Below are 55123 nucleotides of genomic sequence, written 5' to 3' on the forward strand. Positions count from 1 at the left end.
GACTCTGACGACTTCGACGGCTTGCCCGACTCCGAGGACTTCGACGGCTTGCCCGACTCCGAGGACTTCGACGGCTTGCCCGACTCCGACGGCTTGGAGGGCTTACCCGACTCCGAGGACTTGCCCGACTCCGAGGACTTCGACGGCTTACCCGACTCGGACGGCTTGGAGGGCTTGGAGGGCTTACCCGACTCCGACGACTTCGACGGCTTGCCCGACTCGGAGGACTCCGACGGCTTGCTCGGTCCCTGTGAGGTGTTGCCGTTCGAGGGTGTCTGGTCCCTGCCCGGCGTGGACGGCTTCGGTGGCGGCGGGGGCGGGGGCGGTGTCGTCTTCTTGTCGTGCCGGCCGCGGTGGTCGCCCTGGTCCCGGGTGAACCATTCGCCCTTCTTGTGGCCCGCCACGACGAACTTCTCCACCGGGCGGGGCGCCGGCGCGACGACGACCACGTGCGAGGGCCGGTAGCCGGACCACGACTGGCCCACCGGCTTGGGGTCGGCAGCCTGCTGCGCGGCCGGCGGTGTCAGCGGGTTCCCGCAGGCGCAGCGCACCCGCGGTACTCCGCGGTCGTCGACCAGGACGGCGGTGCCCGCCTGCAGCACGGCCTGATAGCTGGTGGCAGAACCGTTGCGGTAGCCGTGGTTGGTGACCCGGGTGTCCGCCCGGAGCTGTACGGGGGTGAGGGTGCGCAGATAGCCGGGGACGGCGGAGGGCTGGATGCCCAGCACCGAGGCGAAGGCCGCGTTCTTCGACGGGGCCGCCTTGAGGGCGGTGATCTGCTTCTCCACATCGCAGCTGGCGACGTTGCGTGTCCCGCCGTAGAGGCCGGGGGCGTCGCCGTTCACGCTCCGTACCGCGTTGCCCGTGCCCGTGCCCGTGCCCGTGCCCGTGGCCGTGGAGGGCAGCGAGGGTGTCGCCGTCGGCGCGGTGCCCTCCTTCGCGGTCGACTCCGTGAACGGGTCCGCGCCCGTGCTCCCGGCGGACTGCAGGAAGACCTCGCCCCGCTGCTGGTTCGAGGTGTCGTCGGAGCGGGTGAACACCAGGATCAGGGCCACCGCCGCCACGATGGCGGTGGCGACCACGGCCACCCGGGGCGCGGACTTCCACCACGGGTGGTGCGGGCCCTCGTCGCCGCCCCCGCCGCCGGGTCCGCCGGGCGGCGGGGGCGGGGGCCCCGACCGTCCGCCGCCGGGGCGGGTTTCGGCGTCCGGGGGTGTGGGCCGGTCCGGCTGGGAAGGTCCCGCCAGCGGCCCCGACGGAGGACCTTTGGGACGGTCGGACGACGGTTGGGACGACGACGGTTCGATGCTCACGAGCTCCACTCCCGGCATCGGGGCCTGCGGCACACAGGCCAGCGGCACAGCCTCAGGAAACCCGCAACACAACCTCCTGCCGTCGGCCCCGCGCCCGCCGCCCGTCGGTTCCTCTTCACACCATTGTGTGCGGCCGTCCCGCACACCTCGCAAGCCGACGGCCCCGCACCCGGCAGGAGCGGACAGGGCCGGACCGGGGGCGCGGCGGCGTACGGCCGGACGGGCGTACGGCGTACCCCGACCGGGTGTACGGCGTGCGGCTATCCGGGGGTACGGCCGAAGACCGGCCGGGCCCACCCCGGCGGATCCGGCACCGGCTCCGGCACCGGATCGGGCACCGGATCGGGTGCCCGCGCGGCTTCGGCGACCGCGGGGACCACCTGGGTCGGCGCGTGCACGTCCTTGCCGACAGCGGCAGCGGCGCCCGCACCGCCCGCGGCGGCCCGCAGGGCCGCCACGAACTCCAGGCAGGAGTCGTAACGGTCCTCGGGGACCTTCGCCAGGGCCTTGGTCAGCACGCCGTCCAGCGCCGGCGGGATGCCCGGCCGTTGCTCGCTCAGGGGCGGCGGCTGGTCGTACTGGTGCGCCCACAGCAGCGCCATGTCGTCGTCCCGCTGGAAGGGCGGGGCGCCCGCGAGGGTTTCGTAGACGACGCAGGCGAAGCCGTACAGGTCGCACCGGCCGTCCACGGGGCGGCCCGAGATCTGCTCCGGGGCCACGTAGTCGAGCGTGCCGACGAACTCGCCGACGGTCGTGAACCCGGTCAGCGACAGCGACTTCTTCGTCAGCCCGAAATCCGTGAGGTACACGTACTCGGGATGATCACTGTCCGTGCCCCGGGCCACCAGGATGTTGCCGGGCTTGACGTCCCGGTGCACCAGGTCGTGTTCATGGGCCGCGTCCAGCGCCGACGCCACCTGCCCGGCGATCCGCAGCGCGGTCGTCACCGGCAGCGGGCCGTCCCGGTCGAGCAGGGCCCGCAGATCCAGCCCCGAGACGTACCGCATGGCGATGTACAGGACACCATCCGTCTCACCGGCCTCGAAGACCGGCACGATGTGCGGGTGGTCGATGGCGGCGGCCACCAGCGACTCGTGCGTGAAGCGGCGCCGGAAGGTGTCGTTGCGGGCCAGTTCCGGGGCGAGCAGTTTCAGCGCGACCGTACGGTCCAGACGCAGGTCCTTGGCGCAGTACACGACGGCCATGCCCCCACGGCCGATCTCGCGCTCCACCCGGTAGCCCGCGATCTGGGCCCCGATCAGGCCCGAGGCCCGGCCGGAGTACAGCTCCATGCCCCCCGACGCCGTACCCATCACACACCGCCGCCGGCCCACCGTGCGAGCGCCCCGGGACAGCCCCCCGCGCCGCCGGAACCGACTCCCGGAGCGGGTCCCGGCGCAGCCGTGTGGACGGGCCGCTCACCCATGCCCGAATTCTATCCAGCGCTTTCTCCGGGCGCTTGATCACGGCCGGTCCGCGGACGGGCGTCCCGGACGCGTCCTTCGGGTTCGGGGCCGGGTTCGGGGCCGGGGTCAGGGTCAGGGCGTGGGGCACAGGGTCAGGTGGCGGCGGGCGGACGGCCGGGGCCGGGGGCCCGGAGGCGGGACCGGGGCCGGGGCAGAGGCGAGGGCGGGAGTGGGGGTGGGGGTGGGGGTGCGGGTGGGGCGGGGGCGTTGCGCACCGGCGGTCTCCTCGCGGACGACTTCCCGCAGGGCGCGGCCGAAGCGGGCGATGTCCTGGGGGGTGGTGTCGGGGCCGAGGGAGGCGCGCAGGGCGGTGGTGGCGCCGGAGCGGGGCAGGTGGAGCGGGGTTTCCTGCGCGACCGTCTTCCACAGGACGACACCGCGGGCCGCCAGCCGGCGGCGGACGAGCGCGGCGGGCAGGTCGCGGTGACGGAAGGCGAGGATGGCGGACTGGACCCGGCCCGGGGCGATCAGCTCGGTGCCGGGGCACTCCTCGACGGCGGCGCGCAGGGCGGGCAGGAGCCCCTGCCCGGCCAGGCCGGCGGGCCCGTCGGTGGAAGCCGCGGCAGTGGTGGCCGTGTGGTGGGCCAGGGCGGCGTTCAGGCCCGCGACGGCCGCGTTCGGCGGCAGGGGGCGGTGGGCGGAGGCGTCCTCGAACGCGGCACGCAGCCGGGGCGCCAGGAAGGCGAACCCGACGGCGTACGGGCCGCGCAGGAACCGCCAGCCGTCCCCCGTGAGCAGCTGGCAGCCGATGCGCCCGGCATCCACGGGGAGCTGGCCGGCGGAGTAGGAGGCGTCGACGGCGTACACGCACCGGTACGGGGCGAGGATCTGCCCGATCTCCTCGACCGGGTTGACGATTCCGCAGCCGGAGGGGACGTGGACGACCGAGACGAGGGCGACGTCGTCGTCGATGTGCCGGGCCATCCACTCCAGGTCCAGGTCCCCGTCCTCACGCAGCGGGACGACCTCCACCGTGCAGCGGGTGCGGTCGCGCAGGGCGTAGAGGGCGGTCAGGCGGGCGGCGCTCTCATAAGGGGTCGTCCAGACGCGCTCGCCGCGGCCGGGGGCGAGGCGGGAGACCAGCGCGTCGAAGGCGCCGGCGGCGTCCGTGACGACGACGGTGTCGGCGGCCGGGACGCCGAGCAGAGCGCCGAGGCGCTCGTGGACCTCGGTGCGCAGGACGTCCTCGAGGTCCTCCTCGAGCTCGTGCGGGCCGTAGCGGTCCTCGCGGCTCGCGCAGTCGGCGACGAGTGCGCGGACGGCGGCGGGCATGGTGCCCCAGCCCGCCGTGTCCAGGTGGACCGTCCGGCCCTCCTGGTCGGCGGGCTCCGTGCGGTCGTCCGTGCCGTACGCGTGGTCCGTGCCGTACGTGTGGTCCCTGTGGTCCGTGGATGACGGCGTCGCGTTCATTTCCGGGGCCTCCCCCGCTGTCGCCAAATATTGCCAACTTGCTTGGCAATACATTGCCTAGCGTGAGGCCGTGATGGCAACGGGGGCTCCGGCGACGCTCTAGCGGAGGGGCCGCGAAAGTGCTGTTCAACCCCCTCGGGTTCGGCTCCGCACGGCCCCCGGAGCGGGGTGTTTGACAAACTTTGCCAGGCATCTGCGCAGGCGGTACGGCGTCTCTCGCCGGCCTCCAGCCCATCTCCAGCGAATACCGAGCAGATCCCGAGGAGGCGTTGCCAAGCTTCTTGGCAAGAAGTTACCAACGCAGATTCGCTTCATTGCCACGGAGGAGCTGTCATGAAGAACCTCGTCGCCCGCCTCGCCGTCACCGCCGTCACCGCCGCCGTCGCCTCCGCCGTACTCACCGCCGGCGGCATCAGCACCGCCGCGGACGGCATCGGCTGGCCCAAGGCGGCGAGCACCACGACCGCCTCCTCCTCCATCGGCTGGCCGAGGACGGCCGGCACCGTCTCCGCCGCCTCCGCGGAGGGCAGCATCGGCTGGCCCAAGACCACCACCGCCTCCGCCACGGACGACATCGGCTGGCCGAAGGTCACCGTCGTCTCGGCGAACGGCGACATCGGCTGGCCCAAGACCACCGCCACCACCGCCTCCGCCACCGACGACATCGGCTGGCCGAAGGTCACCGTCGTCTCGGCGAACGGCGACATCGGCTGGCCCAAGACCACCGCCACCACCGTCTCCGCCACCGACGACATCGGCTGGCCGGTCGCGGGCGGCAGCGCGGCCGTCTGAGGGTGCCGCCCGCCCTCGCGCGGCCGCCCCGTCGCGCGCCGCCCGCGGAACGCTCCCCCGCCGCTCCCCGTACGACGTCCACCGGACCACCACCCACCGGACCACCCGCCGAACCCGTGAGGCCCCCGCCGGCAGCAGCACCGTGGCGGGGGCTTCGGTCATGTCCCGGGGCGGGCCTGCGGCCTGAGCGGGCGTCCACGGCAACTCGAGCGGGACGCGGCACGGTGCTGCCCGGAGCACCGCTTCGCCTCTCCCGTGTCCCGGAAGGAAGTCGCCCAATGGCCCACGCACCGTGGAACGCGAAATTCGAGGACGTCCTGCGCCAGGGCCTGCCGGGACTCGGCAAGGACAAGGAGCCTGCCGCCGACATCCCGATGGAGGCCTACGGGCTGGACTCCATGGCGCTCATCGGCATCGTCAGCGCGCTGGAGTCCGCGTTCCGCGTCAGCCTCGCCGGCCAGATCGTCGTCCCGGTGCACGCCCTGACCGCCGGCCATCTCTGGGGCATCCTCTCCGCCGCGCTGGCCCCGGCATGGGACGAGAGCCGGCCCGCCGCGGCCGCCCGCCGCACGCGCGACCTGGGCCCCTGGGCCGTGGCCTGAGCGCCGACGGGATACCGGCCCGGTAGTTGACTAATCGCCGACGAACGTGACCGTCTCGTCGAGCGGCGCCCGGCCCGTACGGGTGTAATCCACCGTGACGTCCTCGAAGCCGATCGACATGCCGCAGAAGAGGATGAGCTCGTCCGGGGGTGACAGGACCTCCGCGACGGTCTTGCGGTACTTCGCCCACGCCATCTGCGTGCAGCTGTGCAGCCCTTCGGCGCGCAGCAGCAGCATGACGGTCTGCAGATACATGCCGACGTCGGACCACTGGGCCACGCCCAGGTCGCGGTCGATGTAGCAGAACAGAGCGGCGGGGGCGCCGAAACAGTCCCAGTTCGCGGAAGCGGCCCTCTGGCGCGCCTCCATGTCCTGGCGCGCAATGCCGAGTGCGCCGTAGCGCTGCTCGCCGAAGGCGGATCGGCGTTCGCGGTACGGGGACTTCAGTGCGGGCGGGTACTGCTCGTACTCCGGCTCGTCCCAGGGGTCGCCCGCGGCCAGGCGCTCGCCGGCGCGCTTCTTGAGTTCGGCCAGTGGTCCGCCGGTCAGCACGTAGGTGTGCCACGGCTGGAGGTTCGATCCCGACGGTGCCCAAGCGGCGCCGGACAGCACCCGCTCCAGCACCTCCCCCGGGACAGGCCGGTCGGTGAATCCGCGCACCGCCCGCCGGGTCGTGACCGCCTCGTAGACGTCCACGATCGCCCACCTCCCTCCGCTCGACGCGGCACTTTCGTTTCACTCAAGATAGTATCACCCGATATCATCTCATGTTTAACTATTTCCTCGCCCAAATCCCCCTGCCCCTGGTCCCCCTCGCCCCGGTCGGTCGCGGACGCCTTCCGCAGGGCCTGGGAGGAGCGGCACCCGCAGGGCACCGTCATCGACCGCGACCTCGCCGCCGCCCCTGTCCCGCACATCACCGCCAACGCCTGGTCCGCCGGATACGCCGCCCCGTGCGAGCAGACCCCGGAGCAGTCCGCCGCGTTCGCCGCGCGCGTGAAGCTCATCGAGGAGCCGGAGCGGGCGGACGCCGTCCTGATCGGCGCCCCCATGCCCTCAAGGCGTGACTGGACAACGTGCTCCTGCTGGGCCGCACCGCGGGCGAGACTCCCTCGGCCTGGACCTCGATTTCATCGTCCCCGAACTCACCATGGCCCCCCGCAGAGCGGCCATGTCCGAGCCGCCCCCCTCTACGAGGCCTCCCGCAAGCGCGCCTTCGAGGACGCGGCCGCCAAGGCCAGACAGCTCGCCGAGCGCCTCGCCGCGTAACCCCCGGGCCATGGACGCGACGCGGGCGTGCTTACGCCTCGCCGCCCGCGGGGTGGGCGAACCGGGTCAGCAGATCCGTCAACTGCTCGGGCTCGCCGGGTCCCAGTTCGGCAACCAGGCGCTCGGCCAGCGGCGCCGCTGCCACATGAGCCGCGTCGAAGAGCTCGACGCCCTCAGGCGTGATCTCCACCGCCCGCACCCGCCGGTCCCCCGGAACGTTCTTGCGTACGGCCAGCCCCCTGCGCTCCAGGTCGTCCACGACCCGCATGATTCCCGCCTTGTCCGACCCCGTCGCCGCCGCCAGGTCCCGCTGCACCGTGGGCCCGCGGTCGACCAGCACGATCAGCACGGCGAAATGCCGCAGCTCGATGCCGAGCGGCCGAAGCGCCTCCTCCATCACCGCGGCCGCGCGCCAGTGCGCCCGGCGCAGCAGCAGGCCGAGAGCGAAGGGCGAAGCGTCCCCGGGGCGGTCGGTCACACGTGAGGGGGTGGTCCGGTGGGGAACGTCGGCGTTCATGGGGCCACATTACCGCCGTCGGTTCGTTCGATACGGTCTCATTTGAAACTAAATGCGGCTCCGTCCGCTGCGGCCCTGCCGCCTCACGCCGGTACGGCTCTACCGGGGCCGGTATCGGTCATCGCCCTTGGGGAACACGGTCTCGTCGCGTCATCGGGGCGCCGGGGCAGGGGCTCGAGTGGTGCTCCAGTGGTTCGAGACGGCCCCTCAGGATCCCGTTGCCAGGATCTTGGCAAGGTTTTGCCAAGCCTTCCTTCTGTAGCCGCTGTCGAAGGAGCGAGCCGCGATGTCACTCTCCGGTCCGAAGCCGCCCGACCGCCTGGTCCCCTCCGCACCGACGACGCTGACGGCGCTGACGGCGCTGCCGCGGGGCGCGGGCGGCAGCGGCGAGGGCGGCGCCGAGCGCGCCGCGCCGCCCGCGTCCGGCGCCGAACCGCCCGGCACTCCCCTGCAGGAGATCGTCCGCGACCTGTTCGCCGAGGCGATCGGCGTGCCGCGGCGCACCGTCCACGCCGACTCCGACTTCTTCCGTATCGGCGGGCACCCCGCGGCCGCGGCCCGGCTGCTGGCCCGGGCCCGCCGGGTGCTGGGTGCCGGCCTGGACGACCGCGCCCTGCACGAGGCGCCCACCCCGGCCCGTTTCGCCGCGGCGGCCGGCGAGCGGCCGGCCGCCGCCACCGGGCCCGCCGGGGCACACGACGGGGCCCTCGACGGGGAGGGCAGCGCGGTCCTGCCGCTGCGGCTGCGCGGGGCACTGAACGCGGGGGCGCTGCAGGAGGCGCTGGGAGATGTGGGGGACCGTCACGGGGCGCTGCGCAACAGCCGGCTGGGCTCGGCCGGCACCCGGCTGCGCGCCCTGGCCGCCGGGGACCACCTGCTGGAGCTGACCCTCCCGGCCGACCTGGTCGACCTGTGGTCGCACACCCCGCTGGCCGCCGAACTCGCCCTGGCCTACCGGGCACGGGCCGCGGGCCGGCCGCCGCGCTGGGAGGGCCCGGTGCCCGAGGCGGCGCCCCGGGCGAGGGCCGGCGACCTGGCGCCCACCGTGCCGCCGGGCAGCCGGCCCGCCCCGGCCGACGCCCGCGTCGGCCGCCTCGCCCTCGACTGGGACGCCGGCCTGCACCAGCGGCTGGCCCGGCTGGCCGCCGCGCAGGGCGCCACCCTGTTCATGGTGGTGCACGCCGCGCTCGCGGCCCTGCTCACCCGGCTCGGCGCGGGCCCCGACATCACCGTGGCCGCGCCGGTGCCGGCCCGTGACAGCGCCGCCCTGCGCCGGGCCGTGGGCCCCTACGGGCGGGTACTGGCCCTGTCCGTGGACACCTCCGGCGACCCGGCCTTCACCGCGCTGCTGCGCCGGGTGCGCGCCGCGGACCTCGCCGCCTACCGTGCCGGCACCGCGGCGCTGGCCCGGCCCGGCGGCATCGCGCTGAGCGTCCTGGCGGACAGCGGCGAGGCGTACGAGGCGGCCGGGCTCACCGTGCGGGCGGCCCCGCCCCTGCTCCCCCTGCGGGCCGCGGCCCTCGGCCTGATCCTGACCGAACGGCACACGCCGGCCGGCGCGCCCGCGGGCATCGCCGTCACCGCCGCCTACCAGTACGACGCCGTCGGCGAGACGGCCGCCGCCCATCTGACCGGGCAGCTGGCCGCCCTGATCGAGGCCGCCCTTGACGCCCCCGCCGCCGCGCTGAGCCGGCTGGGCGGCGGGGCCAGGCCGCCGCTCGCCCCGGCCGGAACCGGGGAACACGCCGCCCTCTCCCCCGCCGCCCGCCGGCCCGCGCCCGCACCCGCGGCGATGCCGGTGCCGGTGGCCGGGTGAGCCCGGGTGGCTCTCCGGCCTGCGCTCCCGGGGCGGGCAGAGCCCGGTCCTCGGGGGGGTGGGCTCCTAGGGTGCGGTGCGGTAGAACTCGGCCGCGGTGACGGTGGCGGGGACGCCGAGTTCGGCGGCGACCGCGGTGATCGCGCCGGCGCCGACGGCGGGGTCGGCCTGGCCGCCGGTGGTGAAATACGGTGCGATGAACGTCTCGTAGTGGGCCCGGACCTCGTCCGCGGTGTGCCGGCCGAGGAACGTCTGCATGTGCCGCACCGTGGTGCCGGGTTCGCCGTGGATCACCTGCAGGGCGCGCCGGTGGGCTCGTACGACGGCCCGGACCGCGGGGTCGTCCGGGTCGGTGCAGGTGGGGTCGACGGCCACGCCGACGGTGGGGATCTGGAAGTGGCCGCCGACCCAGGCCAGTACCTGCCAGCCGTACTCGGCGGCTATCGCCTCCGGTGCCATGGTGCTGCCGACCAGAGCGGCGTCGATGCTGCCGTCGTGCAGCCGGCGCAGGTCCATGCCGTAGTCGCCGGGCGGGCGGACGACGGTGCGGATGTCGCGGTCCGGGTCGAGGCCGGCCCGGCGCAGCACGATCCGGGTGAAGCACCCGGGTGCGGTGCGGGGAGCGTGTACCGCCAGCCGCCGGCCGGCCAGGTCGGCCAGCGAGGCCAGGCCGGGGCGGGCGAGGAACCAGAACAGCGGGCGGGTGGTGTTGACCTGGAGTGCGACCCAGGGGATGCCGTCGGTCAGCCGGGACAGCAGTGCCCGGCCGAGCCCGACGGTGGCGCCGCGGCGCAGCCGCTCCTCGTCCCAGGAGCAGCCGTCGTGCAGTGCGACGTGGACGCCCTCGTCGGCGTAGTAGCCCTGCTGGTCGGCGATGTGGGCGACCAGTTCCTCGTGCAGGCCCCGCCCGACGTAGGCGAGATCGACCGTGTACATGAACGTGTCCCTTGATCGTGTCCAGGACAGCGGGGCGTCAGTACATGTCAGTACATGGACATGCCGCCGTTGACCGCGGCCGTGGTGCCGGTCATGAAGGCGTTGTCCTCGCCGGCGTAGAAGGCGACCGCCTGGGCGACGTCGTCCGGGTGTGCCAGGCGGCCCAGGGGGGTGGCGGCGACCTGCCGCTGCTTGTGCTCGTTGTCGAACACATCCGTCATGTGGGCCATGCGGGTGTCCTCCACCGGGCCGGGCGCGACGATGTTGACCGTGATGCCCTGCGGTCCCAGTTCCTGGGCGAGGTAGCGGGCGAACTGCTCCAGTGCGGCCTTGGAGGTGCCCAGCGCGATCATGTGATCCCGGGGCCGGCGGCTGAGGCCGGTGCCGATGTAGATGATGCGTCCCCAGCCCTGTTCGGTCATGGCGGGCAGGACGGCTTTGGTGACCGCGAACGCCGCGTGCATCTCGGCGTCGAGCTTGCCGCCCAGCTCTTCCCACGTCATGTCCTGGAACGACTTGACCGCATACGGGATGAGCGCGTTGTGCACGAGCACGTCGATGCCGCCCCATGCCGCCAGGACCTGCCCGACCATGTCCTCGACCGCCGCCTCCTCACGCACGTCGGCCTGTACGGCCAGGGCCCGGCCGCCCGCGGCCTCGATGCCGGCCACGATCTCCCCGGCCGCCGTGCCGCTGCGGAGGTAGTTGACCACCACGCGCATCCCCCGGGCGGCCAGGAGGCGTGCGGTGGCCGCGCCGATTCCGCTGCTGGCCCCTGTCACCAAGGCCACCCTGCCGCCTGTCCCGGTCACGGGCCCACCTCCTGCTCCTCGTCGCGGGCTCTCGGCATGACCGCGCGCAGTTGTTCATCGCCGATGCCGGAGTGTCCGGGGTGTGCGGGGTCTGCGGAGCGGATCGCCCCGTAGAGCACGGTGTCGACGCCCGCCCGCAGCAGATCGGCCGCGGTCCGGTCCAGTTCGCGCGGCAGCTGCGAGGTGAGCAGCCGCTCCAGCGCGCCGCGGGTGATCTCACTCAGCAGCTCGGGCGGCGCCGACAGCAGTCCCTGCCGGTGCCCGTCCCGGAACAGTTCGTCGAGCCGCCGGTAGACCACCGCGTCCACGCACTGCTCCACGTACTGGCGCAGCACCGCGTCGCCCCGTCCCGTCGCGAGCCGAGCCGCGCCGATCCGCCCGAGCTCGCTGCCCGCCGCGAGCAGAAACCGCTGGACCCGCGCACCGAACGGCTGCCCCTGCGTGTCCTCGGCCGCCGCCGCCAGCGTGCGCTCCACCGCCGCGAACTGCCGGTCCAGCGCCGCGGCCAGCAGGCTGCGCTTGTCCGGGAAATGGCGGTAGATCGTCTTCTTGCTCATCCCGAGCTCACGGGCGAGGTCGTCCATGCTCACCCGCACGGAACCCGGCGCGAAGAACAGCCGGCCGGCCGCCTCCGCGATCACGTCGGCACGCTGTCCGCCTCTCTCGGAAACTGGGGAAACTGATTCGGTTTCCATGGTTTCCAGGGTGACTCCCCACCTTTATGCTGTCAAAGCGCGCCTTTCGGGCATGCGGGGAGCCGGCTCGGCAGGGCGACTGTATGCGTCTCGTGCCGCCCGTCAGCGCGTCGGGAGCCGGTCGTAGGTCTTGAAGGTGTAGGTCGCGTCGTACGTCATCAGATTCCCGCCCGGCGCCGGGAGCCCGAGCCGCCGGTTGAGCGGTCCGGCCATCGGCCCGCAGTCCTCAGCGGCAGGAGCGGCGAAGGTGTCGTCGTACGCCGAGAACCTGATCAGCGGCGGGTTCGTGGAGATCCACTGCGACGGGCCCGATCGCTTCAGCTGGAAGTCGACCGGTGCACCGGCGCCGATGGTGCAGCCCTGCGGCAGCCGTGGGCTCATCAGTTTGAATCGCAGGCTGAACTGCCCGGTGTAGAAGTCGGACCGGCCGCCGTACTCCGGCTGGATCGCCAGCCTCGGCCGCCGCGCGCGCTCACCTTGCGCCGTACCGGACACCCCGCCCAAAACGGCGGTCGGCGCGCTGTGCATCGCACCCCACACCTGCCCTCTGGCGCCGTCCGGGAGCGGACCCTCGGCGTGCGTCATGGTGATCGGAGCGAGAGCCACGGTGACCTTGCCCACCGTCAACCGCGGTGCGGCGGTGTGCACTTCGCACCGCCAGCGGGCCGGGTCGACCCCGGCGGGGAGGGCCGGACAGTCACTGAAATCAGCCGCGGGCTGCGCGACGGCAGCCGTATCGGCGGGGGCAGGCGGCTCGGCGTACGCGAAGCTCGGCGTGTACGCCCCCGCAAGCCCCGTCAGGGCGACGACACCCGCGAAGGAGACCGCGGCGCGGCGGGCGAGAGGAAAGCGGGGCTGATCGGCAGTGGTGTTCGGCATGGCCATCAGCCTGCTGTCCATCCCCCGCCGACCACCATCGGTGACGCCCCTGCCCCCACCCTGAACCGACCCTGACGCCTTGTCAGGGTGCGGCCCCGGAACGGAGAGCGGCACGTTCGGTTCTCCGGCGCGTGGGCCGCGCCGCTGGGGCACCGGCTCGCAGGGGGTGTCTGTCCCGCCGGCCGCCGTACCGGTCAGGGCGTGTCCGTGACCTTCCCTCAGCACGACGGCAGGGAGGGGAGGACGGCGTTCAGGCCCCGGGCCGCCGGCGGCAGCGGGACGCCGGCCCGCCGCAGGCGCTGCGGAGGTGTGTCATACGGCCTCTTCCGGATCCTTGGGGGACGGCGGGGTGACGGGTCCGGGTGTGACCTGTGCGCTCGCCGCGCCCGCGGCGGCCAGGAAGAGTCCGGTGACCGCGGCGACGGCCGCGACCGTACGGGAGTGCCTCATAGGGGTGCCTTTCGTCTGTGTGGGCTTTGCGTGGACGAACCTCGGCGCCCCAGCCTGGCCCGGGGCGCCGCAGAGGTCCTCGAGAGCTGCTCGAGAGGGGCTCGAACGATCTCCCGAATCGGGCGAAGCGTTCGTTCCGGAGTGCTTCAATGGCCCCCGGCGGAGCCTGAATTGACCAGCACTGACCGGCAGGGAGCGAGCACGGGGATGCGGAAGTCGTACTACGCGGCACACGTCTACATGATCCTGGGAGTGATCTCCGGGCTGTATTACCGGGAGTTCACCAAAGCCAACGATTTCACCGGCGACACCCAGCTGGCGCTCATGCACACCCATCTGCTCGCGCTGGGCATGATGGGTTTCCTCATCGTCCTCGCCCTGGACAAGCAGTTCACCCTGTCCGGGACGAAACTGTTCACGTACTTCTTCTGGTTCTACAACGTGGGCATCGCGATCACCGTCGCCATGATGTTCGTCCACGGCACCGAGACCGTGCTCGGTGACCATGTCCCCGAGGCGGTGCTGCTGACCGCGGGCCTCGGGCACATCCTGCTCACGGTGGGACTCATCCTGCTGTTCGTGCTGCTCGGCAAGCGGCTGAACGAGTCCGCCGGGGCGGGCCCCGCCGAGCCGGAGCAGGAGAAGGAGACGGCCAAGAGCCCCGTCTGAGAGTCCGGGCCGGGAGTGCGGGCCGGACCGGCTGCGGCCCGGACGTATCCGGCCCGTCTTGGACCGGCCGGGCCGGGCCGCCGTCCCGGCGGACGGAGGGGCCGCAGTCCCAGTCCTGGCGGACCGGGCCGCTGTTCGGGGCCGGAGGGACCGGTCCCGCCGGGCCGGACGGGCTGGGCCCTTCGTGTCAGACGGGCTGGGCCGCCGGGCCCAGCAGCGCGTCGGTCAGGGCGGCCAGCCGCTGGCGCGCCGGATCCGGGCGCAGGCGGCCCGCCCGGGTGAGGGCGGCCAGGCCGTGCCAGGCGCTCCACAGGACCTCCGCGAGCAGCTCGCCGTCGCGGCCGGCCGCGAGGGGCTCGACGGCCTGTGCGATCTCGGCGAGGACGTCCGCGAGCGGCGCCGGCGTGCCGGCCGCCCCGGTGGTGTTCTCGCCGATGTCCTCGCCCGGGTCGAGGGTGAGCATGGCCTCGTAGAGGACCGGTCCGCGCTCGGCGAAGTCGGCGTAGGCGCGGGCGACCGCGCCCAGTGCCTCCTGCGGGTCACCGGCTTCCTCGCGGGCGGTGCGCAGCGCGGCGGCGAGTTCGGCGAAGCCTTCCAGGGCGACCGCGTGGACGATGGCGTCCTTGTTCTTGAAGTGCTGGTAGAGCACTGGCTGGCTGTATTCGATACGGTCCGCCAGGCGCCGTGTGGTGACGTAGTCCCAGCCTTCGGACTCGGCCATCTCGCGGGCTGTGGTGAGGATCAGCCGGTGGCGCTGGGCCTGCTCGCGAAGGCGTCGCTCTCGGGGCGTCATGGACCGGACTTTAGCACTTTCGGCGAAAATCCAACTGTCAGTGATAGAGTCCCTGCCTTTGAAATCGGCTGCTGCCGTACGGGAACGGCGGCTCTGTGCGGGGCGGGTTCGAGCGGTCTTCGAGGCACGGGCGCCAGCATCGGGGCACGACTGCCCACAGAGAGGGCCACCCCATGCTGACCCCGACTCCCCTGGAGGAGCTGCTCGACCTGGCCGCGGACGTCATCGGCCGCGACCGGCGCACCCTGCCGGCCGGGGCCGCGGGTTCTCCCTTCATCACGCTGGGCGGCGGCCTCGCGCAGGCCGTGCGGCTGCAGGCGCGTGCCGGCCGGCAGCTGGGCCTGGCCGTGGACCTGGCACAGCTGCTGGGTCCCGCCCCGCTGGCGGACGTCCTGGCCCGGGCCGTGCCCGTCCCGGCCACGGTGCCCGTCCCGGCCGCGGGCGCGGTGCGGGCGTTGCTGCCCGGGCAGCGGGCGGCGCTGGCCGCCGAGCGGGCGGCGGGTGCCGGTGCGGTGTGCCGGGTGCTCAGTGCCGAGCTGGCCGGGCCGCTCGACGCGGGCGCGCTGCGCCGGGTGCTCGCCGCTCTCGGTGCGCGGCACGAGGGCCTGCGGACCGTGTTCGCGGACGCGCCGCACGGCCCGGTGCGGCGGGTTCTCGCCGCCTGCGCCCCGCCGCTGGTCACTCTGGCGGGAGCGGGCGGGGGCGGGGACCCGGTGGCGGCGGTGCACGGGTATCTGGCCGCGCGGGCGCGGCAGTTGGTCGGCCGGCCGGGCCGGCCGCCGCTCGTCTTCGCCCTGAGCCGTCTGGCCGGGGGTGCGCATCTGCTGTCGTTCGTGTACCACGACGCGGTGGCCGACAGCTGGTCGGCCGCGCTGCTGTGGCAGGAACTGCTCGCCGACTACGACCGTGCCGTGCACCGGCGCCCGCTGGTGCGGGCGGTGCGTCCCGGGCCGGACACGGCGGGGCGCGCCGCGGTGGCTGCCCGGCCCGGCGGGCTGCGGGCGGCGGCCGAGCGGGCCGAGCGGCTGCGCGGTTTTCCCGCCGCCGTGGACCTGGCGGAGGGTGCGCCGCGGCCCGCCGTGTTCGATGTCCGCGGCGAGCGCCTGCAGGTCGGCCTCGACGTGCGGCTGCGGGACGCGGCCGATGCGACGGCCCGGCGGGCCGGTGTGCCGCACGGCACGGTGCTGCTGGCGGCGTGGGCGCTGGCCGTGGGCCGGCGCGCGGGCCTGGAGCGGCTGCTGGTGGGCTGCGAGGTGCCGCGCCGTGCCACGGCGGCGCTGCTGGGCACCCTCGCGCCGTGTTCGGCGACGGTGCCGGTGGGCTGTGAACTGGAGGGCGGTGTCGACTACTTCCTGCGCGGGGTCGCCTGCGCGTTCAGCGAGGCCCTCGGCTGCGCGGACCTCGACACCGCCGAGCTGGCGCGCGAGCTCGGGGTGCGCCCGGACCGCTCCCGGCCCGTCCTGACACCGGTGACGTTCGCGGCCCGCGACGAGCTGCTGCCCGCGCGCGCGTGGGCGGGCGCCTTGAGCGCGCGCTTCCACCACGGGCACGCGGGCGCCGTCACGGCGGACGCCGCGCTGACCGTGCTGCGCTGGCGCGAAGACCCGCTGCTGCGCCTGGAGTTCGCCCCCGCGGTGCTCTCCCGCACGCGGGCCGTGCGGCTGGCCCGCGAGCTGCGCGCCACGCTGGCCGCGCTGACGGCGGCGCCCCCGCACACCCCGGTCGACGACCTGCTGCCCGCCCCGGCCGGCGCGCGCGGCCTTGCCCTGCCGCTCCCCTAGGGGGTGTCCGTACGGCGGCGGGGGCGTCCGGTGCGCGCGTGCCGGGGGAATGCACGCGCGCACCGGAGCCGGTGCCCGGGCGGCCGGCGGGCCGGCGCCCGGGGGGCGGGGTGCGTATCCCTCCGGGGGTTGGGCGGGACACGCACCCGAGGCGGACTCGGCCGGGCGGACCAGGGCCCCGGGGAGGGGATGGCTCCCGGGAGCGGGAGCCATCCCCTCCCGGCGTGCGGGAGTCGGTCCTGCGGCGGAGCGGGAGTCACTCCTTCTACGGACGGGCCCCCCGGGGGTGGCAGTGAGCGCCCCGGAGGCGGGGCCAGGAGCCCCGGGCACCTTGCCCCCACCCCCGGGAGCCCGGCCCGCGGTCCCGGGCCGGGGGGGGCCGAGCCCCGCCCTGGGGACGGGAACCAGGCCCCCGCAGGCCGGGACCAGCCACACCGGACCGGGGATCCGGCACCTGGCACCCGCGGCCGGACACCCGCAGACCGGGGCCAGGCACACCGGGCCGGACATCTGGCACCCGGCACCCGCGGCCGGACACCCGCAGGCCGGGACCGGGCACTCGCGGGCCGGGGGGCAGGTGCCCGGGGGCGTGGCTGCTGTCAGGTCGTGAACTGCGGGAGGCGGGTGGCGGTTTCGGTGGGGGCGGGCATGGAGGCGATCTCGGTGGCGACCTTGCGGGCCGCGTCGCGGTAGGTCTCGTCGCCCAGGATGCGGCGGGCCTGTGCGGTGACCGCGCCGGCCGACAGGTCGGCGGCGTGGACCACCTCGCCCGCGCCCGCGTCGCGTACGGCGGCGGCGTTGGCGGGTCCGTCGGCGCCCTGCGGGAGGATCAGCTGGGGCAGTCCGGCCGCGAGCGCGGCCAGGGTGGTGCCGGCGCCGCCGTGCTGGACGACCAGTGCCGCCCGCTTCAGTGCCTCGGGCTGGGCCACCCACGCGGCCGCCACCACCCGCTCGGGCAGTTCGCCCAGGTCGGCGACGTCCACCACCGGGCCGGTGGCCACCAGGACCGGCACCTCGAGCGGCAGCAGCCCCTCGATGACCGTGCGCAGGACGTCCACCGAGCCCAGTGCGGTGCCCAGGGTCAGGTAGACGAAGGGGCCGTCCGCGCCGCGGATGGCCGCGGGCAGTTCGCCCGGCTCGCCGTAGGCGACGGGGCGCTGCTCGACGCGGGGCAGCGGGGCGGCCAGGAAGCCGCGGTCCTGCAGGGAGGGCGGGCAGATGTCGATGTAGGTGCGGGCCAGGGCCAGCAGCTGGCCGCCGGGCACGCGCACGCCCAGGTCGGCGGCGGTGGCCAGCAGTTCCTCCTGGATGCGGGCCTCCTCGGGGCCCATCGCCATCACGCCCACGCCGTGCGCGACGGCGGGCACGCCCGCCAGGTGCGCGGCGAAGGCGGCGCCGGGGTTGAGCGCCTCGTAGACGACGAGGTCGAAGCTCCCGCCGGCCAGGACGGGGGCGAGGTCGGCGGCCACCCAGCGGGGCAGCACCGAGCCGAACACCTTCACATGCAGGTCGGCCAGCACCTCGGGCGGCACGTCCTGGGCTCCCAGGTCGCCGTCGCCCTCGCCGTGTTCGAGGCAGGCACTGCCGCGTACTGCTTCCATGAACGCCTCGGGGACCGAGCGGCCCGCCGCCACCGGCTCGAGGCCGGCCGCCCGCAGGGCCGGGTGCAGCTGCTCGCCGGTGGCGAAAGCGACCTCGTGGCCCGCGGCGCGCGCGGCCTTCGCCAAGGGAAGCAGGGGATACACGTGCCCGAAGTTGCCCGCGCTGGCAAAGAGGATTCTCATACCGCACCACGGTAGGGACGCCCCCACCCTTTGTCTAGCAGTGACAGGAGAAGTAGCAGCGGCAGGTGCGGGGGTTCGAGCGGGCGTGCGGGGCGTTTCGAGGCGCTCTCCAGTCACGGCCGATCGCCCTGGCGGATCGTCGTGGCGGCGGCCTGGCCCCGGGCGCGCGGCACACGGCGAAGGAGTCACGACTGATGACCATCACCCAGGCGGTGCCCCCGGGCGCCCTCACCCGGCTGGGGCGGCGCTTCACGCTGTCGGCCCAGACCCTGGACAGCCCGGTGACGCCCAATCCGGTCTTCCGCGAATGGTTCGCCGAACAGCGCCGCACCAACCGCTACGAGGTGCGGCGCATCCCCTTCCGCGACCTGGTCGGCTGGCGCTTTGCGGACTCCACCGGCAACCTCGTGCACGACAGCGGCCGGTTCTTCTCCGTGGAGGGCCTGCAGGTGCGCGCCGAGTGGGAGGGGCACGCCGCGTCCTGGTCGCAGCCGATCATCAACCAGCCCGAGATCGGCATCCTGGGCATCGTCGTCAAGGAGTTCGACGGCGTCCTGCACTGCCTGATGCAGGCCAAGATGGAACCCGGCAACCTCGAGACCGTGCAGCTGTCCCCCACCGTGCAGGCCACCCGCAGCAACTACACCGGGGTGCACAAGGGCGCCCGGGTGAACTACATCGAGTACTTCGCCCCGCCGCGGACCGCCTCCCGGGTGCTGTTCGACTCCCTGCAGTCCGAACAGGGCTCCTGGTTCCTGCGCAAACGCAACCGGAACATGGTGGTCGAGGCCCTCGGCCCCGTCCCCGCCCACGAGGACTTCGTCTGGCTGACCCTCGGCCAGATCCACCAGCTGCTGCGCGAGTCGAACGTGGTCAACATGGACGCCCGCACCGTGCTGTCGCTGATCCCCTCGTACGCCGACGAAGGACCCCCGCTGCACAGCATGGAGCACCTCCTCAACCGGCTCACCGAGATCAAGGCCCACCGCGAGCTCGTGCAGACCAGCATGCCGCTGGCCGCCGTGCAGAACTGGCGGCGCACCGAGGACGCCATCGCCCACGACAGCGGCCACCACTTCACCGTCATCGCCGCGTCCGTGGCCGCCGCCAACCGCGAGGTCACCCGCTGGACCCAGCCCCTGCTCGCGCCGGCCGAACAGGGCCTGTCGGCGTTCCTGGTACGCCGCATCGGCGGCGTGCCGCACCTGCTCGCCCACGCCCGCTCCGAGGCCGGCGTCCTGGACGTGGCCGAACTCGGCCCCACCGTGCAGTGCCAGCCCGGCCGCGCCCTGACCCTGCCGCCGACCCGCCGGCCCCGCTACCTCGACCTCGTCCTGCGCGCCGCTCCCGGCACACTGCTGTACGACACCGTGCAGTCCGAGGAGGGCGGCCGCTTCCACCACGCCGGCAACCGCTACGTCCTGATGGAAGTGGGCGGCGAGTTCCCCGTCGACGTGCCCGGGGACTTCCTGTGGGTGACCGTCGGCCAGCTGTCCGCCCTGCTGCGGCACAGCAACTACCTCAACATCGAGGCCCGGACCCTGCTGAGCGGACTGCGCGCGGCCTGGGCCCGCGGCGGGGCGTACGCCCGGTGAACGGGCCCGTGCGCACACAACGAGCGGGCGTCCTGCGGATCGGGGTGCTGGGCTGCGCGGACATCGCCGAGCGGCGCATGCTGCCCTCGATGGCCCGCCAGCCGCTCGTCGAGGTGACCGCGATCGCCAGCCGCAGCCTCGCGAAGGCGCGGGCGTTCACCGGCCGGTTCGGCGGCACGCCGGTGGCTGGCTACGCCGGGCTGCTGGAGCGCGACGACGTGGACGCCGTCTACCTGCCGCTGCCGCCCGAACTGCACGTGGAGTGGACCCTGCGGGCCCTTGAGGCCGGCAAGCACGTGCTGTGCGAGAAGCCGTTCGCCGCCCGCCTCGCGGACGCGGACAAGGCGGTGTCCCTCGCCCGCGAGCGCGGCCTGCTGCTGATGGAGAGCTTCATGTTCCTCCACCACTCCCAGCACGCCCGCGTCCGGCAGCTGCTCGACGACGGGCTGATCGGCGAACTGCGCCTGTTCGGCTCCGAGTTCGGCATCCCGCTGCGCCGCGATGCCGCCGGCACCCTGCGGCGGGCCAGCACCCTGCCCGAGGTCGCCGCCTACCCGCTGCGCGCCGCCCAGCTCTTCCTCGGCCCGCACCTGCGGGTGGCCGGCGCACACGTGAGCCCCGCCACCGCGCACGGGCCGGCGCCCGCCGGCGGCGCCCTGCTGACCGCCGCCTCCGGGGCCACCGCCCAGCTCGCCTACGGCGTCGAACACGCCTACCGCAGCGGCTACGACCTGTGGGGCAGCCAGGGACGGCTGCGCCTGGAACGCGCCTTCAGCACCCCCGACGAGCACGTCCCCGTCCTGCACGTCGAACAGGGCGGCGCCGTCCGCGAGATCCGCCTCGCCCCGGACACCCACTTCACCCACATCGCCGGCGTCTTCGCCCGGGCCATCCTGGACCGCGAGGACTTCACCCCGCACACCGAGGCCCTCCTCGCCCACGCCCGGCTCACCGACGCCGTCGAACAGGCCGCGGCCCGCCCCGGCCCCCTATAGACGGCACGCGGACGGGCTCACGCACGGGCGGCCCGGCGCGCACACGGTGCGCGCCGGGCCGCCCGCCTGCGCCCGCCTGCGGCTACCGGCCGTCCTGGCCGGCGTGGATGTCGACGCCGAGCTGGCGGAACAGCCCCGCCATGTCCAGCTGGTCCCAGTGCTCGGCCAGCAGCCCGTCCTCGACCCGCCAGAAGTCGATCGACTGGAAGTTCAGCGGCCGCCCGGTGGCCTCGACGCCGAAGAACGTGCCCTGGTGGGTGCCCGAGTACTCGAAACGGCCGGCGATGCGGTCCCCCTCCACGACCAGGTCGTGGGTGACGACCTTGACATCGGGGAACGCGGCGAAGATCTGCTCCCAGAACGCCGTGTTCGCCTCGATGCCGTCCTCCACGACCGGGTTGTGGTCGATGTGCCCGGGCGCGGTGTGCTCGCTCATGGTGCTCACGTCATGAGCGTTGATCATGTCGACGAAGCGCTGGACGAGTTCACGGTGGTTGTCTGCCATGCCTCAAGCCTTCCTGGGCTCGCGTCACCGAAGCGGGCAGGCGCAGCCGCCCGCCCCGCCGTGTCACCCGAGGATCCCCACCGCCTCTCGAGCCGCCCTGGAGGGGGCCTGTGGGCGCGTCCCATCCCCCATCCCGGCTCAAGTGCCCGCTCCTAGCCTCACCTTCATGAAGGCTCTCGTACTCTCCGGCGGGGCCGGAACCCGCCTGCGCCCCCTCACCCACACATCCGCCAAGCAGCTGGTGCCCGTGGCCAACAAGCCGGTGCTCTTCTACGGCCTGGAAGCGATCGCGGACGCGGGCATCACCGAGGTCGGGATCGTCGTCGGGGACACCGCCGACGAGATCATGCAAGCCGTCGGCGACGGCTCCAAGTTCGGCCTCACCGTCACCTACATCCCCCAGGACGCGCCGCTGGGCCTGGCCCACGCCGTCATCATCGCCCGCGACTTCCTCGCCGACGACGACTTCGTCATGTACCTGGGCGACAACTTCATCGTGGGCGGCATCTCCTCCCTCGTCGACGCCTTCCGCGTACAGCGGCCCGCCGCCCAGATCCTGCTCACCCAGGTCTCCGACCCGCGCCAGTTCGGGGTCGCCGAATTCGGCGCGGACGGACGGGTCACAGGGCTGGAGGAGAAGCCCAAGGCCCCCAAGAGCGACCTCGCGCTGGTCGGCGTCTACCTGTTCACCCCGGCCGTGCACGAGGCCGTCCGCGCCATCAAGCCCTCCTGGCGCGGCGAGCTGGAGATCACCCACGCCCTGCAGTGGCTCATCGACCAGCGGTGCGACGTGCGTTCCACGACGATCTCCGGCTACTGGAAGGACACCGGGAACGTCGGCGACATGCTGGAGGTCAACCGCTCCGTCCTGGAGCACACCGAGCCGCGCATCGAGGGCGACGTCGACGACACCAGCGAGATCATCGGGCGGGTGCAGATCGACGAGGGCGCCCGGGTGAGCGGCTCGCGCATCGTGGGCCCGGCCGTCATCGGCACCGGCAGCGTGATCGCCGACTCCTACGTCGGCCCGTTCACCTCCATCTCCCACGACTGCCGCATCACCGACAGCGAGATCGAGTTCTCCATCGTCCTGGACGGCTCCTCGGTACGCGGCGCCCGCCGCGTGGAGGCCTCGATCATCGGACGCAACGTGGAGGTGACCCCCGCACCCCGGGTCCCCGCCGCCCACCGGCTCATCCTCGGCGACCACAGCAAGGTGCAGATATCGTCTTGACTTCTCCCTCTCGTGAACGAGGGGATCCTCACGGCTCGCGCCGTGAGGGTTCGTGCCTCGTCGCCGACTGCCCGCCCGGAGTTCTCCGTTGAGGTCTTACACCAGCTCCACACGCGGACACTGCCAGCCCGGCAGCCAGAAGGTTCTTCGCCGCGTTCACGTCCCGGTCGTGGGTCGTTGCGCAGTCACACGTCCAGGTACGGACGCTGAGCGGCATCTTCTCCTGCAAGGTGCCGCAGTGGGAGCACAGCTTGGACGAGGGGAAGAAGCGGTCCACCGCGATCATTTCCCGCCCGTACCAGGCGGCCTTGTACTCCAGAAGGCCCCGGAACTGCGCCCATGCCGCGTCGCTGATGGCACGGGCCAGGATCCGGTTTTTGACCATGTTGCGCACGGTCAAGTCCTCGATCACGATCGTTTGGTTTTCACGGACGAGCCGAGTGGTCAGCTTGTGCAGCATGTCGCGGCGCCGGTCGGCGATCCGCGCGTGGATCTTTGCGACCTTGAGCCGGGCCTTCCTGCGGTTGGCGCCCTCACCCCTGGCCTTGCGGGCAAGGTTGCGCTGGGCCTTGGCGAGGCGGGTGCGGTCCCGGCGCTCGTGCCGGGGGTTGGCGATCTTCTCCCCGGTCGAGAGGGTCAGCAGGTGGTCCAGGCCGACATCGACACCGACGGCCTGACCGGTGGCCGGGAGCGGCCGCACGGACGGGTCCTCGCACAGCAGGGAGACGAACCAGCGGCCCGCCGCGTCCTGCGAGACGGTCACGGTGGAAGGGGCCATGCCCTCGGGCAGCGGTCTCGACCACACGACGGCCAGCGGTTCGGTCATCTTCGCCAGTGTCAGTTTCCCGTCGCGGAAGCGGAACGCACTGCTGGTGTACTCGGCCGACTTGCGGGACTTCTTACGGGACTTGAAGCGCGGATACTTCACCCGCCTGGCGAAGAAGTTAGTGAAGGCGGCCTGCAAGTGCCGCAGCGTCTGCTGAAGCGGCACCGACGACACGTCGTTGAGGTAGGCCAGTTCCCCGGTCTTCTTCCACGCCGTCAGCATCGCCGAGGTCTGGTTGTAGTTGACCCGCTCCTGCCGCGCCCATGCCTCGGTACGGGCGGCGAGTGCCAGGTTGTAGACCTTCCGCACGCACCCGAACGTGCGCGACAGTTCGGCCGCCTGCGCATGGGTCGGGTGGAAGCGGTACTTGAACGCCCGCTTCACGTGGTTCGTGGTCACGCTCACAAACTAGTACGGCTATCCGTAAAGGCCACCTGCGGGTCAGGGCACTGCGATCCGTCCCGGCGGCGAATCACAGCCCCTCGCCCGGCTCCGCAGGAGTCCGTTTCCTCTCCGCCCTGAAGAGCGGAGTATCCACGGAGGGATCAGATGACCACCACACGCATCCTCGTCACCGGCGGAGCGGGGTTCATCGGCTCGCACTACGTACGCACCCTGCTCGGCCCGGCAGGCCCCGGCGGCGTCGAAATCACCGTCCTGGACAAACTCACCTACGCCGGCAACCCCGCCAACCTCGACCCGGTCCGCGCCCACCCCGCCTTCCGCTTCGTGCACGGCGACATCTGCGACACCCGCCTCGTGGCCGAACTCGTCGCCGGCCACGAGCAGATCGTGCACTTCGCCGCGGAGTCCCACGTCGACCGTTCCATCCTCGGCGCCGCCGAGTTCATCACCACCAACGTGCTGGGCACCCAGACCCTGCTGGACGCCGCGCTGCGCCGGCCCGGCGGCCCGGCCCGCTTCCTGCACGTCTCCACCGACGAGGTCTACGGCTCCCTGGCCGAGGGCTCCTGGCCCGAGAGCGACCCGCTGCGCCCCAACTCCCCCTACGCCGCCTCCAAGGCCTCCTCCGACCTCGTCGCCCTCTCCTACCACCGCACCCACGGCCTGGACGTCCGGGTGACCCGCTGCTCCAACAACTACGGCCACCACCACTTCCCCGAGAAGGTCATCCCCCTGTTCGTCACCAACCTCCTCGACGGACACCGCGTCCCGCTGTACGGGCAGGGGCTCAACGTCCGGGACTGGCTGCACATCGACGACCACGTGCAGGGCCTGGAACTGGTGCGCACCGGCGGCCGGCCGGGCGAGGTGTACAACATCGGCGGCGGCACCGAGCTGAGCAACAAGGAACTGACCACCCTGCTGCTCGACCTCGCCGGGGCGACCTGGGACAGCGTCGAGCACGTGCCCGACCGGCTCGGCCACGACCTGCGCTACTCGGTGGACTGCACGAAGATCTCCCGCGAGCTCGGCTACCGCCCCCGCAAGGACTTCGCCCAGGGCCTGGCCGAGACCTTCGCCTGGTACCGCGACCACCGCGCCTGGTGGGAGCCCCTGAAGCACAAAGCCGCCCTTTGAATCCTCCCCCTCGTAAACGAGGGGGATTCCTAGCTCACGCTGCCTGCCGCCCCGGCGGGGTGTCAGGTCTTCCACGATCAGCACTAGCCGGGTTGAGACCAGCCCGGACGAGCATCACGCGGGCGGAGTTCTTGTCCCTGGGGGACGAGATTCCGCACGCGGTGCAGGTGTAGGTGCGTTCCGACAGTGGCAGTGCGTGCTTGGCTCTCGCTCCGCAGTGCGCGCAGTCCATGGTGGTGTGCGCGGGGCGCACGAGCCGGAGGTCCCGATCGTGCTTACGCGCCATGTTGATCAGCTCCGCCTTGGTGGCGGAGATCGCCGCGTCGGCCGCCTTGCGGGCCATGGTGGACTTGGCGAGAAACTTCGGGCGGAAGTCCTCGACGGCGATGGTGTCATGATCGCGGACGACCTGCTTGGCCCATTTCCGGCCGGTGTCCTGGCGCTGCCGGGCGACCTTCTTGTACAGCTTCGCCGTCAGCTTCTTCGCTGTCCGGTAGCCCTTGGAGGCGGCCTGCCCGGCCTTGGGCTTACGCCGGGCCATCATCCGCTGATACCCGGTGAGTTTCGCGGCGGCCTTCCGCCCGTGCTCGACGTGAGGAAGGTCGTGGGTGTCGCTGGTGGTGGTCGCGGTCTCCTTCACCCCCCAGTCGATACCCAGCACGTTGCCGGTCTCCGGCAGCGGCTGGACTTCGGTTGCCACGACGAACGAGGCGTACCAGTGGCCGAGGCTGTCGCGGTGGACACGCACGGACGACGGGTCGGCAGGAAGGTCGCGCGACCACACCACCGTCACGCCGATGCCGCCCGCGAGGTGCAGGCGCCCGTCCTTGAGCCGGAAACCGTTGCGGTTGTAGTTCAGGCTCGGGTCGGCCAGGGACTTCTTCTTGTACTTCGGCATCCCCGCCCGCTGCCGCATCGGCAGCCGGGCCTTGATGTCCTTCAACGCCTTGGCGCGGGACTTGCCGAAGTCCCGGATGATCTGCTGCTGCGGAACACTGCTGCCCTCACGCAGCCACGCATGGTGGGTGCGGGCCTCGGTCAGCATCTTGTCCAGCCGCGCCGGACCGCACTTCTCCTCGTCCCGGTGGGCCTTCTTGGACCGGGCGCAGCATTCGTTCCAGATCCACCGGCACCGGTCCCACTCACCCAGCAGCGCCGTGAGCGCGGTGGATGACACCCGAAGCCGGTAGGTGTACCGGGCGTGCCCGGCCTCCCCGACTTCCAGAGGCGCCGTCATGATGCCAGCGTAGCGACCATGGACGACGGGGTACGCACAACTGCCAGGATCCCCACCGCACTTCATGCCCGCTGGGCTGCCCACGCCAAGCGCGAGCGGCGGTCACTCAACGCCGATCTCATCTACCTCCTGGAGGGCGTCCTCGGCACTCCCGCAGTGGACGCCGAATCGCCCGGCGGCGATTCGGCTACCCCTCCCCCGCTACACGGGAAGCCGGATTCCTCCCCGGCCTAAAGGCCGGGGCATCTTCCGGTGAGCCGGTGAGCGCGCTCCCAGGGGGCGGGCCCGGCCTGGAGAAGACGCGTTCCCTTGCGTTCCTGTCACATCCTGGCGGGCCGGTCCGTCAGGAAGGTGTAACCACCGGCAACGGCACAGGAGCTCACCATGGACGCCCGCTTGAACCTCTTCGGCAACCCGGTCGCAGGCAAGGCCCTGCGGCACATCAACTCGGCAGGCAAGGCGGTCTCGGACTCGGCGCTGCCGGCCGCGACGCAGGAACTGGTGAAGATCCGCGCCAGCCAGATCAACGGCTGCGGGTTCTGCACCGACATGCACACCAAGGACGCCGCGCACGCCGGGGAGAGTCCGGTACGCCTCCACCTGGTCGCGGCCTGGCGCGAGGCCACGGTGTTCACCGACGCCGAGCGCGCCGCCCTGGAGCTGACCGAGCAGGGCACCCGCATCGCGGACGCGGCCGGCGGGGTCACGGACGAGGCCTGGGCGAACGCCGCCAAGCACTACGACGAGGACCAGCTCGCCGCGCTGGTCTCCCTCATCGCCCTCATCAACGCCTACAACCGCGTGAACGTCCTCGTCCGCCAGCCCGCCGGCGACTACCAGCCCGGCCAGTTCGGATAACCGGCTCCACGGCTCCGCCGGACACGCCCGCGCCTCAGGGGCGCGGGCGTGTCACTTGCCCCGGCGGTCAGGGGGCTAGGAGGTCTTGGTCGGCTTGGCGGTCATGGCCGGGTGTGCCGTCTTCGACGGCTTCGGCTTCGGCGAGTACTTGTGGGTCCTCGACGGGGTCGGCTTCGGCTTGGGCTTCGGCGAGTACTTGCTCGTCCTCGACGGAGTCGGCTTCGGCTTGGGCTTCGGCGAGTACTTGTTCGTCCTCGACGGAGTCGGCTTGGGCTTCGGCGAGTACTTGTTGGTCCTCGACGGAGTCGGCTTCGGCTTCGGCGAGTACTTGTTCGTCCTCGACGGCGACGGTTTCGGCGAATGCTTGTCGGTCATCGACGGCGACGGTTTCGGCGAATGCTCGGTGGTCGTCGACGGCGACGGCTTGCCGGTCATCGTCGTCGGCGACGGCTTGTCGGTCATCGTCGACGGCGACGGCTTGTCGGTCATCGTCTTCGACGTCTCCGACGCCGTTGTCGAAGGTGTCGTTGCGGGTGATCCGGTGGCCGCCACCGCGGTACCGCCCGCTGTTCCCCCGGACAGCAGGGCCGCTGTCAGGGTTCCTACGGCGAAGGTGCGCCCCCAGTGGCTGCGGAATGTGGCATTCACGATGTTCTCCCATCTTGAACAACTGCCCCATTGGTCACTGTCGGCCTCAACCGAGGTTAGGTCGGTGCCCCCCGATCGGCGACCGGAGCACATCGGTTCGCACTTTCAACAGAAGTGGCGGATGCCCGTGCGCGGCCGCACTCCCCGGGCGGGCAGGAGTTGACGCCCTCCTCGCCTCCCGCCTGCGGAACAATGGCCTCCACCACAGCGTGCGGGATCCGCGCCCGGCCGACCGGCCGGATGCTGATCAACCTGATTCTCCGCGCCCTCCCGTTCTGGATCCGCGAACCGCTGGTCATCGCCGTCAGCCTCTTCTTCGCCGGCCTCGCCCTGTACTGGTTCGTCATGGCCGGAGGATGGGCCCGGGGCGGCATCGGTCTCGCGTCTGTGGCCGTCGCGGCCCTGCGGATCCATCTCCTGCGCCGTGAGTGGAGATCCCGCCAGGCCGCGAGAGGAAGCGTGTGAAGCCCTGCGCCGAGCCCGCTCCAACCCGCGGCCAGGGCAGGCCGGTTCACACCCGGCGGCCGCCGGCGGCCGAGCTCCCGGCGGCGGGGTTCTTGGTGCCGGCCGCCGGACTCACCGCGCCGGATCTGCCAGGGCGGCCAGATCGGTCCCGGCCGTCACCGCGTCGCGCAGCAGCGCGGCGATCTCCTCCGGCTCCAGAGCGAGGGCGCCGAGCGCCCGCACGCTCAGCGGGACTTCCTCGAGCCGGTACTCGCCGCGGTCCGGGTCGGCGAACTCCGGACCGGTGCGGTCCGCCTCGGACCAGGACCGGATACGGGCCAGGTAGAAGTACTGGCGCTGGTGCTCCCCGGCCAGCACCCGCAGCAGGCCCGTGATCTGCGGCTCGGCGCCGGTCTCTTCGCGTACCTCACGGACCAGGGCCGCGCGCAGGCCCGGATCGTCCGGTTCGACGTGGCCGCCGGGAAAGACCCGGTAGGGCGCCGCGCCGGGCCAGGTGCGGCGGATCAGCAGCAGCCGGCCGGCGGGCGTGAGCAGTACCGCCCGGACACACTCGATCACCGCACCTCCCGCTGCCGGGGCCGCCACCCGTCAGGTTACGGGCGACGGCCGGCGGGGGCGGCGGGACGGTAGGAGGCGAGGGCCTGTTCGTAGGTGGGCAGCAGGCCGCGGGCCGCGGCCTCGGAGAGGCCGGGGGCGTGGGTGTCCTTGTCGGAGCGGATCAGTTGTCCGGTGGTGTTCCAGGGGATGCCGATGTCGGGGTCGAGGGCCTGGATGTCGACCATGGTGCCGGGCACGTACTCCTCGGAGCACAGGTAGTTCATGCAGGTGTCGTCGCTCAGGGCGAGGAAGGCGTGGCCGAGGCCGTCGGCGAGGTAGACGCCGATGCCGGAGCCGGCTTCCTGCAGGGTGGTGTCGAACATGCCGAACGTCGGGGAGCCGACGCGCAGGTCGACGACCACGTCCAGGGCGGCGCCGCGCACGCAGGTCACCAGTTTCGCCTGGCCCGGCGGCAGGGTGGTGCCGTGGATGCCGCGCAGCGTATTGCGCCGGGAGACGGAGTAGTTGACCTGCCGGACGGTGAACGGCTGGCCGCTCGCCGCTATCAGGCCGCCCAGCCGCCAGGCCTCGAAGAACAGGCCCCGGTTGTCCGGCAGCTGCGACGGTGTGATCCGGAAGGCGTCGCGGACCTTCATCTCCTCAATGGCCATGCGTCCTCGGTTCGTCGGGGCGTCAGGGGCGCCGGTTCGTGGGACGGCGCCGGGGCCGGCGCCACCCGTGACGGGTGGCGCCGGCCCCGGCGTCCGGTCAGTGCAGGGGCGCCGGGGCGCTCTCCTGCGCGGGGGCGGCCTGCGCGACGGGGGCGCTCGCGGCGCGCCGGCGGGAGGGCGCCAGCAGCATGGCGAAGGTGGCAAGGGCCACCGCGGTGGCGCCCACCCACATGGCGGGCACCAGGCCGTCGACGAAGTTGCGCGGTGAGGCGTAGCCGCCGTTGGCGCTGAAGATGGAGGCGAGCAGGGCCACGCCGAGGGCGGCGCCGACCTCGCGGGTGGCGGCGGTGACGCCGGAGGCGATGCCTTGTTCGTGTTCGGCGACCGAGCCCATGGTGAGGTTCATCAGCGGGGCGTAGAACAGGGCCATGCCGGCGCCGCAGATCATCAGGGAGGGCAGCTGGGCGGCGTAGGAGACGTCCGGCTTGAGGACGAACGCCCAATAGACCATGCCGGCGGTCATCATGGCGAGGCCGAGGGTGACCACGGGTTTCCCGCCGATGCGGTCGGAGACCATGCCGCCGATGGGGGCGACGACCATCGGCATGGCGGTCCAGGCCAGCAGCCGTACGCCGGCCTGCATGGCGGTGTAGCCCTGGATGTTCTGCAGGAACTGGGTCATCAGGAAGATCGCGCCGAACATGCCGACCGACATGAGGGCGCCGGCCAGGTTGATCGCGGTGAAGGCGCGGTTGCGGAACATCCGCATCGGCACCATCGGGTGTTCGGTGCGGTTCTCCCACACCACGAACAGGGCCATCACGGCGGTGCCGCCGATCAGTGCGCCCAGGACCTGGGGGGATGTCCAGCCGTCGCCGTGGCCCTTGATCAGGCCCAGCACGATGCCGAACAGGCCCAGGCTGGCCAGGGCGGTGCCGACGGCGTCCAGGCGGGAGTGGGCGATGCGGCTCTCGGCGAGCTTGCGGAAGGACAGCGGGGCAAGCGCCAGGCCGATCGGCACGTTCAGCCAGAAGATCCACTGCCAGGACAGGTGCTCGACGATGGCGCCGCCCACCAGCGGGCCGGCCGCGATGGACAGTCCGTTGACGGCGCCCCAGATGCCCAGGGCCGCGCCGCGTTTCTCGGCGGGCACGGCGGCGGTCAGCAAGGTCACCGACAGCGGCATGATGATGGCCGCGCCGACGCCCTGGACGGCGCGGGCGGCGACGAGTTCGTTGATGCCGGGCGCGAGGGCGGCGGCCGCGGAGGCGGCGGTGAACAGCAGCAGGCCCAGGCTGAAGACCTTGCGGCGGCCGAAGCGGTCGCCGAGGGCGGCGCCGAACATCATCAGGACCGCGAAGGACAGCGTGTAGGCGTTGACCGTCCATTCCAGGTCGGTGAGGCTGCCGCCGAGTTTCTCCCGGATGGTGGGCAGCGCCGTGATGATGACGAGGTTGTCCAGCCCCGCCATGAACGAGGCGAGGCTGGTGGTGAGAATGGCCCAGAAGACCACCCTCCTGGTGTCACCGCCCGGGGATGGGGGGTTGACGGTGCTCATCCGAGCATCCTTTCTGGAGGCGGGTCGTGCGAGATGCTCATCGCCGTGACCGGTCCGGCCCGCGGCGCCCTGGTGCCCGCGGCCGCGCGCGGGCCGGTACGGCGCCGTCGACGCTACGGACGCCTGCTCAAGTCCTCCTCGAGCCGCGCTCGGCACCCGGGCGCGGGCACGGCGGGGCCCGGGTGCCGGTGTGTCCGGTACCCGGGCCCCGCCGTGCCGCGCCGCGCCGGCGGAAAGAAGGGGAGGGTCAGGCGAGTTGGCGCTGGAAGGTGGCGATGTCGAAGTAGAGGGTCTCGTCGATGAGGACGTCGCCGTCGAAGTGGAAGAAGACGGCGACGGGGGCGTCGATGGACTTGCCGCGGTTGGGGATGCCGCGCCAGTCGGCCTCCTGCCTGCCGCGGGCCTGTGCCTCGAGGATCACGGCGGTGGGCGTGTGGTGCACGTGGTGCAGTTCGTGCTCGAGGCCGGGGAAGGCGGCCTTGAGGTCGGCGAAGTAGCCCTTCTTGATGGCTTCTTCGCCGATCAGCGGGCCCTCTTCGAAGGCCTGGATGCGGTAGACGCCGCCGCGCGGGAAGGTGGCCAGCACGCCGTCGATGTCCCAGGCGATCTCGGCGACCGTGTGCTGCAGGACGACCGCCTCGCGCTTCTTGCGCAGTTCGGCGTCGGGCTGCGGGAGATCCGCACCGGGCAGGGTGAATTCGTGTGCTTCGGTGGCCATGACCATTCCTCCACGCATCGGCCGTATGTCGGTTGGGGCCGACGCTAGGGCGCACGGCTCGCTGCGCCCTTGGGTCCGGCTCGAACTCCCGGCCTTTCGACGGTTTGTTCAGGCGGTGGGCTGGAGGGTCGCGGTGTTCTGGGGCGGGCGGTAGGTGGGGCGGTAGCCGCAGGCCAGGGAGAGCGGGGAGAGCAGCAGGCACAGGGCCGTGTCGAGGGGGTAGGGGCGGCCGGTGACGACGCGGTACTCGTCGCGGAAGGCGAGGGCGAGCAGCGGCATCTGCAGGCGGGGGGTGCCGTCGGGGCGCAGCCGGCCTTCGTTGGTCAGGCCCCAGAGGGTCTCGAAGACGGTTTCGGTCCGGTAGGCAGGGGTGGTGCGCCAGATGACCCGGGTGGGTTCGGGGCCGGGGTTCCACATGGAGTGGACGGCGCCCGGCGGGATGTAGAAGTCGGCGCCTTGTTCGTACTCGTGCAGGACGCCGTCGAGCTGGAGGCTGAGGCGGCCGCTTTCAAGGCGCATGTGTTCGGTCTGGCGGGGGTGGTAGTGCTGGGGCGGTTTGATGACGGCGGGGGCGTACTCGACTTCGACTTCGACGAAGGCGCCGTCGGTTTCGGCGGCGGTGGTCAGGAAGGTGAGCTTGTCCTTGCCGAGGTGGAGGGTGTCTCCGGGGCGTGCCATGGGCCTCTCCGTGTGGGTTGGGGGGGTTGGGGGGTGGTCAGGCGGTGCGGGGGCCGGCCGGGGCGGGGGCGCGATGGTGGCGGGGCAGTCCGAAGTAGGCGGTGAGCAGGTTGAGGACGCCGATGCCGGTGGCGATCCAGAAGCCGAGGTGGAGGCCGTCCAGCCAGGCCAGGGCGGGGGTGGTGTGGTGGGTGAGTTCGTGGGTGGTGCGGGTCAGGGCGCTGGTGGCGACGGTGGCCACGCCGAGGGAGGCGCCGACCTGGAAGGCGGCGACCAGGACGCCGGAGGCGATGCCCTGCTGGCGGGCGGGGATGTCGGAGACGCCGTGCACGTTGACGGGGATGCCGCAGCACTGCATGGAGGCGCCGAGGATGAGCAGGGCGGGCAGCAGGTGCAGCAGGTAGGTGCCGTCGGCCGGGGCCTGGGTGAGCAGGAGGAGGCCGAGTACGGAGCCGGCGGCGCCGGCGAGGTAGACGGGGCGGGGGCCGGCCTTGTGCATGATGCGGGTGGCGGGGGCGGTGACGAGGATGGCGACGACGCCCAGCGGCAGGAACGCGAATCCGGACTTGAGGGTGGAGTAGCCCAGGGTGCGCTGCAGGTAGTAGCTGCACAGGAAGAGCACGGACGCCTGCACGCCGCTGGTCAGGACGCGGCCCAGGCTTGCGGTGGCCAGGGAGCGGGTGGCGAACAGGTGCAGTGGCATCAGCGGGTCGGGGGTGCGGCGTTCGATCAGGACGAACGCGGCGAGCAGGGCGAGGGAGGCGGCGGCCGGGGCCAGGACGTAGGGCGTGGAGGCGGCGCCGTGGTCCTGGATGTTGACGATGGCGTAGACGAGGGCGGCCAGGCCCGCGGTGACGGTGACGGCGCCGGCGATGTCGGGGCGCGAGCCGCGGATACGGGTTTCGGGGCGGCCCCGGGACAGCAGCAGGACGCCGGCGACGGCGACGATCCCGAAGGGCAGGTTGATGTAGAAGATCCAGCGCCAGCTGAGGCTGTCGGTGATCAGGCCGCCGGCGATGACGCCGAGGGTGCCGCCGAGGCCGGCCAGCGCGGCCCAGACGGCGAGTGCGGTGGTGCGTTCGCGGCCCTTGGGGAAGGTGGTGGTGACCAGGGACATCGCGGCGGGTGAGAGGAAGGCGGCGCCGCAGCCCTGCAGGGCGCGGGCGGCGATCAGCAGGCCGGCGCCCTGGGCGAGTCCGCACAGCAGGGAGGCGGCGGTGAACAGCAGGGCGCCGAGCAGGAAGGTGCGCCGCCTGCCCCAGCGGTCGGCGGTGCGGCCGCCGAGCAGCATGAGGCCGCCGAAGCACAGGATGTAGGCGGTCAGCACCCATTCGACGGCGGTGGCGCCGGCCTTGAGGTCGGCCTGGACGGCGGGCAGGGCGAGGTTCACCACGGTGGTGTCGAGGAGCACCATGAACTGGGCGAGGGCGACGAAGACGAGCAGGCGCCAGCGGCGGGGGTCCGCTGCGGCGCCGGCGGGTGCGGTGTCCGTCGTGCGGGGGGCGGTGTAATCGGTGGTCATCTGATCCCTCCGTGGATACTCCGCCCTTCAGGGCGGAGAGGAAACGGACTCCTGCGGAGCAGGGCAGGGAAAGACGATTCGCCGCCAGGGCGGATCGTCGTTCGCGACCAACTTCCTGTAGATAGTGACAAGTTGATGCGATAATTGTGAGTTGTGAGCACTCACGTGAAGCGGGCGTATCGGTACCGCTTCTATCCGACGGATGCGCAGGCGGCCGAGCTGTCGCGCACGTTCGGGTGCGTGCGGAAGGTCTACAACCTGGCGCTCGCCGCGCGGACGGAGGCGTGGGCGCGGCAGGAGCGGGTCAGCTACAACCAGACGTCGGCGATGCTGACGGCGTGGAAGAAGACCGAGGAACTGGCTTACCTCAACGACGTCTCCTCGGTTCCGCTCCAGCAGTGTCTGCGCCACTTGCAGGTGGCGTTCACCAACTTCTTCGGCAAACGGGCCAAGTACCCGTGTTTCAAGTCGCGGAAGAAGTCGCGCAGGAGTGCGGAGTACACCTCCAGCGCGTTCCGTTTCCGTGACGGGAAACTGACACTGGCGAAGATGACCGAACCGCTGGCTGTCGTGTGGTCGCGCCCGCTGCCCGAGGGAGCGAAGCCGTCCACCGTGACGGTCTCGCAGGACAGCGCGGGCCGCTGGTTCGTCTCCCTGCTGTGCGAGGACCCGTCCGTGCGGCCGCTCCCGGCCACCGGTCAGGCCGTCGGTGTCGATGTCGGGCTGGAGCATCTTCTGACCCTCTCCACCGGGGAGAAGAGCGCCAACCCCCGGCACGAGCGCCGGGACCGTGTCGCTCTGGCCAGGCAGCAGCGTCGTCTGGCAAGGAAGGAGAAGGGCTCGGCGAACCGGGCCAGGGCCCGGCTGAAGGTCGCGAAGATCCATGCACGGATCGCTGACCGGCGCCGCGACAGCCTGCACAAGCTGACCACTCGGCTCGTTCGTGAAAACCAAACGATCGTGATCGAGGACCTGACCGTGCGCAACATGGTCAAGAACCACCGGCTCGCCCGCGCCATCAGTGACGCGGCGTGGAGCGAGTTCCGGAGCATGCTGGAGTACAAAGCCCAGTGGTACGGGCGCGAAGTGATCGCGGTGGACCGGTGGTTCCCCTCCTCCAGGCTGTGCTCCGCCTGCAACACCCTGCGGGACACGATGCCGCTGAACGTCCGCACCTGGACGTGCGGCTGCGGCGCGACCCACGACCGGGACGTGAACGCGGCGCACAATCTTCTGGCCGCCGGGCTGGCGGTGACAGTCTGTGGAGCTGGTGTAAGACCTCAACGGAGTACTCCGGATGGGCGGTCGGCGACGAAGCAGAAACCCTCACGGCGCGAGCCGTAAGAATCCCCCTCCTTCAGGAGGGGGAGAAGTCAAGGCTCCCTCTCGGATGGATCTGCCTCCCGCCCCTCTGCCCCCTCCTTCTTCTTCCGCTGAGGGGTGGGGCGGGCGGGGCGGCCCGGTCAGGCGGCGGGTGCCTCGATGTAGCTGAGGGCGTTGTAGATGGTGCGGTCGGGGTCGGTGATGGCGCGCCGGCCGTGCATGACGCGGGTGTTGTCGATGACGGCGGCGTCGCCGTCCTGCCAGTCGAGGTTCTCGGTGAGGCGGGCGGTCACCTCTTCGACCTCGGCCAGCAGTTGCGGGGACAGGGGGGTGCCGTCGGCGAAGGTGATGGTGGGCTTCTCGTAGTTGAAGGAGGGGCCCAGGATGCTGTTGGCGAAGGAGGGGCGCGGTCCGAACACGGTGGTGCCGGCCGCGGGGGTGGTGAAGGAGTAGCGCACCCCGCCGTCGTCCTGCGGCAGGATCTCGGTGCCGGGCAACTGGCCTGCCAGCGCGAGGAGTTCTTTGACCTCGATCTCGTCGGCGGGCTTGGTGCGGCCCAGCAGGTGGTGGGCCATCGCCCGCCACTGCGGCTCGGCGACGTAGCGGCTGTAGACGATGTCCTGGGCGGCGAATGCCGTACGGGCCTGGGGGCTGAGGGCGTCCCAGACGCGGTAGCCGTCGCAGACGGTGGTCTGGGAACCGGAGGAGGCGGCCTTCTCGCAGAAGAACCAGGCGAGGTGGGAGCGGAAGGGGCTGTTGCCGTTCTCGGTGTGCAGGCCCACCTCGTCGAGGCCGGCGTCGACCTTCTGGGCGACCTCGGAGTAGAAGTCGCGGGCGGGGTCGAGGGTGGTGGAGGTGGAGGTGTGCTGCACCAGGGCGGTGAAGGCGTCCATGTCCGCGCCGAAGCCGCGCAGCAGCAGGAAGCCGGCCTGGGCGAGCAGGTCGCGCAGTTCCTTGGGGTCGATGCCGTCGAGGCCGCCGGGGCCTGCGGGTTCGACCAGCAGGCCGCTGCCGGTGCCGTAGGGGGTGGTCTTCACAGCCGTGCTCATGGCTTCTCCTTGGTCTCGGGGGCCGCGGCCGCGGCGGGGGTGCGGGGCTGGTCGAGGACGTGCGCGCGCACGACGTCGCGGCGGGGGCGTCCGGTGACGGTGAAGCAGGTGGCGTAGGCGGGGTCGTCCTCGGACATGAGGTGGACGACGGCGGCGCGTTCGATGCCGGAGAGTTTGTGCCGGCCGAAGTCGGTGATCTCGCGGCGGGCGGTGTCGGGGTCGAGGGCGGCGTCGATGACGAACAGGCCGTGGACCTGGTCGAGGCCGTCGGCGACGACGGCGGCCTCGCGGACGAAGCCGAGTTCGCGGTAGCGGGCCTCGACCCATTCGGGGGCCACGTTGCGGCCGCCCGCGGTGATGACGAGGTTCTTCTTGCGTCCGGTGATCCGCAGGTAGCCGTCGGCGTCGATCTCGGCGAGGTCGCCGGTGTGCAGGCGGCCCTGGTCGTCGACGACGACGCTGGAGGGGTCCTCGCGGGTGTAGCCGGCGAACAGGGAGGTGCTGCGGATGAGGAGTTCACCGTCGTCGGCGAGTTCGGCGTGCACGTGGTCCAGGGGGCGGCCGACGGTGCCGAAGCGGACGGCGCCGGGGAAGTTCCAGGACACCACGGAGGAGTTCTCGCTCAGCCCGTAGCCCTCGTGGACGGTCAGTCCGTGGGCGTCGAGGCGCTGGAGGATCTCCGGGGGGACGGGGGCGCCGCCGCAGGCGATGAAGACCGGCCCGTCGTGTCCGAAGATCCGCCGGTGGCGCTCGGGGACGCTCTCGGCGGGCTGCTGGTCGCACAGGGCGAGGAAGAGGCCGGCGACGGTGGGCGGCACGACCAGGGCGGTGGGGCGGGCCGCTCGCAGCAGGGTGAGCATGCGGGGGGCGGCGTCGGCGGCGGTGCCGACCAGGGCGGTGCCCGGCGGCAGGAAGGACACCGAACCGCCTGCCAGGAAGGGCATGTAGAGGCCGGCGACCTGCTCGATGAGGAGGCTGAGCGGGACGATGGACAGATAGCGCTCGAAGATCTCCGGGCGGGTGCGGGCGCGCAGTGAGGTGAGGAGTTCGTCCAGGCCGTGCCGGCGGATCTGGACGCCTTTGGGGGCGGAGGTGGTGCCGGAGGTGTGGATGACCTTGACGATCTGGTCGTGTGCGGGGATCTGCGGGGGCGCGGCGGGGCGGGGTGCGCGGGCCAGGCCGGGCAGGTCGAGGGGGAGGACGGGGCAGCCGTCGGGCAGGACGCTCCGGGGGGTGCCGGCGTGCCAGCGGGCCAGGGCTGCTTCGCCCGCGGCGTCGGTGAGGCACAGGTCGGCGCTCTCCAGGAGGGAGGCGGCCTGCTGGGCGGTGAAGGCGGTCGGAACGGGGATCTCGACGGCGCCGGCGAACAGGGCGGCCAGGTCGGCCACGACCCATTCGGGCGAGTTCTCCGCGAGCAGTCCCACCCGGGCCGGCCGGCCCAGCGCCTGGGCCTGTTCCTGGAGCCGGGCGGCCAGCGCGAGGGCGGCGCCGGTCAGGTCGCGGTAGCTGAAGGCGGCGGGCGCCGAGCCGTCGGCGGCCAGCACGCGGACCATGACGGCGTCGCTGCCGGCCCGCTCCAGGAGCCCCTGGGCAAGAGAAAGGCGGGCGGGGGTGTCAGGCGGCACGGGTGAGCACCCCCTGCTGCGGGCGGTTGCTCAGCAGCCGCATGTCGACCGAGGTGAAGCAGTAGCGTCCGATGGCGGCCAGCAGCAGGGTGGACTGCTCGGCGGCCTCGGCGTAGCCGACGACGGGCCGGGTGTCGTAGTAGGAGCCCCATGCGGCCCGTTCGCCTTCGGGCAGGCGCTGCGCGCTGGCGTCGGCGAGGGGGTGGAAGACGCAGCCCAGGCGCTGCATGAGGGCGGCGAGCCGGCCGGTCATGGTCATCACCGCGTACGGGCGGCCCAGGCAGGCCATGATCAGCGGGATCGCCTTGATGATCTCGGCGCCGGCGGCGGCCCGTACCGAGGCGATGGAGCCGATCTGCAGGACCTGGGAGCGTTTGACGGGGGCGCCCACGGCCCGGGTGATGACGTCTTCGACGGGAGCGTCGAGGTAGCGCTCGAGCAGGATGCTCTCTTCCTCGGGGAAGGACAGGCCCGCGCAGGCGAGGACTTCCTCCTGGCCGTCGGCGGCGGTCTCGAAGAAGGCGAGGAAGCCGTCCGGGTCGGGCGAGATGCTCGCCTGGTACTGCTTGGCGAACACCAGCCGGGCGAGGTCCGCGGCGGTCTGCCAGTCCGGGGTGCCGCGCTCGGACAGGGTGATTCTCATTGGGATTCCTCCGTGGATGCTCCGTCTTTCAGGGCGGAGGGGAAGCGGACTCCTGCGGAGCAGGGCAGGGACAGGCGATCCGCCGCCAGGGCTGATCGTCGTTCGCGGCCAACTGCCCGCAAATAGTCACAAGTTGATGCGATAGTTTGTGAGTGGTGAGCACTCACGTGAAGCGGGCGTATCGGTACCGCTTCTGTCCGACGGATGCGCAGGCAGCGGAGCTGTCGCGTACGTTCGGGTGCGTGCGGAAGGTCTGCAACATGGCGCTCGCCGCCCGCACCGAGGCGTGGACGCGTCAGGAGCGGGTCAGCTACCACCAGACGTCGGCGATGCTGACGGCGTGGAAGAAGACCGACGATCTGGCCTACCTCAACGAGGTGTCCTCGGTGCCGCTCCAGCAGGCGCTGCGGCACCTGCAGACGGCGTTCGCCAACTTCTTCGGCAAACGGGCCAAGTACCCGCGTTTCAAGTCGCGGAAGAAGTCCAGGAAGTCCGCCGAGTACACCACCAGCGCGTTCCGTTTCCGGGACGGTGAGCTGCGGCTGGCGAAGATGAGCGAGCCTCTGCGCATCGTGTGGTCCAGGCCGCTCCCCGAGGGTGTGAGTCCGTCCACGGTGACCGTGTCCCAGGATGCGGCGGGGCGCTGGTTCGTCTCGATGCTGTGCGACGACCCCGGCATCAGACACCTGCCTGCCACGGACACGGCGGTCGGTATTGACGCCGGGCTGGATCACCTCCTGACCCTCTCGACCGGAGAGAAGATCACCAACCCCCGCCATGAACGCCGCGACCGGGCCGCGCTGGCGAAGGCGCAGCGCCGGCTGGCGAAGAAGGAGAAGGGTTCGGCGAACGGCGTCAAGGCCCGGCGCAAGGCCGCCCGTATCCATGCCCGGATCGCTGACCGGCGTCGTGACAGCCTGCACCAGATCACCACTCGTCTCGTGCGTGAGAACCAAACGCTCGTGATCGAGGACCTGACCGTCCGCAACATGGTCAAGAACCGGAAACTGGCCCGCGCCATCAGTGACGCGGCATGGAGTGAGTTCCGGAGCATGCTGGAGTACAAGGCCCAGTGGTACGGGCGCGAGGTGATCGCCGTCGACCGGTGGTTCCCCTCGTCCAGGCTGTGCTCCGCCTGCGGCACCTTGCAGGACAGGATGCCGCTGGACGTCCGCACGTGGACGTGCGGCTGCGGCGCGACCCACGACCGGGACGTGAACGCAGCGAAGAACCTGCTGGCCGCCGGACGGGCGGTCGCAGCCTGCGGAGCTGGTGTAAGACCTCAACGGAGTTCTCCGGGCGGGCAGTCGGCGATGAAACAGGAAGTCTCACGGCGCGAGCCGTAAGAATCCCCTCCCTTCAGGGAGAGGAGCGTCAACGCCCGAGCGCCGCGGAACGGTGTGCCGCCGGCCGGGCGTTGACGGCGAGCCGGGCGGCCCGCAGGGCGCTGTTGATGGAGGTCTCGGCGAGGATGCCGGGGGCGGCGACGCTGTCGCCGGCCAGGAACACGCCGTCCCCGCGGTCGACGGCGGGCCGGTCGCGCCAGCTGAGGCCGGGCAGGTCCAGGGCGCCGGTGCGGCCGCGGGAGACGCCTTCGCGGCGCCACAGGAGGCGGGTGCGCCAGCCGGGGGTGGTCAGGTCGAAGAGTTTCTCCAGCCGGGCCAGGGCGTCGGCCTTCGACTCGCCGGGCCGCAGCGGCATCTGTCCCTGGAACAGGGACTGGCCCTTCGGGGCGAGGGAGGGGTCGTGGTCGGAGTACTGGGAGGTGAAGCCGCCCTCGTCCATGTCGAAGGAGACGTTGCCGTCCTTCTTGGAGTGGGTGACGGCCAGGTCCAGCAGGGCGGCGGTGCCGCTGGGCCATTCAAGGCCGGGGTCGCGCAGCAGGCTGCGCGCGGAGGCCAGCGAGGTCGCCACGATCACCGGTCCGCCGGCGGGCAGTTCGCTCAGCCGTGAGCCGGTCTCGATGACCACGCCGCGGGCGCGGGCGACGCGTTCCATGCGGGCGATCAGCGCGCCCCAGCCGCCGATGAAGTAGCGGCTGGGCAGCGGGAAGCGGGGGGTGCCCACGCGCAGCAGCCGCTCCCACACGAAGGCCGCCGACAGCCGTCCGGGGTCGCCGTCGAAGAGGATCGGGCCGAGGAAGCCGAGGGCCTCGTTGACGGTCTGCTGGGCGAAGCGTTCGCTGGCCCAGTCCTGGAAGGAGCGGTCGACGGGGACCTCGGTGCCGCGGTGGCGCCAGGTCATCTTCATGTAGCCGGACGGCAGGGTCATCCGCAGCCGGCCCTGGTGGCGGAAGCGCATCCGGGTCCACTCGTGGAAGGACAGCCGTACGTAGCGGCCGGCCAGTCCGCGCTGCAGCAGCCAGTGCCAGGCGTCGCCGTTGTCGAAGAAGGTGTGCGGCCCGTCGTTGGTGACGTAGGGGCCGGTGGCCGAGCGGGCGCGGCCGCCGGTGTGGGAGTGGGCCTCGTGGACGGTGACGCGGGCGCCCTGTTCGGCGGCGGAGATCGCCGCGGTCAGGCCGGCCAGTCCGCCGCCGATGATCGTGATGTTCGCCATGGTTATCGCACTCACTTCGCCTTCGAGGGCCCGCGGGCCGGGGTCGGGGGTCAGCCGTCGAGGGTGGCCATGGCACCGACGGGGTAGCGGTCGCCGGCCGTGGAGCCGTGGGGGGCGATCTCGTCGAGGGCGGCGAGGTCGGCCGCGCTCAGCTCGACGGCGCAGGCGGCGAGGTTCTCTTCCAGGTAGGTGACGCGTTTGGTGCCGGGGATGGCGACGATGTCGTCGCCCTGGGCGAGCACCCAGGCCAGCGCGAGCTGTCCGGCGGTGATGTTCTTGGCGGCGGCCAGTGCCTGCAGCCGTTCCACGATGTGCAGGTTCGTCTCGAGGTTGCCCTGCTGGAAGCGGGGCACGACGCGGCGGAAGTCGTGTTCGGCGAGGGCGTCGAGGCTGCGGATGGCTCCGGTGAGCAGGCCGCGGCCCAGCGGGCTGTAGCCGACGAAGCCGATGCCCAGTTCGCGGACGGCCGCGAGGACGCCGTTGGCCTCGACGTCGCGGGTGGACAGGGAGTACTCGGTCTGTACGGCGGTGAGCGGGTGCACGGCGTGGGCGCGGCGGATGGTGGCGGCGGACGCCTCGCAGATGCCGAGGTGGCGGACCTTGCCGGCGGTGACGAGGTCGGCGAGTGCGCCGGTGGATTCCTCGACGGGGACGGCGGGGTCGACGCGGTGCAGGTAGTACAGGTCGAGGCGGTCGGTGTCCAGCCGGCGCAGGGTGGCGTCGAGGGAGGTGCGGATGTAGTCGGGGCGGCCGTTGAGGCGGCCGGTGATGGTGCCGTCGGCGGTGACTTCGTTGCCGACCTTGGAGGAGACGGTGATGCTGTCGCGGCGGCCGGCGATGACGCGGGCGACGAACTCCTCGTTGCTGTGCGGGCCGTAGAAGTCCGCGGTGTCCAGGAGGTTCACGCCCAGTTCCAGGGCGCGGTGCGCGGTGCGCAGGGCTTCCTGGTCGTCGGCGGGCCCGTAGGCGAAGGTCATGCCCATGCAGCCGAGTCCCTGCTCGGAGACCTCCAGCCCCTGGCTGCCGAGTTTTCGTTGGCGCATCATCGGTTCCTTCCTGAGCCGTGCACGGGGCGGTTGTCGTCTCGCCGTGACTGTCTAGCAGTGACAGTGTCAGTGTCTTTGCTAGAGAAGTGGTGGGGTGCCGGTCCCTGGGTGCTCGGACGGCCCGTCAGCCGGCGGTGGTCAGTTCGCTGGTGACGGACATCCAGGTGTGGCCCGCCGGGGCGGCGTTGGCGGCCAGGTGGGTCCACGGGTCGGTGCCCAGCACCGCGGCCGCTTCCTGGCGCAGCCAGGAGTCGAAGGGGTCGGCGGAGGCCGCGAGCCGGCGGGCGGCGCCCTGCGGGTCGCGGGCCTCGATCCGGTGGACCAGCACGTCCTGGCCGCCCAGCACCTGGAGGGCGAAGGACTCCTGGAGGATGCCCGCGCGGCGCCGGGAGGTCTCATAGGCGCGCAGCCGCGGCCCGGCGAGCTCGGCCTGCAGGGCGTGCCAGGCGCCGGCGGTGCCGGGCGGCAGCGGCAGCAGGGCGCCGGCGCTCGTGACGGTGCGGCGGGCCGCGGCGCGGGCGTTGTTGCGGGCGGCGGGGGCGAGCCGGCGCAGGCCGAGGACGGCCAGCATGTTGGACTCCACGCCGATGCCCCAGCGTTCGGCGATCAGGCCGTCGGCCAGCAGCCGCCACACCACGACGCCGGTGAACTCGATGGCCTGTCCGGTGGGCGGCGCGCCGAGGAAGTCGCCGAGGTGGGTGCCGCGCCAGGTGTTGTGGATGACGACGTGGTCGCCGTGGGCGCTCATGTCCTCGATGGTCACGTGCAGGTCGGGGAAGCCCTCGCGCAGGCCGGCGATGGTGTAGCGGACGCCTTCGAGGCCTTCGGGGGCGCCGGGCAGCGGCTGGTGGTCGACCATGTGGGGGCTGTAGATCTCGTCGACGACGGAGAAGTCGCCCTGGTTGACGAAGGCGTCGAAGACCCGGCGGATGGTCTGCTTGTTGCGTTCCTCCACGCTGCGGGCGGTGCGCTCCGTCTCGTGTATCGACACGTTCTCTCGTCCTCTCGTCCTTCGGTCTCGGCGTCCCGCGGGTGCGGGGGCGCAAGGTCACAGGGGCGGCGGGCGGATGCCCGGGGCGGGTCAGCGGCCGGGGCGGGTCAGCGGCCGGGGAAGGGGGCGTCCCAGGTGAGGGTGAGGCCCGCGTACAGGTAGCGGCTGGCCTCGATGGCCAGCAGCAGGACGGTGTCGCCGGGGCGGATGCGGCCCTCGCGCCAGCCGGCGTCGAGGGCGAGGGGGACGGCGGCGGAGCCGGTGGCGCCGACGTCGGTGAGGTTCTCCACGATGGTCTTGCTCAGGGTGGCCTGGTCGGCGGGCGAGAGCCCGGCGGCGGCGTACTCGCTGGCGAAGTACTCGGCGTTGCCCTCGGGCAGCACGCACGCGTCGAGGTCGGCCAGGGACAGGCGGGAGCGGGTGAGCAGGTCGTGGATGCCCTCGACGAAGACGCGGGGGCCGAACTGGGCGGTGCCGGGGATGTCGAGGCGGATGTCCATCAGGCGGGGGCGGCGCTGCTGTTCGGCGAGGGGGGCGTCGGTGCCGCCGCCGACGATGAGCATGCCGGGTTTGCGGGCGCCGCCCAGGGAGCGGGTGGCGAAGACGGGGCGCGGGCGGCCGTGGGCGGAGCCCTCCTCGCCGGCGCGCAGCACCAGGGCGCCGGCGCCGTCGCCGAAGGTGTAGACGGTCAGCCGGTCGCGCATCCGTACGCGTTCGGGGTCGCGGCCCAAAAAGACGGGGGCCAGCAGCGGGGAGACGGCCTCGGCGCCGATGACCAGGGCGGTGGTGTAGGTGCCGTCGGCGAGCAGGCGGCGGGCGATGTCGTGGGCCTGGACGGCGCCCACGCAGCCGGCGCGGACCTCGATGACCGCGCAGTCCTGCAGGCCGAGCTGCTGCTGGACGTAGGTGGCGGCGACGGGCAGGAGGTAGTCGGGGCTGGCGGTGGACAGGACGATCAGGTCGATCTCGCCGGCCTGGACGCCGGCCCGCTCGAGGGCCTGGCGGGCGGCGGCGGTGGCCATCTGCGAGGTGCTGGTGGTGTGGGCGCCGGTGGCCGGGTCGACCATCCAGTGCCGGCGCTTGACCTGGATGCCGTCCAGGACGTCGGCGGGCAGCGGGCCGCAGAAGCGGGCCAGGGCGTCGTTGTCGAGGGCCTCGCCCGGCAGGTGGGCGCCGGTGGCCAGGACCGAGACATGGCGTGCGCGGGGTTCGGCGGGCGGGGCGGCGGGGGTGTGGGGCATGGTCAGTTCTCCGTTGCGGGACGCAGGACGAGGCTGATGTGGGTGCCGCCGAGCGAGGAGCTGTTGATGAGCACCGGCCCCGCCGGCACCCCGCTTTCCGGGGTGGTCCAGGCGGTGAGGGCGAGGAGGGCGGCCAGCTGGGCGCCCGCGCCGACCGGTTCGCCCAGGGTCTGTTTGGGGGTGTGCACCGGGCAGCGGGCCTCGGCGGCCAGCCGGGCGGTGGCAAGGGCCTCGGGGGCGTCCGCGCGGGTGAGGCCGGCGGCGTTGGCCCAGATGCCGGTCAGCTCGCCGGGGGTGAGGCCGGCGTGGGTGAGGGCGGCGCGCATGGCGCGCCCGACGCCCTCGCCCTCGGTATTCCAGCGGCCGATGCCGGCCGCGTCGCCGGCGGCGGCGTGGCCGGCGAACTCGGCCAGGATGCGGGCGCCGCGGGCGCGGGCGCTGGATTCGCGTTCCAGGACGAGGGCGATGCCGCCCTCGGCCAGGGTGTAGCCGGCGTCGCCGAACAGCGGCAGCTGGCGGTAGGCGGCCAGCACGCCCGGGGAGAGGTCCTCGACCGCCGGGCACAGCACCGCCTCGGCGCGGTGCTGCAGCAGCAGGTCGTGGGCGACGGTCAGGGCGGAGGCGCCGGCGGCGTGGCCGGTGGTGACGGTGGAGGTGGGGCCCTTGGCGCCGACGTGCATGGCGACCTGGCCGGCGGCGGCGTTGAAGACGGTGTTGGGGAAGACGGCGGGGCTGCCGTGGGCGGGGCAGCCGCCCAGCACCGGCAGCAGGAAGTCCTCGATGCTGCGCATCGGGCCCAGTCCGGTGCCCAGGACGACCCCGGTGTGCTCGTCGGCCTGAAGGCCGGCGTGGGCGAGGGCGGCGCGGCAGGAGGCGACGGCGAGCTGGGAGAGGCGGTCCATGCGGCGCCGGTCGCGGGCGCCGATGTGGGCGGCGGGGTCGAAGACGGCGCGGGCCACGCGCAGGCCGTCCTCGTCGGTGCCCAGCCGCCGCCCCTGCCGCCAGGCCTCCCACAGCGCCTTGAGGCCGTCGCCGGCGGGGGTCAGGGCGGCGCCCCCGGTGATGACGACCTTCTCGGCGGCGGGCGGGGCGGGGACGGTGAAGCGCCGTCCGGAGGGCCAGCCGAAGGCGACGCAGGCATTGGCGCCGGCGAAGGCGAAGTTGTTGGACAGGGCGGCGTTCATGGCCAGTTCGCGGCCGGTGTCGGGGACCGCGTCCAGGCCGCACTTGGGGTCGGTGCCGGTGAAGTTGGCGGTCGGCGGGGCGATCTGTTCGACCAGGGCCTTGACGGTGACGATGGCCTCGACCGCGCCGGCCGCACCCAGCAGGTGGCCGATCATCGACTTGGAGCTGCTCAGGGCGGTTTTCTGGGCGGCCTCGCCGAACGCGGCGCGCACCGCGTTGGACTCGGCGGAGTCGTTCTTGGGGGTGCCGGTGCCGTGGCCGTTGATGTAGCCGACGTCCCCCGGGGTGATGCCGGCGGCCTTCAGGGCGCCGCGGATGGCGCGGGCGGCGCCCTCGCCCTCGGGGTGCGGGGCGGTGGCGTGGTAGCCGTCGGCGGACAGGCCGTAGCCCAGGACCTCCGCCAGGACGGGGGCGCCCGCGGCGCGGGCCACCGACTCCTCGGCCAGCACCAGCATGCCCGCGCCCTCGCCCAGGGACAGCCCGTCGCGGTCCTTGGAGTAGGGGGCGGCGGGTTTGGCGGACAGCGACTGGAGGCTGGTGAAGCCGGCGAACGCGGTCTCGGTGAAGGCGTCGCTGCCGCCGGCGAGCATCGCGTCCGCGCGGCCCGCGGCGATCGCCTCGGCGGCGTGCGCGATGGCGTGCGCGCCCGAGGCGCAGGCGGTGTTGACGGACAGGGCCGGTCCCTTGAGGGCGAAGGCGGCGCTGAGTGCCTCGGCGATGGCCTGCGGCGGGACCAGCAGGTAGTGCAGGGCGTCGTCGGGCAGGGGGGTGCCCTCGCGGCTGCGGCGGGCGAGTTTTTCGGCGCTGCGCAGGCCGCCGTTGCAGGAGCCGAACGCCACCCCCCAGCGTGCGGCGGGCAGGCCGGCGAGGCCCGCCTGATGGAGGGCTTCGGCGGCGGCGGTCAGCGCGAAGTCGACGGCCGGTTCCCGCTCGCTGCCGCCGAAGGCGGCCAGGTAGTCGTAGGCGGGCCGGGGCAGGGGGGGCACTTCGCCGCCGATGGCCGTGCCGTAGCCGTCCATCGGCAGGCCGGTGACCGGGCCGATGGCCGAATGCCCGGCCCGGATGCCCTCCCACAGCGCGGCGGCGCCCTCGCCCTGGGCGGTCACGGCGCCGACACCGCAGACCACCACGGTCCGGGGCCGGGCCGCGGTGTCCGGCCGTACGGCGCGGTCGTGGACGTCGGTCATGGCCGCACTCCTTTCGGATAGGGCGGGTGTTGCGGGTGTGTCGGTCATGAGGTCCGTCCCAGGGCGAGGGCGACGGCCTGGCCCTCCAGGCCGCGGGCCAGGGCCAGGGCGCTGTCGGGCCGGGTGTGGCGGGGGGTGAGGGGGACGTAGTCGAGGTCGCACTCGGCGGCGGGGTGGTGCAGGTTGAGGGTGGCGGGCACGGTGCCGCTGTCCAGGGCGAGGGCGGCGACGGCCGCGTTCAGCGCGCCGGCGCCGCCGACGAGGTGTCCGGTCTGCGGTTTGACGCTGCTGATCTGGGCGGACTTGGCGGCCGTGCCGAGGGCGTCGTGCAGGGCGACGGTCTCGCTGGCGTCGCCCTGCAGGGTGGCGCAGCCGTGCGCGGCGATGTAGCTGCCGTCGGGGAAGGGCCGTGCGGCATCGGCGAGGGCGCGGCCGATGGCGCGGGCCAGGCCGCGGGCGCGGGGCTGGGGGCTGGGGGGGCGGACGCAGTCGTTGCCGGCGCCGAAGCCGGTGATCTCGGCGTAGCAGCGGGCGCCGCGGGCCAGGGCGTGTTCGCGTTCCTCCAGGACCAGGAGGGCGGCGCCCTCGCCGAAGACCGAGCCGGAGCGGTCGCGGTCGAAGGGCCGGAAGGCCTCGGTGCCCAGGTCGGTGCGGGTGCTCAGGACGCCCAGGCCGTCCATCTTGGACATCGCCCACCAGCCGGTGGCGTCGTCGTAGCCGCCCGCGAGGACGAGGTCGGCCTCGCCGCGGCGTACGGTGCGCATGCCCCGGCCGATCGCCATCGCGCCGGAGTCGGCGGTGCCGGCGAAGTAGGCGTTGGCGCCGCGGATGCCGTACTTCTCGGAGATGTGGAAGGCGGCGGCGGGCTGCAGTCCCTCGACGAAGAACAGCGGGGCGATCACCGAGGAGGCGCTCTGCCCCAGCCGGTGCAGGTCGGGGGTGCCGTCATCGGCGCGGACGGCCTGCAGCTGGGCGATGAGCTCGTCCATGCGGGGCATTTCCTTGTTGCTGCCCAGGAACAGGCCCGTGCGCTGTCCCAGGTCGCTCCCGTCGTCCAGGCCCGCATCCTGCAGGGCGAGGGTGGCGCCGGCCAGGGCGAGCTGGTCGCCGCGGCACAGCATGCGCAGGGTGCGCCGCGAGGCCCACTGGGCGGGGGTGAAGGAGGGGATCTCGGCGCCGATGCCGGTGCGCAGCGGGGCGGGGTCGTAGGCGCGCAGCGGTCCGATGCCGCAGCGGCCCTCCAGCAGGCTGTGCCAGGTCTCGGCGGCGCTCTGGCCGATCGCGGTCATCAGGCCGATGCCGGTGACCATCACGCGGCGGCGCTGCTCGCTCATGCTGTGCCCTCCCGGGTCGTCTCGTCGCTGACCAGGGCCAGGACGCGGGCGGTGGCGACCACCCGGCCGCCGGCCCGGGCGGTGGCCCGGCACTCGGTGCGGTGCGGGCCGTGAGCGCTCACCTCGACGGTGAGGTGGACCTGGTCGCCGGGGCCGACGAAGTGCTTGAAGCGCACGCCGCGCACGGCGGCCAGCCGCCAGGTGCCGGGGCCCGCGGCGGTACGGGCGAGCGCGGCCATGCTCTCCAGCAGCAGCACGCCGGGCAGCACGGGGTGGCGCGGGAAGTGGTCGGTGAAACAGGTCAGGGTGGCGGGCACGTTGCGCACGGCCGCCGCCCGCTCGCCGACGACGGCCTCCAGCAGCCGGTCGAACCCGCCCAGGCCGCCGCCGGGCACGGCGGTGGCCGCGGATCCCGCACCGGAGACAGGGACGGCAACGGGACCGGGGGTGGGGGTGGGGGTGGGGGTGGGTCCCGCGGCGGGGACGGTGGTGGTCATGTGTCCTCCCGCGGGGCGCCGACGACGAGGCTGGTGTTGCTGCCGCCGAACGCGAACGCGTTGATCAGGGCCGCCGCCACCGGCATCGGGCGGGCGGTGTGCGGCACGTAGTCGAGGTCCAGGCCACGGTCGGGCCGCTCGAGGTTGACGGTGGGCGGGACCAGGGAGTGGCGGATCGCGCCGAGCGCGGCCAGCACGCCCAGGCCCAGGCTGGCGGAGGTGAGGTGGCCGGCCATCGACTTGGGGGCGCTGACCACCAGACGGCGGGCGTCGTCGGCGAAGACCTTCTTGATGGCGACCGTCTCGGACTGGTCGTTGCCGTGGGTGCTGGTGCCGTGCGCGACGACGTAGTCGATGCCGGCGGTGCCCAGCCCGGATTCGCCGATCGCCGCCTCCATGGCCTGGACGGCGCCGGAGCCGTCCGGCGGGGAGTCGGTGATGCGCCAGGCGTTGAGGGTGGAGCCGTAGCCGAGGACCTCGCCCAGGACGGGCGCGCCGCGCTCGCGGGCGGCGTCGAGGTCTTCGAGGACGACGGCGACGGCGCCCTCGCCGATCACGAAGCCGGAGCGGTCGGCGTCGAAGGGCCGCGAGGCGTGCTCGGGATCGTCGTTGTGACGGTCGGTCAGCGCACCCAGCAGGCTGAAGCCGAGCAGGTCGAGCCAGGTGGTCAGGGAGTCGTAGCCGCCGGCGACCATCAGCCGGGCGTCGCCCTCCTGGATGGCGCGGTAGGCCTCCCCGATGGCGTGCCCGGAGCCGGAGCAGGCGGTGGAGATCCCGATCATCGGCCCGGTCGCGGACATCATCCGGGCCATCGCGCTGAGCGGCACGTTCTGGTCGTCGGTGAGGGTGACGGCCGGCGGGTGGCACAAGAACGCGTCCGCGCGGCCGGTGGTGGCGCGCAGGTGGCCGACGTCCAGGAGGGCCTGCAGCTCGGGGCGGCCGACGCTCGCGCCCATCGCCACCCCGCGCTCGCCCGGGTCGTACACCTCCTCTGCCAGGTCCTCGGCCCGCGCGGAGCGCAGCGCTTCCCAGGCGGCCGCGACACCGAACAGGCCCACCCGGGAGAGGTGTTTGCGCCCGATGCGGGCCGGGATCGCCGCGGCCGGGTCGAAGTCCTTGACCTGGGCGGCGATACGCACCGGGAAGCCGGCCGCGTCGAAGGTGGTCAGCGGCCCGACGCCGCTGCGGCCGGCGGCCAGGCCCTGCCAGGTGGTGCCGGCGTCGTTGCCCAGCGGGGTGACGGCGCCGATGCCGGTGATGGCTACTCGGGTCATCCCACCGGCCCCCCGCCCTGCAGCTGGTGCGCCATGCGCCGGGTGGCGGCCGGGTCGTCGAGGCGTTCGGCGTCGATGAGCGCGCACAGGATGCCGCTCGCCTCGAGGACGTTCTCGCCGTCCACGGTGACGGTGCCGTCCAGCAGGGCGGCCTCCTCGGTCATCGACTCGACGGTGGCGTGCATGCGCAGCACCTCGCCGGGGCGCACCGGGCGGTGCGCGGTGGCCTCGCCGACCGCCAGCAGCGCGGCGCGCAGCCGGTGGTCGGTGGAGAGCATGATCAGCCAGGTGGCGGACTGGCACAGGGCCTCCAGGGCCAGCCCGAAGGGCAGTACGGGTCCGTCGCCGGTGTCCTGCCAGTAGGTCTCCTCGGCGGAGGTGACCTTGCGCGCGGTGATGTGCTCGCGGGGCGCGCAGGTCTCGATCCGGTCGATCAGATGGAATCGCATCGTCGTCTCTTCTTCCGTTCCCTCACGCGTCCGTTACGGGCGGCCGATGCCCAGCTGGGCGGAGAACCCGCCGTCCACGCAGAGCAGTTCGCCGGTGGTGTAGCCGGAGTCGGGGCCGGCCAGGAACACCGCGGCCGCGGCGACCTGGCCGGTGGTGGCGAACCGGCGCAGCGGGATCTGCCGCTTGATGCTCTTGCCGCCGTCGCGCTGCAGCACGCCGTCCACGAGTTCGGTCGGGGTGAACCCGGCCAGGACCGCGTTGACCCGTATGCCGAAGCGGGCGAGTTCGACGGCGGCGCAGCGGGTGAAGGAGTTCAGCGCGCCCTTGGAGGCCGAGTAGTTGGCCTGGCCGATCCAGCCGCGTTCGCCCATCGCGGAGGAGATGTTGACGATGGTGGCGTCGCCGCGGGCCATGAACTGTTCCAGGACGGCGTGGGTGCAGTGCCAGGCGCCGCCGAAGTTGGTCTTCATGACGTTCAGCCAGGCGTCCGGCGGCGCGTCGTAGATGAGGCCGTCGTCGCTGGTGCCCGCGTTGTTGACGAGGATGTCGAGGGGGCCCAGGAGGCGGGCGGCCTCCTGGACCAGGCGGGCGGCCTGCTGCGGGTCGGCGACGTCGGCGGCGACGGCCGCGGCCCGGCCGCCCGCCGTCTCGATCTCCTTGACGACCGCCAGGGCGTCCTCCTGGCGGGAGCGGTAGTTGACGGCGACGGCCGCCCCCTGCTCGGCCAGGGCCAGGGCGATGGCCCGGCCGATGCCGCGTGAGGCACCGGTGACCAGGGCGGTGCGGTCCTTCAGCTTCATCTGGATTCCTCCGTGGACACCCCGGCCTTCAGGCTGGGGAGGAAACGGACTCCTGCGGAGCAGGGCAGGGGAAGACGATTCGCCGCCAGGGCGGATCGTCGTTCACCGGCAACTGCCCGCGGATGTATTAGAGTTGCCAGGCCCCGGCCGGTGATAACCAAGCTGGCCGGGCCTACCGCCGGGCTGGCGGGATGTCAGGTCTGTGGAGCTGGCGTAAGACTGCTGGGCGTACCAACGTCCCCCGCCGTTGATCCGGGGCAGCTGCTGTCTGAGAAGCAGAAAGCTCAACCCGCGAGGGAAGAATCCCCCTGCTTCAGCTGGGGGAGATGTCAACTGTCTCTTCCCGTTTCTGCTACGAGGGGCGGTGGCCGGCCGGGGCCCGCGCGGGCGCCAGGGGCGGCGGGGGTGCGGGACGCCGTTGGCCCGCACCGCCACCGGCCCCGGGGGGTGCGGGTTCAGGCGGTGTGCTGGGCCGCGGCCCGCTCGGTCAGCAGGTCGGTGAGGTTCTGCACGGTGAACAGGCCCAGCACGCCCTCGGCGGTCAGCGGCTCGCTGAGCTGGCTGCGGTCGAACTGCGGCAGGACCTTCTCCAGGTGGGTGAGGCCGGTGTCGTTGACGACCTCGTTCTCGTCGCCGAACTCCTCGTCGGGGATGCCGCCCTGCAGCAGGGCGGCGATGTCGGCCACGGTGATCTTCACCTTGGTGGTGCGCTCGATGCGGAAGAGGATGTCGAGCAGGTCGATCGACTCGGCACCCAGCTGCCCGAGCAGGGTCGCCTCGGGCACGGCCTCGGCCTCGTCGATGCCCAGGGCGTCGGCGATGGCGGCCTGGACCGCGGAGAAGTAGTCGGTCGAGGTGGGGGTCAGGGTTTCGGACACCGTTGGCTGCCTTTCGGATGGGTCGTTCCGCCAGCACCGGCCCAAGGGCCCGCACCGCACGGACGGGAGAGGAAAAGAAGAAGAGGAAGAAAGAAGAGAAGGGAGAGAAGGGAGAAGAGGGAGGAAGGGAGAAGAGGGAGCGGGAGGGGTGGGGAGGCGGTGGGAGTGGGAGTGGGCGGCGGGGGCGGTGCGGGCCGGGGGCGGGTCGGGTCAGGCGGCGGCGCCGGGGGCGGGCTGCTGCCCGAGCTCGCGCAGCAGTGCGGAGATCCGGCGCGCGTCGTGGGTGCTGCGCACCACGGAGTGGACGCCGGTGCGGTTGGCGAAGCCGCTGAGCACCCGGCCGGGGCCGACCTCCAGGCAGCCGTCCACGGCGTGCGCGGCCGCGGCGCCCAGCACGTCCGCCCACCGCACCGGCCCGGCCAGCTGACGGCGCAGCAGATCGCGGGCGTGGCCGCCGTCGCGCACCAGGGTGCCGGTCACCGAGCTGATCACGGGCAGCCGGGGCGCGCTGAAGGACACGTGCTCCAGTTCGGCGGCGAACTCGTCCTCGATCGCCCGCATCAGCGAGCAGTGGAAGGGTGCCGAGACCTTCAGCGCCACCGCCCGCTCGGCGCCCGCGGCCAGTGCCCGGCGGGCGACCTCCTCGACCGCGGGGCGCTGCCCGGAGATCACGGTCTGGCCCGGCTCGTTGTAGTTGGCGATCTCCACCACGCCCAGGGGGGCGCAGTCCGCGCAGATCTCCTCGATCCGGGCGGCGGCAAGGCCCAGCACGGCCGTCATCGCGCCGCCGACCTGTCGGGAGACCCCCGCCATCAGCTCGCCCCGGCGGCGCACCAGCCGCAGCGCCGCCTCGGCCTCCAGCACCCCGGCGGCCACCAGCGCGGGGTACTCCCCCAGGCTGTGCCCGGCCACCACGGCGGGCACGAAACCCGCCTGGTCGCGCAGTACCTCAAGGACCGCGAGGCTGGTGGCGACGATGGCGGGCTGGGCGATCTCGGTCGGGGCCAGCTCCTCCTCCGGCGCGGTGCTGCACAGCGCGGTCAGCGGCAGGCCGGTCGCCTCCTCGGCGCGGGCCAGGACGCGGCCGGCGGTGCGGGGGTGTTCACGCAGCAGATGCCCGGCCATGCCCGCGCGCTGCGAGCCCTGCCCGGGAAACATCGTGAAGAGATTGTCGATCATCCCCGTTCCTGCCTCACTGAGTTGTCGGAAGAACCGTCGGAAAAACTGCCGGAAGAGCTGCCGGAAGAGCTGTCCGAAGAGCTGGAAGAACGGTCCGCGCAGCGGTCCGGGAGAGCTGTTCTCAGAGCCGGAGAAAGGTCATCGAGCGGTCGGCGAGCGGTGCTCGATTCTGTGAATCTGCCACGGGTCTCTGGCGCATTCCTTGAATGCGTCTGGACCGGCACTACGGCGCCCGGCAATCAGCAACTAACGTGCTGGCATGGTGAGGATGAGTGCAGAGGAGCGGCGCCGGAGCGTCATCCGCGCGGCCGTGAGCGAATTCGCCCGGGGCGGGTACGACGGCACGTCCACCGAGGCCATCGCCCGGCGTGCGGGGGTGTCGCAGCCGTACCTCTTCCGGCTCTTCGCGGGCAAGCGGGCGCTCTTCCTCGCGGCGGCGCGGTGCTGCCTGGCCGACACCGCCCGGCTGTTCACCGAGGCCACCGAGGGCCTGGCGGGCGAGGAGGCGCTGCGCGCCATGGCCAACGCGTACACCCGCGTCATCGTCAAGGAGCCGGAGCGGCTGCTGATGCAGATGCAGGTGTACGTCGCGGTGGCGGCGGGCGAGGCGGACGGTGACGCGGCGTTCGGGGAGGCGGTGCGGGCCGAGTGGCGGCGGCTGTGGGACACCGTCCACCGGCCGCTCGGCGCGGACACCGGCCAGACCACCACGTTCATGGCGTACGGGATGCTGGTCAACGTCCTGGTCTGCCTGGGGTTTCCGCCCGAGGACCCGCTCTGGGACGGGCTGTATCCGGCGGCGCGGGCCGGGGCGCGGCAGCCGGGCGCCCTGCAGCGGCGCCCGACGCCCGGCTGACGCCCGCCGGGCGGGCGGAACCGGCGGGACGGTACGGCGACCGGGCTGGACCGGACTGGGCTGGACTGGGCCGGGCCAAAACCCGGGGGCCGGATCCGGGCCGGGGCCGCGGGCGCGGCCGGGACGCCAAGCCCAGGGCCAAGCCCAGGGCCTCGGCCCAGGGCCAAGGCCACGGGCCCCAGGCCCGCGGTCCGTGCTCGTGACCCGTGACCTATGACCCATGTGGCTCGTGCCCCGTGGCTCGTGCCCCGTGCCCCGTGGCTCGTGGCTCGTGAGCCAGAGGCGCGGGTACGGCGCCGGGATCAGGGACCGGTCTGCCGGCACCCGGAACCCAGGACCCGGGACCCGGACCGACCGCTCCCCGTGAGCCGGGGACCGCGGGCCGCGGGCCGCGGGCGGGACAGCCGGGGCTGGATCCCCGGGTCCGGGCCCCGGCCCCGTAGCCCGTAGCTCGTGGCTCGTGGCTCAGGGGCCGTGAGCCTGGTCCGTCCGCGGGGCCCCGGCCCGTGGGCAGGGCAGCCGGGGCCAGGGCCCGCAACCGGGCCTGGAGCGGGGGGGGGTTCCGGGGCTGGGGCCGGGGCCGCGAGGGCGGGCGTCAGTCCACGGTGGCGGCCGGGGCGGGGGCCGGGCGGCGGGCCGGGGCCCAGCGGGTGCCGTAGGCGACCTGGCCCTTCTCCGCGGCGGCGAAGGCCTTCGTGTTCCAGTTCTTGCGCATGAACGCCTCGCGTGCCCGGATCAGCAGCGGATTGCGCACCGCGCCCATCCGCCCGATCCGCCAGGCGATGCGCTGCAGCGGCGCGGTACGGGCGCGGCGTTCGCGCTCGTAGCGGCGCAGCGCGGCGATGGGGTCGCCGGCGTGCTCCAGGTGTTCGGCGAGGACCAGGGCGTCCTCCAGGGCCTGGCAGGCGCCCTGGCCGATGTTGAAGGTGATGGGGTGCGCGGCGTCGCCGAGCAGGGTGACGCGGCCCTGGCCCCACCGGCGTTCGGGGCTGCGGCCCTCGACGTCGCCGCGGATGATGTCCTCCTCGGGGGTGGCGGCGAGGATGTCGGCCACCGGGCCGCCCCAGCCGCGGTGGCGGCGCAGCAGCATCTCCCGCACGCCGGGCGCGTCCCGGCCGCCCGCGGGCCCGTTGGCCACGCTCATCCAGTGGACCAGGCCGGGTGCGACGTCGTAGTAGGTGAAGCGGGTGCCGGGCCCGAACATCGCGTTGAAGGTGCCCGGCGGGATGTCCGGGTGCTGCAGGGGGGACCGGCCGCGCCAGGCGATGTAGCCGCTGTAGCGGTTGCGGGCGGGGCCGAAGAGCGCGTCGCGGACCGTGCCGTGGATGCCGTCGGCGCCGATCAGCAGGTCGCCCCGTTCGCTGCCGCCGTCCGCGAACCGTACGGTGACCCCGTCCTCGTCCTGCTCGAAGCCACTCACGTGGGCCCCGGTGCGC

52 protein-coding genes and 1 pseudogene (1 of these 53 only partly in view) are annotated in these 55123 nt (G+C 72.9%); 16 read left to right on the forward strand and 37 right to left on the reverse strand.

Annotation, left to right across the window (positions count from 1 at the left end; all coding sequences use genetic code 11):
* From AQJ27_RS45670 to AQJ27_RS45680, 3 genes are all read right to left on the reverse strand, one after another.
* Positions 1-1313, reverse strand: a 1313-nt coding sequence (locus tag AQJ27_RS45670; RefSeq protein WP_079065788.1) for a DUF6777 domain-containing protein, incomplete at its 3' end; no start/stop codon positions are given.
* A gap of 260 nt (positions 1314-1573) precedes the next feature.
* Entirely contained in the window at positions 1574-2605 is a 1032-nt protein-coding gene (locus AQJ27_RS45675) for a serine/threonine-protein kinase (protein ID WP_096240518.1), read from the reverse strand.
* Positions 2606-2851: 246 nt separating this feature from the next.
* Complete coding sequence (locus AQJ27_RS45680) at positions 2852-4189, reverse strand: aminotransferase class V-fold PLP-dependent enzyme (RefSeq protein WP_079065782.1); 1338 nt, start codon at positions 4187-4189, stop codon at positions 2852-2854.
* Between the two features lie 333 nt (positions 4190-4522).
* Between AQJ27_RS45680 and AQJ27_RS56955 the strand changes: the two genes are divergently transcribed.
* Complete coding sequence (locus AQJ27_RS56955) at positions 4523-4981, forward strand: hypothetical protein (protein ID WP_067383375.1); 459 nt, start codon at positions 4523-4525, stop codon at positions 4979-4981.
* Positions 4982-5259: 278 nt separating this feature from the next.
* Positions 5260-5583, forward strand: coding sequence for an acyl carrier protein (locus tag AQJ27_RS45690; protein ID WP_067383379.1), 324 nt, complete (start codon positions 5260-5262; stop codon positions 5581-5583).
* A 30-nt stretch (positions 5584-5613) separates the two neighbouring features.
* Here AQJ27_RS45690 and AQJ27_RS45695 read toward each other — a convergent pair whose 3' ends face one another.
* Positions 5614-6279: a nitroreductase gene (locus AQJ27_RS45695; RefSeq protein ID WP_067383382.1), complete on the reverse strand. Its 666-nt coding sequence runs from the start codon at positions 6277-6279 to the stop codon at positions 5614-5616.
* A 63-nt stretch (positions 6280-6342) separates the two neighbouring features.
* Between AQJ27_RS45695 and AQJ27_RS53720 the strand changes: the two are divergent.
* A pseudogene (locus AQJ27_RS53720) lies at positions 6343-6852 on the forward strand (NAD(P)H-dependent oxidoreductase).
* Positions 6853-6883: 31 nt separating this feature from the next.
* Here the strand turns inward: AQJ27_RS53720 and AQJ27_RS45700 are convergent.
* On the reverse strand, positions 6884-7369 hold the full coding sequence (locus AQJ27_RS45700) for a MarR family winged helix-turn-helix transcriptional regulator (protein ID WP_067383385.1): 486 nt from the start codon (positions 7367-7369) through the stop codon (positions 6884-6886).
* A 286-nt stretch (positions 7370-7655) separates the two neighbouring features.
* Here AQJ27_RS45700 and AQJ27_RS45705 point away from each other — a divergent pair, with 286 nt between their 5' ends.
* A complete protein-coding gene (locus AQJ27_RS45705; RefSeq protein ID WP_067383388.1) occupies positions 7656-9185 on the forward strand; it encodes a condensation domain-containing protein in 1530 nt (509 codons plus the stop codon).
* A 66-nt stretch (positions 9186-9251) separates the two neighbouring features.
* Here the strand turns inward: AQJ27_RS45705 and AQJ27_RS45710 are convergent, their stop codons facing one another.
* The 5 genes from AQJ27_RS45710 to AQJ27_RS56960 all read right to left on the reverse strand — a co-directional run bounded on the left by AQJ27_RS45710 (position 9252) and on the right by AQJ27_RS56960 (position 12957).
* Positions 9252-10121, reverse strand: coding sequence for an ABC transporter substrate-binding protein (locus tag AQJ27_RS45710; RefSeq protein WP_067383390.1), 870 nt, complete (start codon positions 10119-10121; stop codon positions 9252-9254).
* 47 nt (positions 10122-10168) lie between these two features.
* Positions 10169-10933 carry an SDR family NAD(P)-dependent oxidoreductase gene (locus AQJ27_RS45715; protein WP_067383393.1) on the reverse strand — a complete coding sequence of 255 codons (765 nt, stop codon included), beginning with the start codon at positions 10931-10933 and terminating at the stop codon, positions 10169-10171.
* Positions 10930-11574, reverse strand: coding sequence for a TetR/AcrR family transcriptional regulator (locus AQJ27_RS45720; protein WP_201264498.1), 645 nt, complete (start codon positions 11572-11574; stop codon positions 10930-10932). Before AQJ27_RS45720 ends, AQJ27_RS45715 begins: the two co-directional genes overlap by 4 nt.
* 156 nt (positions 11575-11730) lie before the next feature.
* Positions 11731-12507, reverse strand: a complete 777-nt coding sequence (locus AQJ27_RS45725) for a hypothetical protein (RefSeq protein WP_067383547.1) — start codon at positions 12505-12507, stop codon at positions 11731-11733.
* Positions 12508-12819: 312 nt separating this feature from the next.
* On the reverse strand, positions 12820-12957 hold the full coding sequence (locus tag AQJ27_RS56960) for a hypothetical protein (protein ID WP_159055364.1): 138 nt from the start codon (positions 12955-12957) through the stop codon (positions 12820-12822).
* A gap of 171 nt (positions 12958-13128) precedes the next feature.
* Between AQJ27_RS56960 and AQJ27_RS45730 the strand changes: the two genes are divergently transcribed.
* A complete protein-coding gene (locus tag AQJ27_RS45730; protein ID WP_235613933.1) occupies positions 13129-13626 on the forward strand; it encodes a DUF2871 domain-containing protein in 498 nt (165 codons plus the stop codon).
* A 187-nt stretch (positions 13627-13813) separates the two neighbouring features.
* Here the strand turns inward: AQJ27_RS45730 and AQJ27_RS45735 are convergent, their stop codons facing one another.
* Positions 13814-14419: a TetR/AcrR family transcriptional regulator gene (locus tag AQJ27_RS45735; protein WP_067383399.1), complete on the reverse strand. Its 606-nt coding sequence runs from the start codon at positions 14417-14419 to the stop codon at positions 13814-13816.
* 173 nt (positions 14420-14592) lie between these two features.
* Between AQJ27_RS45735 and AQJ27_RS45740 the strand changes: the two genes are divergently transcribed.
* Positions 14593-16200 (forward strand): condensation domain-containing protein, encoded by a 1608-nt coding sequence (locus AQJ27_RS45740; RefSeq protein ID WP_067383402.1) that lies wholly within the window; start codon positions 14593-14595, stop codon positions 16198-16200.
* 599 nt (positions 16201-16799) lie between these two features.
* Here AQJ27_RS45740 and AQJ27_RS60370 read toward each other — a convergent pair.
* The gene (locus AQJ27_RS60370) at positions 16800-17984 is read right to left on the reverse strand and encodes a glycosyltransferase (protein WP_067383405.1); all 1185 of its coding nucleotides are present in this window, start codon (positions 17982-17984) and stop codon (positions 16800-16802) included.
* Positions 17985-18178: 194 nt separating this feature from the next.
* Here AQJ27_RS60370 and AQJ27_RS45750 point away from each other — a divergent pair, with 194 nt between their 5' ends.
* Together AQJ27_RS45750 and AQJ27_RS45755 are read left to right on the forward strand one after the other, a co-directional pair.
* Positions 18179-19579, forward strand: a complete 1401-nt coding sequence (locus AQJ27_RS45750) for an NDP-hexose 2,3-dehydratase family protein (RefSeq protein ID WP_067383407.1) — start codon at positions 18179-18181, stop codon at positions 19577-19579.
* An 8-nt stretch (positions 19580-19587) separates the two neighbouring features.
* Complete coding sequence (locus AQJ27_RS45755; protein ID WP_235613932.1) at positions 19588-20574, forward strand: Gfo/Idh/MocA family protein; 987 nt, start codon at positions 19588-19590, stop codon at positions 20572-20574.
* A gap of 82 nt (positions 20575-20656) precedes the next feature.
* On the opposite strand, the gene AQJ27_RS45760 is transcribed toward AQJ27_RS45755, so the two are convergent.
* The gene (locus AQJ27_RS45760; protein ID WP_067383410.1) at positions 20657-21079 is read right to left on the reverse strand and encodes an ester cyclase; all 423 of its coding nucleotides are present in this window, start codon (positions 21077-21079) and stop codon (positions 20657-20659) included.
* A gap of 166 nt (positions 21080-21245) precedes the next feature.
* On the opposite strand from AQJ27_RS45760, the gene AQJ27_RS45765 reads away from it, so the two are divergent.
* Positions 21246-22313 (forward strand): glucose-1-phosphate thymidylyltransferase, encoded by a 1068-nt coding sequence (locus AQJ27_RS45765; protein ID WP_067383413.1) that lies wholly within the window; start codon positions 21246-21248, stop codon positions 22311-22313.
* A gap of 28 nt (positions 22314-22341) precedes the next feature.
* On the opposite strand, the gene AQJ27_RS45770 is transcribed toward AQJ27_RS45765, so the two are convergent.
* On the reverse strand, positions 22342-23538 hold the full coding sequence (locus AQJ27_RS45770; RefSeq protein ID WP_096240522.1) for an RNA-guided endonuclease InsQ/TnpB family protein: 1197 nt from the start codon (positions 23536-23538) through the stop codon (positions 22342-22344).
* A 150-nt stretch (positions 23539-23688) separates the two neighbouring features.
* Between AQJ27_RS45770 and rfbB the strand changes: the two genes are divergently transcribed.
* Positions 23689-24681 carry a dTDP-glucose 4,6-dehydratase gene (rfbB, locus tag AQJ27_RS45775; RefSeq protein ID WP_067383420.1) on the forward strand — a complete coding sequence of 331 codons (993 nt, stop codon included), beginning with the start codon at positions 23689-23691 and terminating at the stop codon, positions 24679-24681.
* A 34-nt stretch (positions 24682-24715) separates the two neighbouring features.
* On the opposite strand, the gene AQJ27_RS45780 is transcribed toward rfbB, so the two are convergent.
* Entirely contained in the window at positions 24716-25918 is a 1203-nt protein-coding gene (locus AQJ27_RS45780; RefSeq protein ID WP_067383423.1) for an RNA-guided endonuclease InsQ/TnpB family protein, read from the reverse strand.
* Between the two features lie 384 nt (positions 25919-26302).
* On the opposite strand from AQJ27_RS45780, the gene AQJ27_RS45785 reads away from it, so the two are divergent.
* The 3 genes from AQJ27_RS45785 to AQJ27_RS45795 all read left to right on the forward strand — a co-directional run bounded on the left by AQJ27_RS45785 (position 26303) and on the right by AQJ27_RS45795 (position 27889).
* On the forward strand, positions 26303-26776 hold the full coding sequence (locus AQJ27_RS45785) for a carboxymuconolactone decarboxylase family protein (protein ID WP_067383426.1): 474 nt from the start codon (positions 26303-26305) through the stop codon (positions 26774-26776).
* A gap of 94 nt (positions 26777-26870) precedes the next feature.
* A complete protein-coding gene (locus AQJ27_RS45790; RefSeq protein ID WP_159064586.1) occupies positions 26871-27587 on the forward strand; it encodes a hypothetical protein in 717 nt (238 codons plus the stop codon).
* A gap of 29 nt (positions 27588-27616) precedes the next feature.
* Positions 27617-27889, forward strand: coding sequence for a hypothetical protein (locus AQJ27_RS45795; RefSeq protein WP_067383432.1), 273 nt, complete (start codon positions 27617-27619; stop codon positions 27887-27889).
* Between the two features lie 111 nt (positions 27890-28000).
* Here the strand turns inward: AQJ27_RS45795 and AQJ27_RS45800 are convergent, their stop codons facing one another.
* The 6 genes from AQJ27_RS45800 to AQJ27_RS45825 all read right to left on the reverse strand — a co-directional run bounded on the left by AQJ27_RS45800 (position 28001) and on the right by AQJ27_RS45825 (position 33573).
* The gene (locus AQJ27_RS45800) at positions 28001-28447 is read right to left on the reverse strand and encodes an NUDIX domain-containing protein (RefSeq protein WP_067383435.1); all 447 of its coding nucleotides are present in this window, start codon (positions 28445-28447) and stop codon (positions 28001-28003) included.
* A gap of 35 nt (positions 28448-28482) precedes the next feature.
* Entirely contained in the window at positions 28483-29097 is a 615-nt protein-coding gene (locus tag AQJ27_RS45805) for a dTDP-4-dehydrorhamnose 3,5-epimerase family protein (protein ID WP_067383438.1), read from the reverse strand.
* A 97-nt stretch (positions 29098-29194) separates the two neighbouring features.
* The gene (locus AQJ27_RS45810) at positions 29195-30655 is read right to left on the reverse strand and encodes a DHA2 family efflux MFS transporter permease subunit (protein WP_067383441.1); all 1461 of its coding nucleotides are present in this window, start codon (positions 30653-30655) and stop codon (positions 29195-29197) included.
* A 247-nt stretch (positions 30656-30902) separates the two neighbouring features.
* A complete protein-coding gene (locus AQJ27_RS45815) occupies positions 30903-31373 on the reverse strand; it encodes a nuclear transport factor 2 family protein (RefSeq protein WP_067383444.1) in 471 nt (156 codons plus the stop codon).
* A gap of 108 nt (positions 31374-31481) precedes the next feature.
* Positions 31482-32051, reverse strand: a complete 570-nt coding sequence (locus tag AQJ27_RS45820; protein WP_067383447.1) for a cupin domain-containing protein — start codon at positions 32049-32051, stop codon at positions 31482-31484.
* A 37-nt stretch (positions 32052-32088) separates the two neighbouring features.
* Entirely contained in the window at positions 32089-33573 is a 1485-nt protein-coding gene (locus AQJ27_RS45825; RefSeq protein WP_067383450.1) for an MFS transporter, read from the reverse strand.
* A gap of 153 nt (positions 33574-33726) precedes the next feature.
* On the opposite strand from AQJ27_RS45825, the gene AQJ27_RS45830 reads away from it, so the two are divergent.
* Complete coding sequence (locus tag AQJ27_RS45830) at positions 33727-34917, forward strand: RNA-guided endonuclease InsQ/TnpB family protein (RefSeq protein ID WP_067383453.1); 1191 nt, start codon at positions 33727-33729, stop codon at positions 34915-34917.
* A 119-nt stretch (positions 34918-35036) separates the two neighbouring features.
* Here AQJ27_RS45830 and AQJ27_RS45835 read toward each other — a convergent pair whose 3' ends face one another.
* The 3 genes from AQJ27_RS45835 to AQJ27_RS45845 are packed head-to-tail and all read right to left on the reverse strand — an operon-like array spanning position 35037 to position 38213.
* Positions 35037-35945, reverse strand: coding sequence for a TauD/TfdA family dioxygenase (locus AQJ27_RS45835; RefSeq protein ID WP_067383457.1), 909 nt, complete (start codon positions 35943-35945; stop codon positions 35037-35039).
* Positions 35942-37570, reverse strand: coding sequence for an AMP-binding protein (locus AQJ27_RS45840; protein WP_067383461.1), 1629 nt, complete (start codon positions 37568-37570; stop codon positions 35942-35944). Before AQJ27_RS45840 ends, AQJ27_RS45835 begins: the two co-directional genes overlap by 4 nt.
* Positions 37560-38213: a thermostable hemolysin gene (locus AQJ27_RS45845; protein ID WP_067383464.1), complete on the reverse strand. Its 654-nt coding sequence runs from the start codon at positions 38211-38213 to the stop codon at positions 37560-37562. The genes AQJ27_RS45840 and AQJ27_RS45845 overlap by 11 nt, the downstream gene beginning before the upstream one ends.
* Before the next feature lie 152 nt (positions 38214-38365).
* Here AQJ27_RS45845 and AQJ27_RS45850 point away from each other — a divergent pair, with 152 nt between their 5' ends.
* Positions 38366-39559 carry an RNA-guided endonuclease InsQ/TnpB family protein gene (locus AQJ27_RS45850; RefSeq protein ID WP_067383467.1) on the forward strand — a complete coding sequence of 398 codons (1194 nt, stop codon included), beginning with the start codon at positions 38366-38368 and terminating at the stop codon, positions 39557-39559.
* Between the two features lie 28 nt (positions 39560-39587).
* On the opposite strand, the gene AQJ27_RS45855 is transcribed toward AQJ27_RS45850, so the two are convergent.
* From AQJ27_RS45855 to fabD, 12 genes are all read right to left on the reverse strand, one after another.
* Positions 39588-40823 (reverse strand): FAD-dependent oxidoreductase, encoded by a 1236-nt coding sequence (locus AQJ27_RS45855; RefSeq protein WP_268814645.1) that lies wholly within the window; start codon positions 40821-40823, stop codon positions 39588-39590.
* Positions 40820-41812 (reverse strand): aldo/keto reductase, encoded by a 993-nt coding sequence (locus tag AQJ27_RS45860; RefSeq protein ID WP_067383553.1) that lies wholly within the window; start codon positions 41810-41812, stop codon positions 40820-40822. Before AQJ27_RS45860 ends, AQJ27_RS45855 begins: the two co-directional genes overlap by 4 nt.
* Positions 41813-41939: 127 nt before the next feature.
* The gene (locus AQJ27_RS45865) at positions 41940-42806 is read right to left on the reverse strand and encodes an ester cyclase (protein WP_067383473.1); all 867 of its coding nucleotides are present in this window, start codon (positions 42804-42806) and stop codon (positions 41940-41942) included.
* A gap of 107 nt (positions 42807-42913) precedes the next feature.
* The gene (locus tag AQJ27_RS45870; protein ID WP_067383477.1) at positions 42914-44047 is read right to left on the reverse strand and encodes a 3-oxoacyl-ACP synthase III family protein; all 1134 of its coding nucleotides are present in this window, start codon (positions 44045-44047) and stop codon (positions 42914-42916) included.
* Positions 44048-44049: 2 nt separating this feature from the next.
* Entirely contained in the window at positions 44050-46419 is a 2370-nt protein-coding gene (locus AQJ27_RS45875) for a beta-ketoacyl-[acyl-carrier-protein] synthase family protein (protein WP_067383480.1), read from the reverse strand.
* Between the two features lie 44 nt (positions 46420-46463).
* On the reverse strand, positions 46464-47753 hold the full coding sequence (locus AQJ27_RS45880) for a beta-ketoacyl-[acyl-carrier-protein] synthase family protein (RefSeq protein WP_067383483.1): 1290 nt from the start codon (positions 47751-47753) through the stop codon (positions 46464-46466).
* The gene (locus AQJ27_RS45885) at positions 47750-48250 is read right to left on the reverse strand and encodes a 3-hydroxyacyl-ACP dehydratase FabZ family protein (protein WP_079065784.1); all 501 of its coding nucleotides are present in this window, start codon (positions 48248-48250) and stop codon (positions 47750-47752) included. Before AQJ27_RS45885 ends, AQJ27_RS45880 begins: the two co-directional genes overlap by 4 nt.
* Complete coding sequence (locus tag AQJ27_RS45890; protein WP_067383486.1) at positions 48247-49524, reverse strand: beta-ketoacyl-[acyl-carrier-protein] synthase family protein; 1278 nt, start codon at positions 49522-49524, stop codon at positions 48247-48249. Before AQJ27_RS45890 ends, AQJ27_RS45885 begins: the two co-directional genes overlap by 4 nt.
* Entirely contained in the window at positions 49521-49973 is a 453-nt protein-coding gene (locus AQJ27_RS45895) for a hotdog family protein (RefSeq protein ID WP_067383490.1), read from the reverse strand. Before AQJ27_RS45895 ends, AQJ27_RS45890 begins: the two co-directional genes overlap by 4 nt.
* A 33-nt stretch (positions 49974-50006) precedes the next feature.
* Entirely contained in the window at positions 50007-50774 is a 768-nt protein-coding gene (locus tag AQJ27_RS45900) for an SDR family NAD(P)-dependent oxidoreductase (protein WP_067383493.1), read from the reverse strand.
* A 455-nt stretch (positions 50775-51229) separates the two neighbouring features.
* Positions 51230-51652 carry an acyl carrier protein gene (locus AQJ27_RS45905; RefSeq protein ID WP_235613931.1) on the reverse strand — a complete coding sequence of 141 codons (423 nt, stop codon included), beginning with the start codon at positions 51650-51652 and terminating at the stop codon, positions 51230-51232.
* A gap of 210 nt (positions 51653-51862) precedes the next feature.
* On the reverse strand, positions 51863-52831 hold the full coding sequence (gene fabD / locus AQJ27_RS45910) for an ACP S-malonyltransferase (RefSeq protein WP_067383496.1): 969 nt from the start codon (positions 52829-52831) through the stop codon (positions 51863-51865).
* Between the two features lie 259 nt (positions 52832-53090).
* Here fabD and AQJ27_RS45915 point away from each other — a divergent pair, with 259 nt between their 5' ends.
* Positions 53091-53687 (forward strand): TetR/AcrR family transcriptional regulator, encoded by a 597-nt coding sequence (locus AQJ27_RS45915; RefSeq protein ID WP_201264497.1) that lies wholly within the window; start codon positions 53091-53093, stop codon positions 53685-53687.
* Between the two features lie 595 nt (positions 53688-54282).
* On the opposite strand, the gene AQJ27_RS45920 is transcribed toward AQJ27_RS45915, so the two are convergent.
* Positions 54283-55123: the 3' portion of an FAD-dependent monooxygenase gene (locus AQJ27_RS45920; RefSeq protein WP_067383500.1), read on the reverse strand. The gene runs 371 nt beyond the window's last position; only the last 841 of its 1212 coding nucleotides appear in the window; the start codon falls outside the window, past its right edge — the gene reads right to left on this strand; it ends in the stop codon at positions 54283-54285.

The sequence above is a fragment of the Streptomyces olivochromogenes genome, assembly GCF_001514115.1.
GTDB classification, from domain to species: domain Bacteria; phylum Actinomycetota; class Actinomycetes; order Streptomycetales; family Streptomycetaceae; genus Streptomyces; species Streptomyces olivochromogenes.

Bases quoted from the DNA above. Each gene is read 5' to 3' on its own strand.
- AQJ27_RS45700 (WP_067383385.1), bottom strand. From the start codon at position 7,369: ATGAACGCCGACGTTCCCCACCGGACCACCCCCTCACGTGTGACCGAC.
- AQJ27_RS45815 (WP_067383444.1), bottom strand. From the start codon at position 31,373: ATGGCCACCGAAGCACACGAATTCACCCTGCCCGGTGCGGATCTCCCG.
- AQJ27_RS45890 (WP_067383486.1), bottom strand. From the start codon at position 49,524: ATGACCCGAGTAGCCATCACCGGCATCGGCGCCGTCACCCCGCTGGGC.
- AQJ27_RS45710 (WP_067383390.1), bottom strand. From the start codon at position 10,121: ATGTACACGGTCGATCTCGCCTACGTCGGGCGGGGCCTGCACGAGGAA.
- AQJ27_RS45880 (WP_067383483.1), bottom strand. From the start codon at position 47,753: ATGAGCGAGCAGCGCCGCCGCGTGATGGTCACCGGCATCGGCCTGATG.
- AQJ27_RS45690 (WP_067383379.1), top strand. From the start codon at position 5,260: ATGGCCCACGCACCGTGGAACGCGAAATTCGAGGACGTCCTGCGCCAG.
- AQJ27_RS45795 (WP_067383432.1), top strand. From the start codon at position 27,617: ATGGCCTCCACCACAGCGTGCGGGATCCGCGCCCGGCCGACCGGCCGG.
- rfbB (WP_067383420.1), top strand. From the start codon at position 23,689: ATGACCACCACACGCATCCTCGTCACCGGCGGAGCGGGGTTCATCGGC.
- AQJ27_RS45895 (WP_067383490.1), bottom strand. From the start codon at position 49,973: ATGCGATTCCATCTGATCGACCGGATCGAGACCTGCGCGCCCCGCGAG.
- AQJ27_RS45735 (WP_067383399.1), bottom strand. From the start codon at position 14,419: ATGACGCCCCGAGAGCGACGCCTTCGCGAGCAGGCCCAGCGCCACCGG.
- AQJ27_RS45870 (WP_067383477.1), bottom strand. From the start codon at position 44,047: ATGCCCCACACCCCCGCCGCCCCGCCCGCCGAACCCCGCGCACGCCAT.
- AQJ27_RS56955 (WP_067383375.1), top strand. From the start codon at position 4,523: ATGAAGAACCTCGTCGCCCGCCTCGCCGTCACCGCCGTCACCGCCGCC.
- AQJ27_RS45780 (WP_067383423.1), bottom strand. From the start codon at position 25,918: ATGACGGCGCCTCTGGAAGTCGGGGAGGCCGGGCACGCCCGGTACACC.
- AQJ27_RS45860 (WP_067383553.1), bottom strand. From the start codon at position 41,812: ATGCGCCAACGAAAACTCGGCAGCCAGGGGCTGGAGGTCTCCGAGCAG.
- AQJ27_RS45680 (WP_079065782.1), bottom strand. From the start codon at position 4,189: ATGAACGCGACGCCGTCATCCACGGACCACAGGGACCACACGTACGGC.
- fabD (WP_067383496.1), bottom strand. From the start codon at position 52,831: ATGATCGACAATCTCTTCACGATGTTTCCCGGGCAGGGCTCGCAGCGC.
- AQJ27_RS56960 (WP_159055364.1), bottom strand. From the start codon at position 12,957: ATGAGGCACTCCCGTACGGTCGCGGCCGTCGCCGCGGTCACCGGACTC.
- AQJ27_RS45805 (WP_067383438.1), bottom strand. From the start codon at position 29,097: ATGGCCATTGAGGAGATGAAGGTCCGCGACGCCTTCCGGATCACACCG.
- AQJ27_RS45725 (WP_067383547.1), bottom strand. From the start codon at position 12,507: ATGCCGAACACCACTGCCGATCAGCCCCGCTTTCCTCTCGCCCGCCGC.
- AQJ27_RS45820 (WP_067383447.1), bottom strand. From the start codon at position 32,051: ATGGCACGCCCCGGAGACACCCTCCACCTCGGCAAGGACAAGCTCACC.
- AQJ27_RS45835 (WP_067383457.1), bottom strand. From the start codon at position 35,945: ATGAGCACGGCTGTGAAGACCACCCCCTACGGCACCGGCAGCGGCCTG.
- AQJ27_RS45750 (WP_067383407.1), top strand. From the start codon at position 18,179: ATGACCATCACCCAGGCGGTGCCCCCGGGCGCCCTCACCCGGCTGGGG.
- AQJ27_RS45875 (WP_067383480.1), bottom strand. From the start codon at position 46,419: ATGACCGACGTCCACGACCGCGCCGTACGGCCGGACACCGCGGCCCGG.
- AQJ27_RS45740 (WP_067383402.1), top strand. From the start codon at position 14,593: ATGCTGACCCCGACTCCCCTGGAGGAGCTGCTCGACCTGGCCGCGGAC.
- AQJ27_RS45765 (WP_067383413.1), top strand. From the start codon at position 21,246: ATGAAGGCTCTCGTACTCTCCGGCGGGGCCGGAACCCGCCTGCGCCCC.
- AQJ27_RS45825 (WP_067383450.1), bottom strand. From the start codon at position 33,573: ATGACCACCGATTACACCGCCCCCCGCACGACGGACACCGCACCCGCC.
- AQJ27_RS45760 (WP_067383410.1), bottom strand. From the start codon at position 21,079: ATGGCAGACAACCACCGTGAACTCGTCCAGCGCTTCGTCGACATGATC.
- AQJ27_RS45900 (WP_067383493.1), bottom strand. From the start codon at position 50,774: ATGAAGCTGAAGGACCGCACCGCCCTGGTCACCGGTGCCTCACGCGGC.
- AQJ27_RS60370 (WP_067383405.1), bottom strand. From the start codon at position 17,984: ATGAGAATCCTCTTTGCCAGCGCGGGCAACTTCGGGCACGTGTATCCC.
- AQJ27_RS45885 (WP_079065784.1), bottom strand. From the start codon at position 48,250: ATGACCACCACCGTCCCCGCCGCGGGACCCACCCCCACCCCCACCCCC.
- AQJ27_RS45675 (WP_096240518.1), bottom strand. From the start codon at position 2,605: ATGGAGCTGTACTCCGGCCGGGCCTCGGGCCTGATCGGGGCCCAGATC.
- AQJ27_RS45705 (WP_067383388.1), top strand. From the start codon at position 7,656: ATGTCACTCTCCGGTCCGAAGCCGCCCGACCGCCTGGTCCCCTCCGCA.
- AQJ27_RS45810 (WP_067383441.1), bottom strand. From the start codon at position 30,655: ATGAGCACCGTCAACCCCCCATCCCCGGGCGGTGACACCAGGAGGGTG.
- AQJ27_RS45915 (WP_201264497.1), top strand. From the start codon at position 53,091: ATGGTGAGGATGAGTGCAGAGGAGCGGCGCCGGAGCGTCATCCGCGCG.
- AQJ27_RS45845 (WP_067383464.1), bottom strand. From the start codon at position 38,213: ATGAGAATCACCCTGTCCGAGCGCGGCACCCCGGACTGGCAGACCGCC.
- AQJ27_RS45785 (WP_067383426.1), top strand. From the start codon at position 26,303: ATGGACGCCCGCTTGAACCTCTTCGGCAACCCGGTCGCAGGCAAGGCC.